This window comes from Neobacillus sp. BF23-41 (assembly GCF_041106275.1).
On record NZ_JBGBPR010000005.1, the window covers coordinates 271,081 to 314,921 of the forward strand.

At 38.6% G+C, this 43,841-nt stretch carries 46 protein-coding genes (1 of these 46 running past the window's edge); 9 read left to right on the forward strand and 37 right to left on the reverse strand.

What is annotated here, in order from left to right; all coding sequences use genetic code 11:
- The 5 genes from AB7942_RS11270 to AB7942_RS11290 all read right to left on the reverse strand — a co-directional run.
- Positions 1 to 311: the start of an amino acid ABC transporter ATP-binding protein gene (locus tag AB7942_RS11270; RefSeq protein ID WP_369446914.1), read on the reverse strand. The gene continues 418 nt to the left of window position 1, outside the view; the window shows 311 of its 729 coding nt (coding positions 1-311); it begins with the start codon at positions 309 to 311; its stop codon lies beyond the left edge, outside the window.
- On the reverse strand, positions 308 to 952 hold the full coding sequence (locus tag AB7942_RS11275) for an amino acid ABC transporter permease (protein WP_088087925.1): 645 nt from the start codon (positions 950 to 952) through the stop codon (positions 308 to 310). Before AB7942_RS11275 ends, AB7942_RS11270 begins: the two co-directional genes overlap by 4 nt.
- 61 nt (positions 953 to 1,013) lie before the next feature.
- On the reverse strand, positions 1,014 to 1,784 hold the full coding sequence (locus AB7942_RS11280) for a transporter substrate-binding domain-containing protein (RefSeq protein ID WP_088087926.1): 771 nt from the start codon (positions 1,782 to 1,784) through the stop codon (positions 1,014 to 1,016).
- 389 nt (positions 1,785 to 2,173) lie between these two features.
- Positions 2,174 to 3,364, reverse strand: a complete 1,191-nt coding sequence (locus AB7942_RS11285; RefSeq protein ID WP_369446915.1) for a MalY/PatB family protein — start codon at positions 3,362 to 3,364, stop codon at positions 2,174 to 2,176.
- A gap of 202 nt (positions 3,365 to 3,566) precedes the next feature.
- A complete protein-coding gene (locus tag AB7942_RS11290) occupies positions 3,567 to 3,878 on the reverse strand; it encodes a MerR family transcriptional regulator (RefSeq protein WP_168244254.1) in 312 nt (103 codons plus the stop codon).
- Between the two features lie 480 nt (positions 3,879 to 4,358).
- Between AB7942_RS11290 and AB7942_RS11295 the strand changes: the two genes are divergently transcribed.
- Both AB7942_RS11295 and AB7942_RS11300 read left to right on the forward strand, forming a co-directional pair.
- A complete protein-coding gene (locus tag AB7942_RS11295) occupies positions 4,359 to 5,333 on the forward strand; it encodes a 2-hydroxyacid dehydrogenase (RefSeq protein ID WP_369446916.1) in 975 nt (324 codons plus the stop codon).
- Positions 5,334 to 5,354: 21 nt separating this feature from the next.
- The gene (locus tag AB7942_RS11300; protein ID WP_369446917.1) at positions 5,355 to 6,032 is read left to right on the forward strand and encodes a YdeI/OmpD-associated family protein; all 678 of its coding nucleotides are present in this window, start codon (positions 5,355 to 5,357) and stop codon (positions 6,030 to 6,032) included.
- An 84-nt stretch (positions 6,033 to 6,116) separates the two neighbouring features.
- Here AB7942_RS11300 and AB7942_RS11305 read toward each other — a convergent pair whose 3' ends face one another.
- The 12 genes from AB7942_RS11305 to AB7942_RS11360 form a co-directional block, all read right to left on the reverse strand.
- Positions 6,117 to 6,791 carry a DUF1028 domain-containing protein gene (locus tag AB7942_RS11305; protein ID WP_369446918.1) on the reverse strand — a complete coding sequence of 225 codons (675 nt, stop codon included), beginning with the start codon at positions 6,789 to 6,791 and terminating at the stop codon, positions 6,117 to 6,119.
- 86 nt (positions 6,792 to 6,877) lie between these two features.
- Positions 6,878 to 7,330: a RidA family protein gene (locus tag AB7942_RS11310; RefSeq protein WP_369446919.1), complete on the reverse strand. Its 453-nt coding sequence runs from the start codon at positions 7,328 to 7,330 to the stop codon at positions 6,878 to 6,880.
- Between the two features lie 125 nt (positions 7,331 to 7,455).
- Positions 7,456 to 8,154, reverse strand: coding sequence for an ABC transporter ATP-binding protein (locus AB7942_RS11315; RefSeq protein WP_369446920.1), 699 nt, complete (start codon positions 8,152 to 8,154; stop codon positions 7,456 to 7,458).
- Entirely contained in the window at positions 8,147 to 8,941 is a 795-nt protein-coding gene (locus AB7942_RS11320; protein ID WP_369446921.1) for an ABC transporter ATP-binding protein, read from the reverse strand. The genes AB7942_RS11315 and AB7942_RS11320 overlap by 8 nt, the downstream gene beginning before the upstream one ends.
- Positions 8,931 to 9,956 (reverse strand): branched-chain amino acid ABC transporter permease, encoded by a 1,026-nt coding sequence (locus tag AB7942_RS11325; RefSeq protein ID WP_369446922.1) that lies wholly within the window; start codon positions 9,954 to 9,956, stop codon positions 8,931 to 8,933. Before AB7942_RS11325 ends, AB7942_RS11320 begins: the two co-directional genes overlap by 11 nt.
- Before the next feature lie 15 nt (positions 9,957 to 9,971).
- On the reverse strand, positions 9,972 to 10,838 hold the full coding sequence (locus tag AB7942_RS11330; protein WP_369446923.1) for a branched-chain amino acid ABC transporter permease: 867 nt from the start codon (positions 10,836 to 10,838) through the stop codon (positions 9,972 to 9,974).
- An 11-nt stretch (positions 10,839 to 10,849) separates the two neighbouring features.
- Positions 10,850 to 12,019 (reverse strand): ABC transporter substrate-binding protein, encoded by a 1,170-nt coding sequence (locus tag AB7942_RS11335; protein ID WP_369446924.1) that lies wholly within the window; start codon positions 12,017 to 12,019, stop codon positions 10,850 to 10,852.
- Positions 12,020 to 12,147: 128 nt separating this feature from the next.
- Entirely contained in the window at positions 12,148 to 12,333 is a 186-nt protein-coding gene (locus AB7942_RS11340) for a 4-hydroxyphenylacetate 3-hydroxylase N-terminal domain-containing protein (protein WP_369446925.1), read from the reverse strand.
- Positions 12,334 to 12,738: 405 nt separating this feature from the next.
- Positions 12,739 to 14,013, reverse strand: a complete 1,275-nt coding sequence (locus tag AB7942_RS11345) for a Zn-dependent hydrolase (RefSeq protein WP_369446926.1) — start codon at positions 14,011 to 14,013, stop codon at positions 12,739 to 12,741.
- 152 nt (positions 14,014 to 14,165) lie between these two features.
- Positions 14,166 to 14,732, reverse strand: coding sequence for an FAD synthetase (locus AB7942_RS11350; RefSeq protein ID WP_369446927.1), 567 nt, complete (start codon positions 14,730 to 14,732; stop codon positions 14,166 to 14,168).
- Positions 14,733 to 14,753: 21 nt separating this feature from the next.
- The gene (locus tag AB7942_RS11355; protein ID WP_369446928.1) at positions 14,754 to 16,217 is read right to left on the reverse strand and encodes a 4-hydroxyphenylacetate 3-hydroxylase family protein; all 1,464 of its coding nucleotides are present in this window, start codon (positions 16,215 to 16,217) and stop codon (positions 14,754 to 14,756) included.
- Positions 16,218 to 16,280: 63 nt separating this feature from the next.
- Positions 16,281 to 16,790 carry a flavin reductase family protein gene (locus tag AB7942_RS11360; RefSeq protein WP_369446929.1) on the reverse strand — a complete coding sequence of 170 codons (510 nt, stop codon included), beginning with the start codon at positions 16,788 to 16,790 and terminating at the stop codon, positions 16,281 to 16,283.
- Between the two features lie 232 nt (positions 16,791 to 17,022).
- Here AB7942_RS11360 and AB7942_RS11365 point away from each other — a divergent pair, with 232 nt between their 5' ends.
- Together AB7942_RS11365 and AB7942_RS11370 are read left to right on the forward strand one after the other, a co-directional pair.
- A complete protein-coding gene (locus tag AB7942_RS11365; protein WP_369446930.1) occupies positions 17,023 to 18,342 on the forward strand; it encodes a helix-turn-helix domain-containing protein in 1,320 nt (439 codons plus the stop codon).
- Positions 18,343 to 18,557: 215 nt separating this feature from the next.
- The gene (locus AB7942_RS11370) at positions 18,558 to 19,694 is read left to right on the forward strand and encodes a CAP domain-containing protein (protein WP_369446931.1); all 1,137 of its coding nucleotides are present in this window, start codon (positions 18,558 to 18,560) and stop codon (positions 19,692 to 19,694) included.
- A gap of 115 nt (positions 19,695 to 19,809) precedes the next feature.
- On the opposite strand, the gene AB7942_RS11375 is transcribed toward AB7942_RS11370, so the two are convergent.
- The 10 genes from AB7942_RS11375 to AB7942_RS11420 all read right to left on the reverse strand — a co-directional run bounded on the left by AB7942_RS11375 (position 19,810) and on the right by AB7942_RS11420 (position 27,764).
- Positions 19,810 to 20,583 carry an NAD-dependent protein deacylase gene (locus AB7942_RS11375; RefSeq protein WP_369446932.1) on the reverse strand — a complete coding sequence of 258 codons (774 nt, stop codon included), beginning with the start codon at positions 20,581 to 20,583 and terminating at the stop codon, positions 19,810 to 19,812.
- A 442-nt stretch (positions 20,584 to 21,025) separates the two neighbouring features.
- On the reverse strand, positions 21,026 to 21,373 hold the full coding sequence (locus tag AB7942_RS11380; protein ID WP_098934162.1) for a 2Fe-2S iron-sulfur cluster-binding protein: 348 nt from the start codon (positions 21,371 to 21,373) through the stop codon (positions 21,026 to 21,028).
- A gap of 185 nt (positions 21,374 to 21,558) precedes the next feature.
- Positions 21,559 to 22,260, reverse strand: coding sequence for a GntR family transcriptional regulator (locus AB7942_RS11385; RefSeq protein ID WP_088087935.1), 702 nt, complete (start codon positions 22,258 to 22,260; stop codon positions 21,559 to 21,561).
- Positions 22,261 to 22,303: 43 nt separating this feature from the next.
- Complete coding sequence (locus AB7942_RS11390) at positions 22,304 to 22,834, reverse strand: chromate transporter (RefSeq protein WP_369446933.1); 531 nt, start codon at positions 22,832 to 22,834, stop codon at positions 22,304 to 22,306.
- Positions 22,831 to 23,505 (reverse strand): chromate transporter, encoded by a 675-nt coding sequence (locus AB7942_RS11395; protein WP_256942397.1) that lies wholly within the window; start codon positions 23,503 to 23,505, stop codon positions 22,831 to 22,833. The genes AB7942_RS11390 and AB7942_RS11395 overlap by 4 nt, the downstream gene beginning before the upstream one ends.
- 39 nt (positions 23,506 to 23,544) lie before the next feature.
- Entirely contained in the window at positions 23,545 to 24,024 is a 480-nt protein-coding gene (locus tag AB7942_RS11400; RefSeq protein WP_098934159.1) for a GlcG/HbpS family heme-binding protein, read from the reverse strand.
- A gap of 29 nt (positions 24,025 to 24,053) precedes the next feature.
- Positions 24,054 to 25,517, reverse strand: a complete 1,464-nt coding sequence (locus AB7942_RS11405; RefSeq protein ID WP_369446934.1) for an aldehyde dehydrogenase family protein — start codon at positions 25,515 to 25,517, stop codon at positions 24,054 to 24,056.
- Between the two features lie 108 nt (positions 25,518 to 25,625).
- Complete coding sequence (locus tag AB7942_RS11410) at positions 25,626 to 26,357, reverse strand: iron-containing redox enzyme family protein (RefSeq protein ID WP_088087939.1); 732 nt, start codon at positions 26,355 to 26,357, stop codon at positions 25,626 to 25,628.
- 241 nt (positions 26,358 to 26,598) lie between these two features.
- Positions 26,599 to 27,369: a creatininase family protein gene (locus AB7942_RS11415; protein WP_335437621.1), complete on the reverse strand. Its 771-nt coding sequence runs from the start codon at positions 27,367 to 27,369 to the stop codon at positions 26,599 to 26,601.
- A gap of 65 nt (positions 27,370 to 27,434) precedes the next feature.
- Entirely contained in the window at positions 27,435 to 27,764 is a 330-nt protein-coding gene (locus AB7942_RS11420) for a 2Fe-2S iron-sulfur cluster-binding protein (RefSeq protein ID WP_369446935.1), read from the reverse strand.
- Between the two features lie 346 nt (positions 27,765 to 28,110).
- Between AB7942_RS11420 and AB7942_RS11425 the strand changes: the two genes are divergently transcribed.
- Positions 28,111 to 28,446 (forward strand): hypothetical protein, encoded by a 336-nt coding sequence (locus tag AB7942_RS11425; RefSeq protein ID WP_088087942.1) that lies wholly within the window; start codon positions 28,111 to 28,113, stop codon positions 28,444 to 28,446.
- A gap of 567 nt (positions 28,447 to 29,013) precedes the next feature.
- The gene (locus tag AB7942_RS11430; RefSeq protein WP_369446936.1) at positions 29,014 to 30,237 is read left to right on the forward strand and encodes a hypothetical protein; all 1,224 of its coding nucleotides are present in this window, start codon (positions 29,014 to 29,016) and stop codon (positions 30,235 to 30,237) included.
- Positions 30,238 to 30,290: 53 nt separating this feature from the next.
- Here AB7942_RS11430 and AB7942_RS11435 read toward each other — a convergent pair whose 3' ends face one another.
- Together AB7942_RS11435 and AB7942_RS11440 are read right to left on the reverse strand one after the other, a co-directional pair.
- A complete protein-coding gene (locus AB7942_RS11435; RefSeq protein WP_369446937.1) occupies positions 30,291 to 30,998 on the reverse strand; it encodes a hypothetical protein in 708 nt (235 codons plus the stop codon).
- Between the two features lie 199 nt (positions 30,999 to 31,197).
- Positions 31,198 to 32,640 (reverse strand): hypothetical protein, encoded by a 1,443-nt coding sequence (locus AB7942_RS11440; protein WP_335712603.1) that lies wholly within the window; start codon positions 32,638 to 32,640, stop codon positions 31,198 to 31,200.
- Between the two features lie 674 nt (positions 32,641 to 33,314).
- Between AB7942_RS11440 and AB7942_RS11445 the strand changes: the two genes are divergently transcribed.
- Positions 33,315 to 34,121: an aspartate dehydrogenase gene (locus AB7942_RS11445; RefSeq protein WP_335439487.1), complete on the forward strand. Its 807-nt coding sequence runs from the start codon at positions 33,315 to 33,317 to the stop codon at positions 34,119 to 34,121.
- 52 nt (positions 34,122 to 34,173) lie between these two features.
- Here AB7942_RS11445 and AB7942_RS11450 read toward each other — a convergent pair whose 3' ends face one another.
- From AB7942_RS11450 to AB7942_RS11475, 6 genes are all read right to left on the reverse strand, one after another.
- Positions 34,174 to 34,851, reverse strand: coding sequence for a GntR family transcriptional regulator (locus tag AB7942_RS11450; RefSeq protein ID WP_369446938.1), 678 nt, complete (start codon positions 34,849 to 34,851; stop codon positions 34,174 to 34,176).
- A 112-nt stretch (positions 34,852 to 34,963) separates the two neighbouring features.
- Positions 34,964 to 35,590 (reverse strand): spore protease YyaC, encoded by a 627-nt coding sequence (gene yyaC, locus AB7942_RS11455; RefSeq protein ID WP_369446939.1) that lies wholly within the window; start codon positions 35,588 to 35,590, stop codon positions 34,964 to 34,966.
- A gap of 183 nt (positions 35,591 to 35,773) precedes the next feature.
- A complete protein-coding gene (locus AB7942_RS11460; protein ID WP_369446940.1) occupies positions 35,774 to 36,691 on the reverse strand; it encodes a ketopantoate reductase family protein in 918 nt (305 codons plus the stop codon).
- Positions 36,692 to 36,874: 183 nt separating this feature from the next.
- On the reverse strand, positions 36,875 to 37,957 hold the full coding sequence (locus tag AB7942_RS11465) for a sulfate permease (protein WP_335439490.1): 1,083 nt from the start codon (positions 37,955 to 37,957) through the stop codon (positions 36,875 to 36,877).
- Between the two features lie 262 nt (positions 37,958 to 38,219).
- Positions 38,220 to 39,863: a flavin-containing monooxygenase gene (locus AB7942_RS11470; protein WP_369446941.1), complete on the reverse strand. Its 1,644-nt coding sequence runs from the start codon at positions 39,861 to 39,863 to the stop codon at positions 38,220 to 38,222.
- Between the two features lie 30 nt (positions 39,864 to 39,893).
- Positions 39,894 to 40,841 (reverse strand): alpha/beta hydrolase, encoded by a 948-nt coding sequence (locus AB7942_RS11475; protein WP_369446942.1) that lies wholly within the window; start codon positions 40,839 to 40,841, stop codon positions 39,894 to 39,896.
- 145 nt (positions 40,842 to 40,986) lie between these two features.
- On the opposite strand from AB7942_RS11475, the gene AB7942_RS11480 reads away from it, so the two are divergent.
- The gene (locus tag AB7942_RS11480; RefSeq protein WP_369446943.1) at positions 40,987 to 41,682 is read left to right on the forward strand and encodes a LuxR C-terminal-related transcriptional regulator; all 696 of its coding nucleotides are present in this window, start codon (positions 40,987 to 40,989) and stop codon (positions 41,680 to 41,682) included.
- An 86-nt stretch (positions 41,683 to 41,768) separates the two neighbouring features.
- Here AB7942_RS11480 and AB7942_RS11485 read toward each other — a convergent pair whose 3' ends face one another.
- The gene (locus AB7942_RS11485; protein ID WP_369446944.1) at positions 41,769 to 42,887 is read right to left on the reverse strand and encodes an NAD(P)/FAD-dependent oxidoreductase; all 1,119 of its coding nucleotides are present in this window, start codon (positions 42,885 to 42,887) and stop codon (positions 41,769 to 41,771) included.
- Between the two features lie 390 nt (positions 42,888 to 43,277).
- Between AB7942_RS11485 and AB7942_RS11490 the strand changes: the two genes are divergently transcribed.
- On the forward strand, positions 43,278 to 43,472 hold the full coding sequence (locus AB7942_RS11490; protein WP_088087953.1) for an alpha/beta-type small acid-soluble spore protein: 195 nt from the start codon (positions 43,278 to 43,280) through the stop codon (positions 43,470 to 43,472).
- A 92-nt stretch (positions 43,473 to 43,564) separates the two neighbouring features.
- Here AB7942_RS11490 and AB7942_RS11495 read toward each other — a convergent pair.
- A partial coding sequence (locus tag AB7942_RS11495; RefSeq protein WP_369446945.1) for a group II intron maturase-specific domain-containing protein occupies positions 43,565 to 43,841 on the reverse strand: 277 nt, incomplete at its 5' end.

A 43,841-nucleotide genomic window follows, 5' to 3' on the forward strand; every position in this document is an offset into this window, starting at 1 on the left:
GGTCCCATGGTGATGTTCTCTAATACACTTTTATGAGGAAACAGATTAAATTGCTGAAACACCATTCCTACTTCTTGTCTTACTTTGTTAATATTAATTTTGGGGTCTGTTATATCCTGTCCGTTAATGACTACCTCTCCACCCGAAATTTCTTCAAGGCGATTTAAGCAGCGGAGGAACGTACTCTTACCTGAGCCTGATGGACCAATAACACAAACTACTTCTTTTTCTTTAACTTCTGCATTGATATCTTTTAATACCTCAACATTACCAAACGATTTTCTTAAGTTTTTAACTGTAATCATGCTCATCTAAGCTGAATCCTCCTTTCAATGAAATTAGCAAGCATGGTTAATAAATAAATAATAATAAAGTAAATGATACCTACAGCCAGCCAAATCTTAAATGCTTCGAAAGTGGCAGAAGCCTGAATTTGTCCTTGCTGTGTTAAATCTGCAATCCCAATTACAGATAAAAGAGACGTATCCTTTAAACTTATAATGGATTGGTTTGTAATCGTAGGAAGCATTCTTCTAAAGGCCTGAGGAAGCACCACATATCGCATGGTTTGTGAGCCTGTAAAACCAATCGATCTTGCTGCTTCTGTTTGTCCTTTATCAATTGATTGAATTCCCGCTCTGATAATCTCAGCAAAATATGCACCCGCATTAATGGCAACAGTGATGATCCCAGCAGTAGTGCTATTTAGGGACACCACTTGTAGAGAATTTACACCAAAATAGATAAAAAATAATTGCACAATAAATGGTGTTCCACGAATGGCATCAACATAAACCTTAGCAATCCAGTTCAAGATCTTGAGCGGTGCTAATCGAAATAACGCTATTACTAAACCTATTAAAAATCCTAGAATAATTGCTATTACAAATATATATAGAGTCACTTGAAGACCTTTTAATAACATTGGCAGTGCTGCAGAAATAATATCCATCCTGTTCATCCCCTTTCAAAAAGAAAGCGCGCATTAAGCGCGCTTAATCATTTCGTATCCTCTATTCACCTAGATACGTTTTAATAATTTTATCATACGTTCCATCTTTCTTTAACTCAGCAAGACCATTGTTAATTTTTTTCAAAAGATCTGCGTTTTGTCCTTTTAGAACAGCAATTCCATATTGATCTCCATTTAAGCGCTCACCGACGATTTTTAATCCAAGGTCTTTTTGAGCAATTGCATAAGAAATTACAGGATAATCTTCAATAAGTGCATCTGCATTTCCGTTAGATACTTCTTGGAACATGGCAGGACTATCATTAAATTGAACAACAGTAATTCCTAATTTCGCAGCATTATCTTGTGCATATTTTGCACCAGTTGTACCTTTTTTAACAGCAACTTTTTTGCCTTTAAGGTTTTCGACTGATTTAATACTTGTGTTATCTTTTTTAACAACGACTGTTAACCCTGCATCAAAATATGGTGTTGAGAAATCTACTACCTTTTTTCTTTCATCCGTAATACTCATTCCGGCAATAGCCACATCTAGCTGATTTGCTTGCATCGCTGGGATGATACCACCGAAATCCATTGGAGAAAGTTCGATTTTAAAGTCTTGGTTTTTCGCAATTGCATTGATTAACTCAATATCAATCCCCTTATAATCGTTACCTTCTTTAAATTCAAACGGCGGGTAAGTTGTATCAACACCAACTTTATATACTTTTCCACCTTTTTCTTTCTCGTCTGCTGTGTCTTTGCTTCCACAAGCAGCGATAAAGATTGAAAGGATTAATAACAAACTTAATAGACCTAACTTTTTCATTTCATTCTCCCCTTAATTTTCAGATTGTTCTCACTTGCTGAATATAGCAAATTTACTTATTTAATATATCACATATAGTAAACAGAAAAAAGGGATTAAACTATATGAATATACAAAAAAATTTAATAATACACAAAATATAATAATATTGATGTTTATGATTTATTGAAGTAATAGAGATTTGGATTAAAAAAATCATTACTATTAATACTTTTATTTTATCCATACTTTAAGAATACATTCATTCATAAAGGAAAAATTTACTTTTCATTTTTTAATCAATTTATATTTCAATATTAAATATCCTATAACTTTTCCTCACTTTTTATCCACAAGACAAAACCACTTGGAATATAGATACCAAGTGGTTTTGGTTATAATTTCACCTATTAATTGACATCCTCGAATTCTCTTGCAATCCTTTCAAATGCTTCCTGGATTAATGGACGAGGGGACGGGATACAAATTCTTTGCCATTGTAACCCTTCTTTACCAAACATCTTCCCATCTTCCAGTAGAACATTTGCTTTATTATAAATCCGATTGTGGACTTCTTCTGGAGTTAGTCCATACTCACTAAAATCCAGCCACATGATATAGGTTCCCTCTGGGATTCTTACTTTAACTTTCGGCATTTTCGCCGCTAAGAATTGGACTGCCCATTCCATTGTCCCATCGATATATTCCTTTAATTGTTCTAACCAATCTTCGCCCTCATTGTATACGGCGATCAGTGCAGAAACGGTAAAAGGTGAGGGTAAATGCATCCCCATAACAGTATTAAAGGTTTTTCTAAGTTCAGGATTTGAGATGATTACATTTGTACAATGAAGCCCAGCAACATTGAATGTTTTATTGATGGCAGTAAAAGTAATAATACGATCACTATGGTCGCTAGCTTTTGCAATCGGAATAAACGTTTGATAACGTCGTACTAAATCTCCATGAATTTCGTCAGCAACGATAAGGACATCATTTTTCGCACAAATATCGGCTAATTTCCTTAGTTCTTCCCGAGTAAACACTCTGCCGGTTGGATTATGGGGGTTACATAGGATGAACATTTTCGTCGTTTCTTCTTTTGCCTTCGCTTCAAAATCCTCGAAATCGATTTGATAATAGCCTTCGCTATTCGCTTTAAGTGCATTATTCCGAACTTTTCGTCCGTTGGCTTCAATAGCCGAAGTAAACGGAGGATAAACCGGCCGTTGGATAATGATGCCATCTCCTGGATTGGATAATGCTTTAACAGCAACATTTAAAGCATGGACGGTTCCTGGACTATAGCTGATTTCTTCCTGCGGAATATCCCAATCATGTCTCTTTTTAAACCAATGCTGGATGGCTTCAAAATACTCTTTTGGAAAAATGGTATATCCGAAAATCCGGTGATCGACCGTCTTATGTAAGGCATCTACTAACGGCTGGGGTACTGGTAAATCCATATCAGCTGTAAACAACGGAATCGTCTCATCGTCATATCGTTCCGTCAGACCAATCTGTTTAATTAAATCCCCGCCATCCCATTTGATTGAATAGGTTCCTCTTCGGTTGACAATTTCATCAAAGTTATATTTCATTTACATCCACCTTTCATTTTTCATTCCTGCGAATGATTCACATGTAAAAATTTATTGATTACTCCAATTATAACGATTAAAAGAAATGATTAAAAACTTGGATATCTAAATTTTTCAAAAATGTCGGCGATGACACTAAAAAAAGAGCAGGCCCAGTATATGAACCTCGCTCTTTAATGCGCGTTAATCTTCCAAAACCTCGTTATTTTATTGGTCCGTTCCGATTAAAATGGGAATTGATTTGACCAATAATCATCTTATGTTTTTCCCGTTTCGCTATATCCCTGCGAATTTCGAGTGTTTGTACCCCTTCTTCTATTTTTTCCGCAATTTCAATCAGTCTTTCAATATCCGCAAATGAATACTTACGGGTCCCATTTGGGGTCCTATCTGGAAAAATTAGCTTCCGCGTTTCATAATAATGAATTTGTCTGCTGGAAAGACCTGTTAATTCTGTCACAATTCCTATGGTGATAACCTTTTGATCACGATAGGATGGATTTTCGTTTCCCAAGATACCACCTCCTATTTTGTTTTAGTTTATTTTAAAAAATGTGAATTTTAAAACAATTACTATGTTATGTATTCTAACATAAGATGTAATACACTGAAACAAAAAATTCCTTTCTTACAAAAATATTCATTTCAAGCTAACGCTACTATTATCTTAAAAAAGATTTAGTCTAAAAATGTAAGCGAATTCAACATTACACTTATTTAACACGGTAAAATCGTATAAATTTAGATTTGATAATTATGAGTAGATTATTAAAGATTTTGTTGAGCGCTTACACAAATAGATTCTTTTTGATATACTACTATAATTTTAATTGATCAAAAAAATTGCTAACTTTCAACTGACTTGTCGTGATTCCCATGGTTTTTTTATTAATTTTCGATTCCAATATTTTCTGAATTGTTGACTCTTTAAAAATTCTATGTCACTTTAAAAATATATTCTTACTTTCAGATACAAAAGGAGAACTCAATAACGATGAAAAGAAAAATACTTGCCTATAATTTTGAATTCTCTGAGACCCTAGATCGTTTAAGAGATAGTTTTGACATTGAAATTTTTGAGGGGATAAATCCCAAAACAGACCCGGCTTTTTTACAGGCTCTTAAGCAAGCAGTGGGTATTGTCGGTCTTGCCCTTCCAGTCGACAAAGAATTACTGGATCATGCCCCATATTTAAAAATTGTTTCTAATAACTCAACTGGATTTAATAACCTTTCCATTGATGAAATGACAAAACACGGTGTTATTGGAACAAATACACCCGGTGTACTTGAAGATACTACCGCTGATGCGATTTTCGGGCTACTTCTTGCGGCGGCTAGACGTATCCCTGAATTGGACCAGTTCGTGAAGGTCGGAAATTGGAAGCAGCATTTAACTAGAAATGAATATGCCATAGATGTTCATCATAAAACCTTAGGAATTATTGGGATGGGAAAAATCGGGGCATTAATTGCGAAGCGCGGGCATTTAGGCTTTGATATGAATATTCTTTACCACAATCGCACGCGCAACCTGGAGGCTGAGGAAAAATATCACGCTGTCTATACAGAGCTTGACCGCTTACTTATGGAAAGTGATTTTGTTTGTTTAATGACACCGCTCACACCTGAAACAGATAATTTAATGGGGGCACGGGAATTTAATTTGATGCAAAAGTCTGCTATTTTCGTGAATGGTTCCCGAGGAAAAACAGTTGATGAAAAGGCACTAATTGAAGCATTAAGAGCGAACGAGATTCACGGAGCGGCATTAGACGTTTTCCAAAGTGAGCCAGTCAAAGCGGACCATCCGCTTCTCAAATTTCCAAATGTGGTGACAACTCCGCATATCGGGTCATCCACTTTCGAAACGGAATTTAAAATGGCCAAGCTTGCGGTCGAGAATTTACTAGCAGGACTAACAGGAAAACGCCCAAGGAACCTGATTAATCCCGAAGTACTGAATTAATATTACGAAGGAGTTAAACACATGAATTCACCGAAAAGTGTTGTTGAAAAACTAAATTTGAATAAATATGCACGGAAGCTTGTTCTGCAGAAACCGGAAGATTTGGATGACTTTAATGAATTAGACTATGACTCATCAATTAATAACGATAAATATGATCTTATATTTATGTTCGTTTTTAGTTTAGAGGAATTTTCGCGGCAACTTCAATCGGTAATTGCAAACCAATTACTCGAGAAAAATGGTTATGTGTACTTTGCTTATCCAAAGAAGAATAATCCAAAATATAAAGAATACATAGAACGCGACAGCTTGTTAAACGTATTTGCTATGGACGATGAGGGATATACGCTTGACAGTTATATAAAGTTTTCTAGAATGGTCAGTCTAAACGATGTTTTTACAGTGGTGGGCTTAAAGTCTGCCCCAAAAAAGACAAAAAAGGCTGACAGCAGTAAATCTAGCCAATGTGTGGATGACTATATTGTTCATGTGGATGATATTAAACAGTACTTAAACAAAAATGAGGATCTATTGGGAGCTTATAATCAATTAACTTTTGGATATCAAAAGGATTGGGCCCGTTATGTCTATAGTGCGAAAAGAAAAGAAACTCAAGAAAAGCGTTTGTTAGAAATGGAGATGGTTCTTGGAGAAGGCTATAAATCAATGGAATTATATCGAAGGAAGCAGAAATAGTCAGAGGGGGCGTACTATAATTTCAAAAACAATAACACATAGGGAACAAGAATAATGTTCCCCATATGTTATTGTTAAATTAAGTTACTCGTCACCTTTTACCCCATAGGATGGAGCCAACTCAGGGACTACGGCTCTTACTTTATAGTCGTTTGCCTGTGGTTCGTATAATTCCCACAGTTTCTTTAAATCTTCCAGCGGATTTTCACTATAATCGATTCGTAAATCTACATAGGCAAACGGTTCATCAGTGAATACCAGAAGTCCAATCGAACGCTCCTGATCAAGCTCTCCACCCATCTGGAAGCCTTTTTCAATCGCCAAAATTAATCTTTCAGCCAAAGGCTGTCCATCCGTGCGTAAAAATTCGCGTCCCATTGCTTCCGGGATTGTGGGATCGCTGAGCAGATTACCGATACTGGCAACATTTTTATCACAAAATTCTCCATGTACACCCAGCGCCCTGCTTCCTGTGAAGGCAGCTGAATTACCTTTCGCATCCACCACTGCTATTTGTCGATACTCTGGATAGGGTGAAGCCTCCTTCATCGACCGTATAGCTGATTGGGCATCAAACCCGTTCTCCAACACAGAAAATCCAATCGTTGCTAATCTAGGATCGGTAACATTTTGTGTTAAAATAGCACCTACTCCCGTCTTTGCCCATGGGCACCTTGCCCCAACCGATGGACTGCTGGACGTAACAATGACTCCGAACGCACCGGTGGATGAACAGCGGCCTGCTACCGAAAATGTCAAAATAATCCCCCCTTGCTGAAATAATTTTCATTCTATTTATTACTATTTTTATTATGAAAATAGTAATAAATCACAATAAAGAAACTTTACTCGCTAATGATGGCCTCAACATCGATCTCCATTAGCATTTCAGGCATTGCAAAGCCGCTGACTAGTAATCCGGTACTGCATGGATAAACATCTTTAAAATGTTTTCCGATGACTGGATACACTTTACTGCGATCTTCACGATTCATTAAATAAACAGTAATTTTACAAATATCTTGAATCGTGCCTCCAGCCTCTTCGATTAGCTGCTTTACACAAGTACATGCCATTTCTGCCTGTGCTTCTACATCACCAATGCCATGAAAATTTCCATCTAAATCAAAGCCTGTTTGCCCTCTTAAAAAAATGCGATTCCCGGCTCTAACAGCCATACTAAATTCGTTAACAATGTGGTGTTCCGGTTTTCCTAAATTTTTTGGATAAAACTGATCTGTTTTAAACTTTCGGAATCTCTGAATCTCTACTTTTTTGGTCTCACCATGGACTGACATATTTAATTTTCCTCCCTAAAGTTAGATTATATTATTTAAGGAATTAATCCTTAATTGTTCCCTAAACCGAATATATAGTTTTTTTGAAAATTGTCAATATTACCAGTAATAGGTATAGGTATTTTTTATCCCAGATATGAACGCTGGACAATTTCGCTTTCCTTTAGATCTTTTTTTGTCCCTTGACCTGCTAAACGCCCCGCCATCAGCACATACCCACGGCTGCAAAAGTCAATGGCCATTTCCGCATTTTGATCAACTAATAAAATAGTCGTACCCTGCCGATGTAATTCAGTAATTTTGTCATATACTTCAAAAACTAGTTTTGGGGACAAACCCATGGATGGCTCATCAAGTAGTAATAGCTTCGGCTTTGTCATCATTGCACGGGCAATCGCCAGCATTTGCTGCTCTCCACCAGAAAGCAACCCTGCTAGTTGATCTCTTCTGTCGCGGAGGATGGGAAACGGCTCTGTAACCTCTTCCGCTCTTTGTTGACGTTCCTTCGCAAGAAGTGTATAACCTCCTAATAGCAAATTGTCCCACACAGAAAGTAAAGGAAATACATGGCGGCCTTCTGGCACAAGTGTCATGCCGCGGTTGACAAGCTTAAACGTTTTTTCTTTAATAATAGATTTACCTGAAAGCTTAATATTGCCGCTTTTCGGACGGAGCTCGCCGATAATTGTTTTCAAGAGAGTGCTTTTTCCTGCACCATTGGCACCGATTACCGAAACGGCTTCCTTTTCTTCTACGATCAAACTCACATTGTCTAAGGCACAAATCTGCCCATAATAGGTACTTACATTTTCAACATTAAGCATTTGCTTCAGCCCTCCCCATATAGGCTTCCAATACTGCTGGATGACTCTGAATCATTTCAGGAGGACCTTCAACCAACTTTTCTCCAAAATTAATCACAGTGATTTGGTTGGACAACGTATTTACGAGATGCATGTCGTGGGCAATAATTAAAATGGTGATGCCCTGATTATTTACCTGGGAAAATAGCTGCATAAGCTCTTTTGTCTCTTTCTGATTCATGCCAGCTGTCGGCTCATCCAGTAATAATAAATCAGGGTTTGTTGCCAAAGCACGAGCAATTTCCACCCGCCTTTGATTTCCATAAGATAACCGGGCTGCATACTCATGGCGCATATCCCACAGTCCAACGAATTTTATAATTTCTTCAATTCGTTGTTTTGCTTCCCGTTCCTTTTTCCTGAAGCTTTTAGTACGGAATACCGCAGGCAGCAGCTTTCCTCCTGTCAGAATATAGGTACCGATTAATACGGTTTCAAACACAGTCATATCCGGAAATAGTCTAATATTTTGGAAGGTTCGTGATACCCCACGCTCCGCAATTTTATCAGGTCTCAACGAAGTAATATCTTGATTAAATAACTGAATCTTCCCTTCATCAGGGGTAATTACACCCGTAATCAAGTTGAAAAGTGTACTCTTCCCAGCTCCATTGGGACCAATGATCGCATGGATGTTATTTTCTTTCACAGAAAATGATAGATTGTTGACCGCCTTAACGCCTCCAAAAGATTTTGAGAGATGCTTGACTGTTAAAATGGCTGAATCATCAACAAGATTACTGCTCATAACTCAACCCCTCTTTCTCGATAACGGTTTTTTCAACTTGAATACCTCTCTTTAAAAGACGTTGCTTGGAAATTTGGAACAAACCCATGATTCCCTTTGGAAAAAACATGATCATAATGACGATCAAGAAGCCATAAATTAACATTCTCAGTTCTGGTGTTTCCCTTAATGCCTCGGAGGAAACTGTGAGTATCGCCGCTCCAATAATCGCTCCTGCAATCGATCCTTGTCCTCCGATCATGACCATCGTTAAAATAGTTACAGACATGCCAAAAGCAAAAGTTTCCGGACTGACGACATGAAGGAAATGGGCATATAAAGCACCCGCAGCACCACAGAACGCCGCCGAAATAGTAAACATAGTTACTTTTGTTTTAAATACCGGGATTCCCATCGCTTGGGCGGCCAGTTCATCATCACGGATTGCCGTACAGGCACGGCCAAATCCGGACTTGATTATTAATCTAGTAATTAAGATGCCTAGATATACGAAGATTAATAATAATGGGTAATAGTCATGGTATTGTATAAACGGAAATTCCAAGGTTCCCAATTTAATAGTTGGAGGAGCTGATATTCCTGCAATCCCCATTGGGCCTCCCGTTAAATCGGTCCAATTTAGAAAAACTAGCCAGATAATGGTTCCAAACGCGAGGGTGGCCATTACAAGGTATTCTTCGATTAATTTCAAACCAATAAATCCAATGATAAACCCGATAATCGCAGTAATGATAATCGAGAATGGCAGTGTTAACCATAATGAGAAACCTAAGTTTTTAGCCAGGATCGCAGCTACATAGGCACCTATTCCAAAGAATGCCCCATGGCCAACAGAAACCTGGCCCGTATAACCAACAATGAGATCAAGACCTAAAGCTAGAATGGCATAAATTAAGATCAGATTAATAATATACATAAAGTACGGATTTACGATTCCAAACGGAAGGAGAAATAATGCAATCCCTCCAAATAGAAGCATGATTTTTCGGAAAGCCGGCTTTTTGATCAGTTCCATTTCCTCTCCCCCCCTTTATACTTTTTGTTGGACAATTTTTCCGAATATTCCTTGAGGACGAACTAATAAAATAAATAACAAGATCACCATTGCGACCGCATCACGATAACCAGAGGAGATAAATCCGGCAGCAAAGCTTTCAATGACGCCAAGTAATAACCCCGCAATCATAGCTCCAGGAATATTACCCATTCCGCCCATAACGGAAGCTGTAAATCCTTTTAATCCTGCAAATACCCCCATGGTTGGAAAGACTAAGAATACGGGTCCCACTAAAATACCAGCGAGTGCGCCAACTGCAGACCCAATTGCAAACGTGATTGAAATGATCTTATTGGCATTAATCCCCATTAACTGCGTTGCTTTTATATTCTGGGAGGCTGCTTGAACCGCTTTACCCATAAGTGTTCGATTAATAAATAACTCCAAAACGATCATGACAAGAATGGTCAGGATAATGATAAATATATAATGCTGATTAATCAGCATATCTCCCACCGCTATATTTTTGGATAGAAATGGAGAGGTTAGACGCTCTGGTGTTGCCCCCCAAATATATTGAGCTAAATTTTGCAGAACAATCGATATCCCTATTGCTGCTATCAGCAGATTTAATTTGGGCGCATTTCTCATCCTCATATAAACCATTTTTTCCATTAAATAACCGAGTAACGCTCCTGCACACACCCCGCCAAGATATGCCAGCCAGATTGGTGTATCTAATAAAAGTAGATAAAGGGACACGAATGCCCCTCCCATATAAACCTCGCCATGTGCAAAGTTAATAAAGCGTAATACATTCCACACCATGGTGTAACCGATGGCCATTAATGCATAAATACTTCCGAGGACAATTCCATTTATGAGTTGATCAATAAACACTAGTAATCACCCTATTCCGATTCTTTGATAACCTTGAAGTTGCCTTTTTGCACTTGCATAATCATTGGGGTATTGGAACGGTCACCGTTTTCATCGAACTTTATCGGCCCTGTTATGCCTTGATGTTCAATATTTGCTAGTGCGTCACGGGACTTATCAGCGTCGCCATCGCCTTCGGTTAATGCTTTTGCAAGCGCCATGGCCGCATCATAAGCAATCGCCGTATTCGCTTGAGCAGGTGTATTATTTTCCTCGGCTAATTTTTTAAACTCTTTCATTTCTTCAGTTTCAGCATTTAAATCAATCATCGAAGAAAAAATATGATTCTCAACCGCATCGCCACCTAAAGTGATGAGTTGCTTAGAATACATGGAATCATCTGGTGAGAAGAATTGAATGTTTAATCCTGCCTGCTTTGCTTGTTGCTCAATTAAGGCAACTTCATTGTAAAGACCAACAACCATTACTGCATCTGCATTTAATGTTTTAATCTTTGATAATTGTGATGAGAAGTTTTTATCACCTGGGTTATATTTTTCAGCAGCGATAAATTCTACGCCTTGTTCTTTCGTAGACGCTTTGGCTGCATCATACATGGTGATTCCGTAATCCGTATTTTCATAGAGTGCTGCGATTTTCTTTACCTTTTTCTCTTCCGCCATATATTTCATAACTGCCGGAACGTAGACGGAACCTGTTAAGATTACGCGGAACAGGTATTTGTTGCCCGTTTTTGAAAGGTCTGGGCTAGCCCCCATGTTTAAATGAAGGACTTTTGCAGGTCCTGAAACATCCTGAGCAGCCAATGTCGGAGATGAATTATATCCTCCAATAATCGCCTTAACTCCATCATTCATAATCATTTTATTTACGACGGCAACGGCTTCAGACGGAGTCGCTTTATCGTCACCGACGATCAACTTAAGCTTCTTTCCATTGATTCCGCCATCACTATTAATCTTTTTAAACGCAAGTTCCACACCATTTTTCATATCCTGTCCATACTGGGCATTATCACCTGTCATTGGTGCTTGTAATCCTACCTTGATCGTGTCTCCGCTCTTGGAAGAAGAATTACTATTTCCCGATGAAGAATTCGTTGCCGAACACCCTACCAACAATACGGCTAGCACCAAAAACATAAACATTTTTTTGGCAATTAAGCTTTTAGAGAATACCAACTTCATTCCTCCTCTTTCTTCTTGCGTTTTCTAAATTTTATAAACACAAAACTCCTATTTATTAAATTAGATATTAATAGAAGATTTAGTTTTAGAAATCAGCTCTGCGTAACATTCTAAGGGTGTAATTAAAGGCAGAATAACGATGAAGTGTGTAACGGATATAGGCTGCAGATTCTAAGGAGCGGTGGGAAAAGGACATTTTCCCACGGAATTAAGACGTTATCAAAAATAAGTTTGGTATCAGTTTCTTCGAATTTCGTGGCGATTGGATAATCTTGAGGATTTCGACCTTTCCCAGGGAAGTCCGGCAAATTTGCTTTATTCCCGGTTCCCCCATATTATTAATGCCACACGTTTTCCTCCCTCCAATATTTATTGACTATCATTCTTATTTCTATTTACGGATTTTTTCTTTAATTATTCTTTAATTAAAAATAACAAATTCATAGTGTTAATGTCAATTTAATTTTCTAAAAATTCTAACTTTTATAACTTTTAATTTTTTACATACTATAACATATTTTGTTCTAAAGCTTGTACTACCAAATCACCCAAAAATAGACCTTAATAGATAATAATTAGTTTACGTTTTAGTAGTATAATAATGTCCTGCTAATCTATTTTCCATGACAAAAAATAGGCTGTCTCGTTTATTAACAACAGCCTTAATTGTTTTTTACTAAAAAGAATGCAATGTAAACTACTTCATTCACAACTCATTTCGTCCTATTAATAGGCAGACTATACTCTGTTCTATAAAGAGTACGATCTAAATTAATAATTCCCTGCAAAATTAAATTACCCGCTATTTCAATATCCTCGGGCAAGCTATACTCCTCAGGGCAATGACTTTTCCCTTCTATGCTTTTGACAAATACCATGGCCGACTTGGTGACACTTGCCATATGGGCTGCATCGTGAACAGCCATACTTGGAAGTATCAAACAAGGTTCATTCATTTCCCTAGCTGTCTCGACAAGGCTACTCACTATATCCTGATCTAAGACCACTGGTTTTTGATCAAGAAACACTTCCTGTTGTATTTCCACTTCTCTTCTTGCGGCAATTTCCTGCAAAACCTCTTGGATCGCCTCTACCGCTCGTTGAATCGTCACCGACTTTTCGGCTCTAACCTCTAAGATGAAATCAACCTGACCTGGAATAATATTGGCTGCATTCGGACTAACCGTTAACTTTCCGACAGTACCAACAACATCCCCCTGACCTTGACAATATCTCTCCACAGCAAGAATCATTTCGGAGGAAGCCGTAAGTGCATCTTTTCGTTGTTCCATCATCGTTGTACCCGAGTGGTTAGACTGTCCTATCACTTTAACAGTACTGCGGAATGTCCCGACAACACTGTTAATCACCGCCATAGGAATATTAGCACTTTCTAACCGCTGTCCCTGCTCAATATGGAGTTCAATAAAAGCCTTTTTATTACTGTGCATATCCATCATCAAGGCAAATTTGTCGAGTCCGCCGTTAACCTTCTTCAATTCATCGCTAAGGCGTGCTCCTTTTGAATCACATGCGTCCTGTAGCATTTCCGCCGTTATTCGGCCAACAAACGACCTGCTACCGAATGTAGATAAATTAAAATCATTGGATTCCTCAGCTGTGAAGGAGACAATTTCGATATCATGATCAAGGCGAATATTTAATTCTATTAATCTTTTCACAATTTCTTTAGCCATTAACACACCTAACGGCCCATCATATTTACCACCATTAGGAACAGAATCCAAATGAGAGCCTATGACGATACTACCGGGGTTTTTCCCCGTTCCTTTATATTTACCCCAAATATTCGCAGCTCCATCAATGGTCACTTCTAATCCCAATTCCTTTATTTCTTCAATAAATAATTGACGAACCTCATGATCAGCTGGAGAAAAACTAGGCCTGGTTACACCCCCCTGTTCATTTTTCCCATACGCCGCATATTTCTCAATATCCATCAGTAATCGGTCTAGATTTATCCTCAAAACTGTACCTCGCTTTCCTATCCTGCCAATTTCGATTTCAGCATTTGACGCAAAAATAAATTGAAGCAACAATATGGAATAAATCCAGCATTGCTGCTCCAGGTATTATTAATTATCGTCTTATCGATCAAGCTACTAACCCATTTATTCTATTAAACCGCATAGTTTTTTTCTGCTAAAAAGGAAATATATCGGATATCTCCAAGTAATTTTTTTGCTAAAGAATAGTTTCCTTGCTGTAAAAGGAGGCGAATCCTTGTAGAAGAGATTAATTCACCGTCTTCACATTGAAGCGGTTTTAAAACCCCGACATTGAAATTGGTCCGTAGATCCTCGATGGTTCCCTTCCGATCTTTACCAAATTGGAAGTTTGGACCTTCCCAAATTTCAAGAGGTCTAATCATCATCACCTCATCTATAAATGAAGCGACGCTTTGTTTTGTATACGCCTCATTAAATTGACCAACAATGACATGGTCAGCACCTAACATGTTAAGCCTGCTTAGCTTTTCATCCAGCGAAGTTATCATTTGGCATTTTTTAAAGAAAACCTTCGGAGGCGGGTCAAAGGTATAGACGACAAAAGGGACACCACGCACCTGCGCACGTTCTTTTGTTTTTAAAAGTAAGGCCTGATGACCTCGATGAACACCATCAAGGGCCCCGATTGTTAGTACGGATTCAGGGAGCTTTAATGTACCAGATGTATGAACTTTCAATGACCAAACTCCTTTCTTACATTAGTTACTAGAAACAGGCGCAGTTAGATTCAGCCCTGCTGCCTTTCGGACTAACTCACGCTGCGGCTCCATATTAAAGTTATTAAACACGGCCATCTGTTGAGCAAATGGCGGACTTTGCGCAAATAATTCAAACGTGGTTCTGTGTCCAGCATAAGAGGAATTTAACAAATCCCTTGCAAAATAAAGTAATCTTCCTCGATCTTCAGGCGTCCACTCGCCAACGGAATAATATTGATCAAAATATTGCTTGATTTCTGGATCTGCCATCGTGGCAGAATCTGGAGTTACCGCTAATTGACCGCCAACGAGCTCTCTCGTTAAATGGGCCATAGCCGGGAAATTGGCTAATGCAAAGACACGACCTGTATACAAAAGCGATGGATTCGGCATCATTAACCCGCCGGGACTTCTTTTCGCATCCGCTACGGCAGCAGTTAAATGGGCATTGATTCCTTCGCGATAATTGATAAGTTCAGAGATTTTTTCTTTGACAGCTTGGAGATGGGTTAAACCAGTCTGTTCAACATTCAGTAGCGCTGCACCAATTAAATAATCAGCTCTGCGTAACATTCTAAGGGTGTAATTAAAGGCAGAATAACGATGAAGTGTGGAACGGATATAGGCGGCTGATTCTAAGGAGCGGTGAAATAGGACATTTTCCCACGGAATTAAGACGTTATCAAAAATAAGTAAGGTATCAATTTCCTCGAATTTCGTGGCGATAGGATAATCTTGAGGATTTCGATCCGTACCTAAGGATGTACGGCAAATATGCTTTAATCCTGGAGCACCCATATCGCAAATGAATCCACAAGCGAAAGGTGCCATTTTTTCGGATCCGGCATTCCAATCTAGGATTGTTGGTTTTACAAATGCTTGGTGCGCATAAGCAGCGGCTGTCTCAAACTTGGCCCCTTTTACCATGATTCCCTGGTCATTCTCCTCGACCACGTGAAGCAAGGTTCCGCCATCTTTTCCGCTGAACAATCTGCTTCGATCACCTTTTGGATCCGTGTTTGCCGAAACATGGAACAAGTCTTCTCGTGCGACTCGGTCAATATGGTACCTAATATTTTTTGCATAAGTCGGATCGATTTCATTTAATTTATCTTGAGCGTCATAAAGGGACCACATTTCACCGATCGTTTCATCGCCGACGCGATAAACAACCCCGCCAAGATCATCAAGAACGGTTTCAACATGTTTGCGAATCGCAGTCAAATCATCTTTTGTTTCAGGCATTTTATACGCCCGTGAAACAACTTCGCCGTCTGGCAGTCTGGTTGTTAATGTATCAGCAAACTTCGCTTCATGTGCCATATCATACATCCTGGCTTTTACATCCACAATGGGTTTAAAGGACGGGTGCTCGGCCACATTTCTAACCTTTTCCCCATCAATATAAACCTCGCGTCCATCATTCAGTGATTCCTGATATTGTTTACCTGTCATTAATGCCATTTTACAACCTCCTATTAATTTGATTATTCGCACAATTCTATTTAACACTTTAATTGAAGATAGTTAAGCTTCCTCAAATTTGCCAAATTTCCCGCGATAGTAAACTAAAGGATCTCCATCAGCTGCATTGGCCTTCTGGACCTCGCCCAAAAAGACGGAATGCGTGCCCCCTGTTACTTCTTCGACAACCCGGCATTCGAGCGTAGCAAGTGTTTGACCTAAAACAGGATTGCCTAACTCTCCATATGAAAAGTCAACGCCATCAAATTTATCCGTATTTGCTCTGGCAAATCTTAATGCTAATTCTTTTTGAGTTTCATTGACTATGTTTACCGTGAAGGATTCTGCAGCCGATATGGCATGACAAGTCCCCGTGCTTTTATTGACGCAAACTAGCAGCATGGGCGGATCGACTGAAACGGAACAAACGGCACTTGCAGTGATCCCAAAATCGACTCCATTATTACTGACGGTGATGATCGATACACCGCTGGCAAAATGACCTATAACCTGTTTAAATTGTTGTTGATCAACCAACGAGACTAAATCTTGGTACTCCTTCGATTTATTCATAACTAACACTCCTAATCATTTAATTTACGGAATTATTCTTAATGTATTCCTTAAATAAAACTATACAGTTGAAAAATACTGATGTCAACAGAATTTTCTAAAAATTCACTATAATTAACTTAAAAATGTTAGTATAAAAATATGAAATATTTCAACTAGAGAAAATTAATGACAAAAGGATTTCCATTATTGTTATAATTAAATAACATAATCTTTTTGGGAGGGAAGTTTTTTGAAACCAAGAGCCGGAATCATTGGACCAAATGACTCTGTCCATCTTATTTCTGAAATAGCAACTGAATATAGTGACCGGCTGCAATCAGTACCATTTATCTACCAGAACCCTGAAGAAGCCACTAGCATCGTGCAAAAAAATCAACATGCAGTTGACCTTTGGATTTTAGCCGGACCTGCCCTTTTTAACCCATTTCAAAAGAGCGATGTCAAACAGCCATTTTTTTTACTTCAATTAGATGGTGCCAGCTTGACCAAAACCTTAGTTGACATCATTTACAATGATAAAAGAAGTTTAGAACGGATTAGCATTGACACGCTGACTGAACGAGATGTTTATGAAACATACCGCGACCTCAGCATACCAAGCAACCAGGTTTATGTTCATGAGTATACAAATGAGACCCCTCTTGATAATCTTCTAGCATTTCATCAAAAACATATTCAAGATGGGAAGGTAGATATTTGTATAACAAGCCTTCGTTCCATTTATGATCAGCTTTGTTTACATAACATAACAGCCTATTGGGTTTCGCCAACAAGAAGCAACATACGCGAAACCTTGTCGACAGCCCTCCAGCAATGGGAAACGATGCATTTTAAACATTCACAAATTGCTGCCATACTCGTGAAAGTTCAAGGGATGGAGAAAAAGGAAGATCATAATATGGTGTCATACGATCTTCATCGATTAAATTTAGAGATCCAGTCAGCTATATTAAACTTTGCAGAGTCGATATCTGGTTCCTTTGTTACGATAGGAACAGGAATATTTGTTATTTTTTCGACAAGGGGTTCGTTGGAAGAAACAGAGAATTCCATTGCCTCTCTTTTGGAAAAATTATCTTTACTTGCCGATTTACCATCCAATATTGGAATTGGTTACGGAGATACTGCATTGACGGCAGAAGAAAATGCTCGGCTTGCATTAAACCATGCCCAAAATTATGATTCTTTTTGCGCTTTCTTGGTGGATAATAATGGAACGATTGAAGGTCCATTAAAAGAGCAAGAGGCAATCTCCTATCAATACCGAACAGAAAATAAGGAAATAAGTGAAAAGCTTAAAAATAGCGGCATAACCATTACTACCTTTAATAAAATTTTATCCGTTCAAAAAAGAATGGGAAATGGATCAATTACTGCAACCCATATAGCAGAATGGCTGAAAATGACACCAAGAAATGCTCGGCGAATTCTAACAGGTTTAGTGGAAGAAGGAATAGCTGAAATTATTGGTGATGAGGCACCTTCCTCCAAGGGACGGCCGCGGAAAATATATCGAGTTAGCGATACTTCTGAAATGATTAATAGGTAGGCTTGACCAAGCATGAGACTTTTACCCTTATACAATTACCAATATTCGAAAAGTTAAAGGCACTATCCAATTTGAGATAGTGCCTTTATGACCTTTAGAGTACTGATTTTAGAATTTGCATTACAGCCATACCGTTCCCTTTATTCCCCCCAAGCATATTACTTATACATTTAATCTAGATTGGGTACAATTCTAATAGAAATGGAGGAAATATCATGGTTCGTTTACTTGCGATTATCTCATTTATACTTTTATTTTATTTTTCATTGCCAGTTATTGATAAACAGATGGGGAAAAACGATATAGAAAAAAAGATTGATTCTGTTCAATCTGAAATGCATATAAAAGATAGCTCAGCAGTATTAGAAACACTTAATAGTTTTTATGAAAAGGTTCAACAATTAGTTGGGCAGCTTGGCTTTCAGGGGGGTGAACTTCCACTCACTAAACAACAGCCGCAACCACAAAAAGAAAAAGTAGAATTAAATATCCCTACTAACCAAGTATTTTCAGTTAATAATATAGAACTTGGTAATCTAAAAGAAGATATTGATCATAATTTAGGCAAGGCAAATCGGTCATCACTTAATGAATATGGGACGAATTGGTACGCCTATCACGAAAATTACCATGATTTTTTTATGGTTATGTATGATGAAAACAACAAAGCAGCAGGATTATACACGAACCAAGATTTAATTGCATCCACTAAAGGAATCCAACTCGGAAGTTCCAAGATAGATGTTCGCGCAAAACTAGGTGAACCGATCACCAATATCCAAAAAGGATTGACAGTTTATCAATTACAGGAAAATAGTGACTATGATGTGTTCTTGCTTGAGGGAACTTACGTAACTATCTTTTATGATAAACATGAAAATAATACGGTAACAGCGATACAATTAATCAGTAAAGACTTTGAGCAGAAGAAAACAGGCTTTTACACCAAAGCCAATTCAGCGTTAAAAGAAGGCTTTGAATATCAATTATTCGATTTGACCAATGCAGCACGAGTCAATCATCAGCTTACAGTTCTAACATGGGATGAGCATGTTAGAGGAACAGCCCGTAAACATAGCACCGATATGGCGGTCCATCAGTATTTTGATCACACCAATCTGAAAGGACAATCACCGTTCGACCGGATGAAAGAGGATGATATCAGTTTTCATATGGCTGGAGAAAACCTTGCCTATGGACAATTTAGCAGCATCTTCGCCCATGAAGGTTTAATGAACTCCCTCGGACATCGTGAAAATATTTTGCGGAAGGGTTACGAGTTTTTAGGAGTAGGCGTAGCTTTTAATGACGAATCGCAGCCCTACTATACAGAAAACTTTTTTGCGAAGTAGTACGGCCAAGGGGTTATTATTCAGAACACTAAAAAATCCACAAAACCCCATGTTTTGTGGATTTTACTTTTACGATGGAAAAATGAGGAACATCTTGTAAAGTTTTTGTACGGTTTCAGTTTCCTAGTTTTTGATCCAATAAGGACAAGGTTTTCCCGATAGACTCTTGAATAACATATGTATTACTGTCAGTATCATAAGGAGTTTCTCCTATATTAATAATAATTAGTGGAACGCCTTGCCTTCTGTATTGGGGGAAAGTGGAGAATGGCATTACTTTTAGACTCGTCCCTAATACCAACACACAATCCGCAACATCTATCATATGTAAGATCGCATCAAATCCCTCTACAGTAAACCACTTGCCTGTATCACCAAACAAAACGACATCCGGTTTTATAAAACGTTCGCTTTTATCGCTGATATCACAATGGTCACAGATATAGAATTCATCGATGGTATCGAGACGATTTTCCATCTCTCCTGTCGAATAGCTTTTACCGCAATGCAAGCAAGTTGCTGTTTTTATGGTTCCATGGAATTCTATGACATTCTTATTGCCCGCTTTTTGATGAAGTCCATCAATATTTTGGGTAATGATATGAGAAACCTTCCCATCTTTTTCCCACTTCGCCAAAATCTTGTGCCCTACATTCGGAACAGCATCCGGATGGTAAAGATTTTCGAATGCAAATTGATAAAACTCCCTTGGACTTCGATAAAAATAATCCAAGGAAAGGATATATTCCGGTGCAAGTTGATAAACCCCAGACCTTGAACGAAAATCTTTTATGCCAGATTCTGTACTAATCCCCGCTCCAGTTAGCACAACGATGTTTTTTGCATTTTTAATGTGGCTTGTACAGGTTTCAATCAGTTTGTTTTCCATCGATTCCTTCTCCTTTAAATACGCTGTTAGGGCAACAATAATAATACTTAGTTTATAGGAAAAAACAATTCCTAGTCACATGTCAAGTATAGTATTTACAAATCAGGATTTATTTCATAAAAAAACTGCCCCCAAGTTAAACTAATGGGACAGCCTTTATAAATGGTGCCTGTCCCTCACTACTTTACAACTTAAAGTACTCGAGGTAGGCCATAATAGATGTTATGCAAATGCACGTAATTTTTTATTTTTTTTCAATTGCAAAGGTTTATGAGTGTAATAGATTTTTGCTAGTGCATGATTATCACAAAGTGAACATTTAATTTGATAAGAAGCTTTGCTAATATGGGGAGTTTCTAAGAAGGTTAATATTTCTTTCATATGTTTATCACAGGCCCACATGATCTCACCCCGAATTCATATATTTCTTTAACTAAGCTTACTAAATGGTAGAGACTTCTTTCTGGAGTTTATCAGGCTTTCTTTTCTTCACGACTTCTGTAAATGCATCTTCCCAAGAAATCGAAATATCTCCATTTGTCACAAATGTTTGACACCCGAGGCGATATCCTTCTTTTAACCACTCTTCACCTAATTTTCTTCTTTCTTGCACCTTGACTTTATCTAGGAATTCAGCGCCTTCTTCAGCCTTAAAAACGCAGCTGCCGCAAATTCCCCCGCCACATCGGTTTGGGAGTTCTCCATCGTAACGAAGGGACATCCTCAAGATATTCGAATCCTCTGGTACCTCTAATTGTTTATTGCTGTTAATGAAATTTATTTTTGGCATGCCTCGTATCCTCCCTTAAATTCATCTTCTTGGTATACAATATACCATAATTATAATTTTCAGACAATACCAATATTTTAATTTTTTTTATTTTAAAAAAAAGATAAATATAAGACCACATCGTGAAGTCGGTGTGGTCATTAACATAGATGATAGCTCGCTACGAGATCTTTCATTGGTATTTTTCAAGTCGACACCAATTTTTCTTTTTTATACAGCTTTTCTTTAATATTTTCAATATAAGTGATATACGCCTTTTTCGAGTTTTCAATATGAATTCTCATTAAATACTCTGCCATTTCCGCTTCTTTATCGCGCAAGGCTTTCATGATATCAATATGTTCCCTTAAGGATTCTTTTCTTCTGCCTGGTGTCTCATATCCCATATTTGCAGCCATATGTATATAGTCAATCAGACCAGAGAGAATCTCAAACAATTTGGGGCTTTTCGATGCCTTATTAATCAGACGATTCATTTGTATATGTTCAAGATTAAAGTTTTCTTCGGCTTGATCTCTTAACAACATCAGTTCTTCGATCTTTTGATCCAATTCTAGTTGCGTTTCTCTATCCATCCGCCCCGCAGCTAATTTAACGGCCAAAACTTCTAAAGAGGCAAGAATTGTAAATACTTCGATGACTTCACTCTCGGAAATATTGGAGACGACGACACCTTTTCGGGGAACCGTTTTTACAAAGCCTTGGGATTCCAATCGGAACAAAGCCTCACGAATCGGTGTCCGGCTGATGCCTAATTTCCCGGCAAGTTCTCTTTCAATTAAACGATCGCCCGCTTTTAATTCGCCCTCCAGAATCATTTCCTTTAAATAAATATATGCATGTTCCCGAATCGATAAAAGATTGTTTTCCTCCCATCTTACGTCCATAAATTCCACCCGCTTATTTTTTATTATTTTCTAACATTCATTTTTACGAAAGAAATACTCCACCATAGATCAAGCAGCAAACAATTAGCAGGGATGGATGCATTTTTACTTTAATCAATGCAAAATAACTAACCACAGCCAAAAAGACTAAATGAAAAATACCACTATTCTCATAGGCTGTTAAAAAGAATTGATAGGCCATCACAGCAAGTAAAATTGCAATAATTGGCTGTACTGACTTTGTCATAAGTGCTACTTTTGGAGAACCTTTAAATAGATTTACAAACTTAAAAAGTAAAATAACGGCGAGAGCAGAAGGAAGGATCGTTGCGATTAGAGCAATTACTGCACCAAGAATCCCCCCCACTTCATAACCAATATAACCGCCCATTTTGGTGGCAATTGGTCCTGGCAAGGCATTCCCAATCGCCAATACATCCCCAAACTCGGATAAACTCATCCAATGGTAATTGTTGACCACTTCATTTTGTATTAACGGAATGGTTGCAGGACCGCCGCCGTATCCCAATAAATTAGCAATAAAAAACGCCCAAAAGATATGCAAATAGATCATGAACTTTTTTCCTTTCTCTGAAGAAGCACCTCAGCGGAAGCTTTTGCCGCTTTTTCTTTTCGATCCGCAATGATATAGGCAGTGATGAGAAATACCGCAATCAAGATGCCGGGATGCCAGTCAAGAAACTGGACAAATATTAAAGAAACGACCGATAGTGAGAGCATAATCGGAAAACCTAAGCCTTTACGTCCATTTTGGAAAAAACGATAAGCCATCTCCAAGAGCATAAATCCGATCACAGGCGTAACCCCTTGAACCATCCCACTAACAATTGATGATTCTTTAAACCTATAAAGCACACCCAATAAGGCGATCATGGCAATAATTGATGGTAAAATGTGAGTAAGAATAGCCACGGTCGCACCTAAATACCCCTTCACTTTATAACCGATGTACGCCGCCATTTTGGTGGCAATCGGCCCTGGCAAAGTATTGGCTAATGCCAGGATTTCGACAAATTCTTGCTCGTTCATCCATTTGTATTTTTTAACAGCTTCAAATTCAATCAGCGGTATCGTCGAGGGACCGCCCCCATAACCGGTCACACCGGTGCGGGCAAATCCAATAGCTAACTCAACATATGCTTTCAGTTGACTCTCCCCCTTTTTATACCAATATAACATTCTGTCGCATATTTTAATAGAACCGAAGATTAAGATAGACCCCATTCTGCTAAAACAAATGCTTCGAATGAGGTCCTGTTATTATTATTTTTTTATATCGGCTTCGGTGATTACTTCATGTCCGGCACTTTCTATAAAGCTTTGCAATGCTTTCAAGGCTGCTGTTCCCACGGCCGTGTCTTGCTCGCCGTTTCCACCACTTACACCAATTCCACCTACGACTTCACCATTGACAACAATCGGGAATCCACCAACAAAAATGGCGAATTTCCCTGGAAGCATCTGTTGGATTCCAAAGGCTTCATTTCCAGGAAGTGCAGGTCCATTCGGCTCTTTGTTAAATAAATGGGTAGAACGTTTATGGCCAGCAGCCGTATACGCTTTAGCAATCGAGATTTCAGGTCCCGTGATCCGCGCTCCATTCATACGTTCAAGCGCAAGCAGGTTGCCGCCATCATCGACAATAGCGATGGTTTCTAGAACATTGATCTCTTCTGATTTTTTCTTAGCTGCCTCAATCATTATCTTTGCTTCTTCTAGTTCTAATTTCAAAACAGATTTCATGGATGTTCTCCTTTACTTAATGTATTATTTTAATAGCCCATATAGACAGTTTTTAATTGCGTAAAGAACTCTAAGCCCACTCTTCCGGATTCACGGAATGTAGAAGTACTTGATTTTTTCAGGCCTCCAAATGGTGCATTCATTAAGTTCCCTGTCGTTGTGCGGTTAACCTTGACTGTTCCTGCTTGGATATCCTTTGTAAATTGGTTGGCGATTTTGAGATTATTGGTAACAATCGAAGCGGATAACCCATACTCGACGTCATTCGCAACGGCGATGGCTTCTTCATATGTATCTACTTCAATCACAGCCACAACCGGTCCAAAGATTTCTTCATTCGCAATCCGCGAATTAGCATTTACATTGGTAAAAATAGCTGGCTGGACATAGTATCCCTTTTCAAATTCTCCAGTCACTATTGGCTCACCGCCATATACTAATTCAGCACCATCTTCTTTTCCGTATTGGATATACTTTAAAACATTCTTCAATTGTTTTTCGTTGGCAAGCGGACCAATTTTCACGCCTGCTTCAAAACCATTACCTATTTTTAGTGCCCTGGTTTTTTCAACAAGTTTCTGAACAAATTCTTCTTTTACGTTTTTCAAGACGATGACACGGCTTGTTCCTGTACAAGCTTGCCCTGTTAACGAAAAGCCCCCGTTGACGGTCAAAGTGGCGGCTAGATTAAGATCAGCATCATCCATAACAATTAACGGATTCTTCCCGCCAAGTTCCATTTGCGTCCGGGTTGTAAAGCCTGCCTTTTTATGAATGTCTTCCCCAGCTGCGGTTGAACCTGTGAAAGTGACAGCCCTAACAGCAGGATGGGTTACCAGCAAGTCACCGACGTCTGAAGCTTTTCCCGTAACAAAGTTAATCACGCCTTTAGGAATTCCTGCTTTTTCTAATGCTTCGACCAGGCGGAAAGCAATCAGTGGAGTATCTGAGGAAGGTTTAAACACAACCGTATTCCCCGTGATTAAAGCGGGAGCGATTTTTCTGGCAGGAATAGAAAGTGGAAAGTTCCAAGGAGTTATGACACTCACCACTCCAAGCGGTTCTCTTTCCGTTGAAACTTTCATATTTGCATCATCATTTGGAAAGGTTTCCCCAGTAAAACTTTGTCCTTCTACTGCATAATAACGGAGCGTTTGAGCTGAACGTATGACTTCATTCTTGGCATCATCAACATGCTTTCCTTCTTCTCTTGTTAATTCTTCTGCCAAAGAATCTGCATTTTGTTCTAGGATACTCGCTGCTTGATTTAAGATAGCCGCACGCTTGGATGGAGCTGTTTGGGACCAGCTAGGAAAAGCATTCTTAGCCGCTTCAATCGCAATTTTAACATCCTGTTCGTTTGAAGCCTGGAATTCCCCAACAAGATCTTCAGTATTTGCAGGGTTCACACTAAAAAATGTTTTCCGGCTAACCGATTCCTGCCATTCTCCATTTATATAGTTATTGAATGTCTCTACTTTTGTAGTTATCACAACTATCACCTTTTTTCATTTATTTGTTTCCATGGTTTTATAAAAAAATGGCCGTCACTTAAACCTTTAAATTACAAGATTAATAGGACGGCCGGTAAAGTTTTCTTATTACTTTGTTTCTACTAGTGCTCCTAAATCCTGCTCACAATACTCTCTCCATAACCCATCCATGTACATACGGCGCATTTTTGCACCTGTACGAACCACTTCTAAGCAGCGTTGCTGTAACTCAGGAGTATCGGCGTGGTCAAGAACAATTTTATAACCGCGCTCACCATGGATTTCATCAGATACGATGTGTAAATCAAAAAATTCAATTTCTTCATCTGTAAACCCATATTGTTCACGTAATGCAGGTGTTTGCTTACGGTAAATATCTGGTACTTGTGATTCCAAGCCTACAACGAGAGCTGCTGTTGCTACGACGAAATTCTCGCGTGCTGCAACTGCGAAACACCAGCTTTGAAGCCCTAAAGTGGTTGGAGCCATATTGTTTGGATCGATAATTCTTTCTGCAGTCGTACCACAGGCTTCCGCAAAACGAATCAATAAATCAGTGTGACGGTCAGCTGCAATTTCTTCTTCATACATGTTCTGTAAAGTGAAATCTTTTGCAGCGGCAAATTTTGGATCTGACGGCGTATTGTGATAAATATAGGCTAAGTAGTCTGCGAATGGTCCTACATAATGGTAGTGATTTTCAGCCCATCTAGAAAAGTGCTTTCTTCCAAGTTTGCCCTCAGCCCAAGCTACTGTAAATGGAGCCTTCTGGCTATGGTTACCTTTAATTGCTTCTTCTAATTGTTTGCGAAATTCATCTTTAGATAATAATTCTGTCAACTGAAACTCCTCCTCTAAATTATGTAGGTACCCAAGTTTAACTTGGCATTTGATATTTTGTATACCAAATTAGATTAAAAATAAAAAGATTGTGGATTAATTCCTCTTCCAGCACTCTTTAATTCGGTGAAAATATCACTTTGGTATACCTTACGTTTATACTACCAATATATTGTTTATTTGTAAATATAATTTTTAGAATTTTTTAAAGATTGATACTCTTTTTTCTCTACTACTAAAATTATTGATGGACGTCCACTTTCAGTTCTAATAATTTATAGAGTTCTTTTGAAAGATTCTCTATGGATTCCTCTACGATCTGCTGACCGATTTCCCAGCTTGCTTTTGTGGCATCCCCAATACAGCCGTTTTTCGTCATTTCTTCATAATAATAAAATCCTTGAATCGCTTTTCCAGGTCGAAGTTGCTTCCATCTTCCCTCTTCTTGGATATCACCTTTTTCTAGGTTTTCGGGACGGACTAGCTCAGGAGCCAAATAAAGTGCTTCAGAAACTTCTCGTTCACAGCTATGACCAAATAATTGTGATGTTACATTTTCCTTAATCGCCTTTTTAGCAGATGCAGTCGTCTTAGCATAGTAAATTTCAACATCCAGTTCTTTGGTTAACATCATAGAAGCAACGTTTAAGGTTGATTGGTTACCGCCGTGAGAATTTAAAAACAAAAACCTTTTAATGCCGTGATGCTTCAATGATGAGATAACATCCTTTAAAACAGCAATTAATGTGGTGGGCTGCAAGGAGATGGTTCCCGGAAAATTTAAATGGTGTTGGGAAACACCCATATTAATGGTTGGTGTGACCAATGCAAAAGGAAACATTCGTTGGCCTAACTTCTTGGCCATCTTTTCAGCTAAGACAGCATCGCAACTTTCTACCATATGGGGACCATGTTGTTCGTGAGCACCAATTGGAATGATCGCAAATTCAACAGTCTTAAGCGATTCTTCTACTTCTTTCCATGTCATGCTGGTTAAATCATAACAATCCATTTTAACTCACCTACTTAAGTTGGTTGTATTTTGTATACCATAAAAAAATATAAATAAATTCCCTATCAAGATTGGATAGCAGATTGTTTCTTCGGGGCTTGGATCGAGATATTTTCCTGTGTAATTTCAATATCTTCTTTAATGGTTAATTGACATGTTAAGCGATAGCCCTCATTGACCTTATCTCCAAGCATTTTTTCTTCTTTCCAATTCGGTGGAGATAATGACTCAGCTCCGTTTACGACGATACAAGTGCATTTTGTACATCGCCCCATTCCGCAGCCATACTTTAATTTTGGTAATTGACGGGTCCCTGCTAATACTACTAAATTGGCATTGTCTTTCACTTCTTGTTCAATTGTTGTTCCATCAACATGAATGATCACTTTTGGCATATTGTTACCCCTTTCTGTTTATTCCAAAAATTTTTGATACTCTTCTGAAGTATACAATCTTTTTGTTAGATAAGCAAACTAGAATTTTTAATTGGAACGAATTTTTTTCATGTAAATCAGTTAGTCTATCAACAACTTAGATAATTATTTAAATATTTAGAATATAACCTTGAACATTTTAACATCCTGATATAAAATACACATAAGGAGTTTGGTATACAATATCCCTTGGAGGTGAGAAAAGAAAAAAATTAACGTAGGAAGTTACTATACTTAGAGGAACAGAGATTAAATACTTATCCGACTTGAAATTAAAGGGTATTAAAAACTCAAAGGAGTGTTCTACATGGGGAAATATATTGTCTTAACTAATAAAGATACCTTCCAAACAATTCTCGAAAACGATGGGTTAAAACCGATTGAAACCTACCATTTCTATTTCTTTGACAATTTAAAAGCGAAATATACGATTGCTGAAGTCCTTGATGAAACGATTAAAATTCGATTATTTGAAAATTTTGAAGGAAAAGAATATGTTAATCAGATAGCTGTAAAGTTTTTTGAAAAGTTTGATACCATTGAAGCTGCTCGCGAGGAATTAAATGAGATTGTCAAGGCGTCCGGGAACAGCGTGGATTCTGTCAACTCCAAACTGGTAAAATCAGCTGAGGTAGCCGTTTAGAAAATTTATTGTACAAAAAAAATAGCTTTTCTATATATAATTTCCGGAGAGGTAGCTTTGCTCTCCGTTTTTTTGTCTTGATATTGTTTTTAAAGTACAAAAAACCGCCGGCTTTTAAGCGGCGGTTGAATAAGTAACTTTAGAACTTAAGAGTTTTTCTTAGTGAAGCTAGTTTTTTCTCAGCTTTTTCTGCAGCCCTTTTGGATCTAAATAGAAAGTTAAACATTTAAAAGCCCCCTATTAATTGAGTTATTTGATAATGTAATTGTATAATGGAATTAACAATAAAACAAGAATTTTGTATACCAAATACCATATTTATTCATAATTAATGGCAAATTCGTGACAAAATTAGCCTAAATAATAATATATGGTATACAATTCATTAAAGATTGGGTGGTTGATATGCTGAGGTATATGTTTTTTATCGTAATTTTATTGTATCTATTTTCTGTGTTATTGCCTGTGCTAAATCTGGGTGTACTAATCTCCTGTCTATGTCTTGCGATTGTGCTAATTACCTTATTTCAAGCCAAGCGATTTGTTCAAGTTTTAGGAGGTACATTTTTGCTGCTTGGAGTGGTCTTATTATGGACAAGCGGGGCTTCCTGGCATCAATATATTCTTTCTTTCGGCCCTATGCTGGACTTGCTTACCATGTTTACACTGATTCCGATTTTAGGGATACCGATAAAACTAGGCGGTTATAGCGGGGGCATACAAAATATTATTCAAAAAAGAGTAAAAACCTCTGGTCAATTGTACATGATTACGTCTGGCATATCTTATTTTTTTAGTATTTTTATGAATCTGGCCACATTACCAATGACATACTACTCGATTAGGCCTGCATTAGATGTCATTCCCGTTGAGAATAAGGAACGGTTCATGAGCCGAGCGATTACGCGCGGGTTTGCCATGCCTTTAATATGGGCACCTGTTACACCAATTGTCGGGATAGTTATCACAATGACAGGAGTTAGCTGGGTCTCGATACTCCCGTATGTCATTCCCTTAAGCATCGTAGGTATGGGGGTGGATTGGTATATCGGCTCACGTAAGGCAAATTTCATGATCCAAAACAAAAAGGACCTATCCGTCCACGAAACCGCTGCTACGGTCGAACCAACAGGTCAGATGAATCGTTCGGGTAGAGTCTTTCAAATTCTCTTGGCAATCATCATTTTTAACGTGGTCATTTCTGTACTAGAATCAAAGTTTCCTTATCCGTTTTTAATTTTAGTATCCTTACTTGTCATTCCATTTTCGTTTACCTGGTCCTTCCTCTTAAAACAGAGTAAAGAGTTCGGAGCCCAGTTGGTCCAGCATTTTCAATCCTTCTCTGTAAGTATGAAGGATCAATTCTTCATATATTTATCAGCAGGTTTTTTTATCTCAACCATTAATGTTTCCCATAATAATGTATTGCTAGATGCATGGGTAAATAAATTTATTAATTTTTCAGGTGTGGAAATCTTTTTGATATTACTGCCTTTAATCCCGCTAGCTTTTGCTTTTCTAGGGCTGCATCCCGCAGTTTCATTAGCTCTAATGACAGAAGGCTTGAATCCAGAGGTGATTGGGATTTCACCACATATTCTGACTGTGGCGATGTTAGCAGGAGCTGTATCAGCGTTTCTAGTGGGTCCATATAATGCCACATTGGGACTTATGTCAAACATCGTCAAGGAAAGCTCCTATAAAGTATCGAACTGGAATCTTTCCTTCGCAAGTATTTATATCGGATTTGTCATGTTGTATCTATTTATTTTACAAGTGTTTTTTGCCTAACACAGCCGCTCATCACTAAAGGTGTCAATCATTTGATTGACACCTTTAGCAATTTAATGGCTTGTAGGACCATCACTAGATTTCTCTGCTTTAATTTCTTTGACTATTTCCTTAGCAAAGTGCCCAAGACTCCCCTCATTATAGGAACGTATCACTTCGGGTGCCAGCGATGTTAGCGCTCTTTTAAGGTATTCTGGAGATAATCCTCTGTCCGCAAATTCAGTCTCGATATTGATTGCCGTTTTTAAGGCAAAATACGTGGCTAATTTATTTACCTCTGTTAAACAACTTTCACGATCAATTTTTACCCTTCCAATCTCCTCAAAAAGCTCTTTAATCTTTGGGGGTAATACGGATTCAGTAATAAATAAACCATTTGCGTGTTCCAATAAATCTCTAGAATGACCCATATACTTCATGCCATGAACCTCTAAGCTTGGAAACTTGGTCATTAGCTCATTGGTAGCAAAGTTCGTTGCCATATTAATGATAGATGGTGTATGCTGAGCATTGCTCTGGAGCTTTAAGCTTGAGATAAACGGAATAATCTCCGTAGCAGGAAGTGCGAGAACTAAGATATCTACATTACCTATTTCACTTTCTGTTAAGTGATAGCCATTTTGAAATAGGTGGAGATAATTTCTGGCTTTTGTTTCAACTGGGTGGTAAACACCTATTGGGATTGACTTTTTATCCCAATGAGTCATCAAAGCAGTTCCTAATTTTCCTATCCCTACTAAACCAATCCTTGGTTGTTTCATCCTTTATCCCTCTTTTCGTTTCATCCTATGTTTATTGTCTTTTCAAGATAACAAATATTTTCTTGTTTAAACTACAAATAATAAGGCTACCCCAAAAATCAGTTCGCTGCTGACTTTTGGAATAGCCTCTTTATTTATTAGCGACCCCTAATCTCTGTATCTAGTCTAATGTAAAGTTATAGTTGATTAAACTGTTACTTTACCAAATGAAAACTGCCAGTATTGTAGCAATGGTAAGTCCGGTTATAACTGGGAAGAAATTCTTTCTGGCCAGTTCTAACGGTGATACTTGTAGGAACCCGGCAACTGCAACAAGAGATGACCATGCAATCAGCGTACCTCCGCCGCTCCAAACCGCTCCCATCTGCCCTATAGCTGCCAGAACGGAAGGATCGATATTACTTCCAGGTCCAATCGCTCCAGACAAAGCACCTGTTAACGGTAGCCCTGCAAACCCAGAACCATCTAACCCTGTAATGATTCCAACGATTAAGATACTAAATGCTGCTATAACTGGGCTATGTGGAATATAATTTTGACCTGCTTGGATCAAATCAAATAGAAAGCCTGGTTTGGCTGCATCTTCACTTAAGGAAAGGATTGACGCTGAAAAGTCTCCGCTTCCCATAAAGAAGTAGCCTGCAATCGGAATAACGGGTGCCATCGCCCTAAATGCGAACACAAAACCTTCGGTAATATGTTCACTAATTTTATCGAGTGCATGAATTCGGTTAAAAGCAATCGTCGCCAACACTAAGAGAATGGTTGCCACTCCTCCAATAAAAGCTGCGCCGTCGCCTCCCTCAAATCCAGCTCCACCGCCAATTTTTGTCTGGAACATAAAAATCATAACAGCAAGCATTGCTAAAGGCACAATAATCGCAAAGATTTTTCCCCATTTTTCTTTTACTTTAATAACTTCAGCAGTTTCTTCTACTGTAGCAGCAAGTTCTTCGGTAACTTGGAAGAATGCCTTCTCCTCTTTATTAATCTCATTAACAGATCTTTTTGTAATCGCTTTTCGATGTGTGGCATACACAATCGCTAGAGAAGTTATTCCAGTAATGAGAGAAAGAATGAAGGCCTTATCTGATACTAAGGATTTATCAATTCCTGCGGCTTTCGCACTAAGCATTGGGGCTACTTGCATAATATAGTCTGATGAAAGTGCCATACCTTGTCCTGCAATAACAATAACCATTGCTGAAGTCATGACTGGCAATCCTGCACTTACTGCTGCAGGCACTAACAAAGCACAAATTAACGGAACAGCTGGGGTTGGCCAGAAAAAGAGTGAAATCACAAACGTAGTGACCATTAACACTAAATAAGAAACGTGTCCGTTTACCATTATTTTTTTGATCGGCACGACCATCCTTTTATCTGACCCTAGATCCTTCAAGGAATTAAGAAGACCGATCATGATGGAAATGATTAGGAAAATACTAAATAGTTCCTTTGCGGCAACTAGGTTTGCATTAAAGACGGCTTGAAAACCGCCGATCACGCTCCCTTTATACACGGCTGCTACTAAAAAGGTTCCAACTATAAGAGGTAAGACAACACCTTTTCTAAAAAGCATGATAATAATAACGGCTACAGTGACTACTAGATAAACCCAATGAGCTGCTGTTAATTCCATATTTCCCCTCCGTTGTTTTAAAAAATTTTTAAAACGATTGATGCGAAAGATTTCTTTAATTATTGGAAAAGACCGTAGGTGAAGGAATACCAGTTATAAATGGCTCGTTACCATGGTGTATATCCTCTACTTCTGAATTTCTTTTCTTATTCCCTATAAAGATTACAATTGCTATTTTCAATAAAAGAATAAATTCAAGAGATTGCCTTGCATATTGTAGATTGTATACCATGATAACAAAAAAATATTTTCGTAATTTCTGATTACAACTAAATACTGAATTAAAATCAACTTCAATAACACCATTTTTCGACTTCCTAAAGCAATCAATCTACCTAAAAATAAATTTGAACATGAATGCGCTTACACATTTTTTTACTGGTTTTTAAGTAGTTTGATTATGAAGGAATAATCCAGATCATCCCCCTCTTTTTCACTATGTACACCTTGTTTTCTTAAGGTTGAAAATAATATACCATTATTCTCTAATCTTTGCAAATAATTTAGAAAATTTAGAAGTTTATATAAATTCATATGATTACTATTGCTTTTGTGGATCGAATCGGCTAAAATGTATAAAATCGATGGTATATGGTATACAAATCACTTTAAATACATAGATTGGTAACTTTATAGTTCATTGCTATAAAAATTTTAATCCGAGGAGAATGAAAATGCTTAGAGCTGGTATCATTGGATATGGAACGCTTGGAAGGAGTATTAGCGAGTTAATTGAGTCAGGACATGCTGGTGATGTCGCCCTTCAAGCCCTTTTGGTTAGAACCCCACTTGGTCCTTTAGGCAACCCACCTAGTCAATGTAAAGTAACTACTAATGAAGATGTTTTTTTTAACCAAGATTTAGATATCATTATTGAAGCAGCCGGTCATCATGCCCTCCAACTATATGGTGAAAAAGCCCTTTCCTCAGGAAGTAATTTAGTCATCCTTTCTGTCGGTGCTTTAGCAAATATAGACTTTTATGAGTCCTTACAGGCGGCCGCAACTAAATACAATAAACAAATGATAATACCCTCTGCAGCAATCGCTGGATTGGACCGAATCGCTGCTGGTGTATTGGGAGAAATTGATGAAATCACCCTTATAACAAGGAAGCCAACAAAAAGTTGGTATGGGACGATTGCGGAGGAGAAAGTAGATTTAGAAACAATTAAAGATCCTTTTTGTATTTTTAATGGCAATGCCAGAAACGCTGCAAAATTATTCCCTGAAAACGTGAATGTATCCGCGGCACTAAGTCTTGCCGGGATTGGATTCGAAGAAACGAAGGTTCAAGTTTATGTGGACCCAACGATTCAAATGAATACCCACACAATCACTGCGAAGGGCTTTTTTGGTCAAATGGAAATAACGATTCAAAACAAGCCTTTTAAGCAAAATCCTAAATCTAGTCCTATAGTGGCGATGAGTGTCGCAAAAGTATTACAGAATCTAACCACCTCAGTCGTAATCGGACTTTAATAACTTGCAGACAGAATTAGAAAAACTCCACCAGTGGATGGAGTTTTTTTATTTATTTACTCTTTTTTACTTGATTAACAGCCTCAATATACGCTTTTCGAGAATTTTCAATATGAATCTTCGTCAAATACTCAGCCATTTCTATTTCCTGATTGATAATGGCTTCCATAATTCGTAAATGTTCTTCCATCGACTGCACCGGCCGGCCTGGATTTTTATAACCTGTCTTGGCAAATGCCCGAATATAATCTGACAACCCACTTAGTATTTCATATAATTTTGAATTTTTTGCTGAACTGTATAATAAATGATTCAATTCACCATGTAAATTAGAGAAATCATTATCATTCTTTTCCTTTAAGCAGACTTCTACTTTTTTACAGTACTCGACAAACTTACTTTTGGTTTCATCGTCTAATTTTTGAGCAGCTAATTTTGCTGCCAAAACCTCAAGTGAGGAAAGAATCGTAAATACTTCAATAATTTCCTTATCTGAAATATCTGCAACTATAACACCTTTTCTTGGAACGGTTTTTACAAACCCCTGCGATTCTAATCTAAACAACGCTTCACGGATAGGTGTTCGGCTGATATTCAACCGCTCTGCCAGTTCCCGTTCCACCAAACGGTCGCCCGTTTTAAATTCACCTTCTAAAATGAGATCTTTAATGTGAATAAAGACCCTTTCGCGTAAAGACAATAGATCTTCCTCTGCCCAATTATTCCCCACGGTTTCTCCCTCTTTCTAGGTATACATTGTACCAATTATAACTTACTCTAATTGTAAACATCAAATACTATGGTTGAATTTACCAAGGGAGTGGGAATTAATTTTAAATTTTTCATCTTTGGATAGTTTCAATAGGTCTTTTGCGAGTTGAGAGTTCCCCTAAGACTGCTTGCGTAATAATCTTTGCCATAACTTCGGCCAACTTCACGACAGTGAATAATCTCGTATTATTTAAGGATTGCGCAGGTGCTAATGAATCCAGGTAATTAACCACAGCTTTCATATGGTATTCACCTACACTAGGTAAAGATTTATTAACCGCCATGCCTGGTACTAAAGAACCTTTTTTTAAAAAAATAAACCCAATTTGTCGTTCATCCCCCAAACAAGCATCAATACCCAAGATAAATGGTTGATTATGTTTTTGATAAATGTCGTTGAGAATTTTCTTTATATTTAAGGCATGAACTGGTTTTTCTAAGGTTCCATAAACCGGAAAAGGAATGTCTGCTTCTGTTAACATCGTCCCGACAATCGGGCCAAGTGAGTCTCCTGTGGAACGGTCTGAACCCACACACAAAATTATGACTTCCCTCGAGGTACTACTAAGGACTTCTTTGAGTTTATTGACAATATCAATTAGCTCGGTTCCCTCTGTAGTCTCTTTAACGGAAACATAGCATGACCTTTCTGCCTTCTCAGTCGTCTTTTTCTTGCCGTCAAAAGGCCACATAAACATCAACCCTCTTCTCAAGTTGTAGTTTATACACGTTTGCTTTTATTTTATGATACCTAACGTAAAACCTGCCATAATCCTGCAAATAAAAATCTCATAAAAGAACTCCAGAGTTCACAATTTTGTAACAAAACAGTACCTGACCCCCGCTATTGTACAACTTTAAAGCAGTGGGAGTCAGGCACTTTATATACTTTCAATTAAGTTAATTCGATGATAAAGTTCTTTATTTATTGGAGTTGAGATCCCATATTTATCTGCCAATTTTAGGACAGCTCCGGAGAACAGCTCCACCTCACTTGGACGTCTGGCTTCGACATCTTGAGCCATGGATGGTTTTCCGTCTGGACTTAAGGTTGCTAATACACGTAACCAATAGTCTAAATCTGCTTCGGTTAAGTGGATGCCTGCTCTTTCAGATAGCGTGATTACCTCTCTCATCGCAGCAATCATCATCTCTCTTGCTTCTCCTTCTCGTTGAATCTCACCATAGTTGCTCTGAAAGACAGCTACGGTTTGATTGACACCGACATTTAACATAAACTTTCCCCATTGTCTCTTAACCATATTGGTATCGACCTCATAGGGAACTGACATTTTTTCAAAAAAAGCCGCCACACTGTTAACATTTTCGGAAATTAAACCAGGTTCTTGTTCACCAAAGCAAAGCATTCCCATATGGTCGTATCTGAGTTGATTCCCGACCTTAACGGCATCCATTCCTTGGGCCACACAATATAAAATTTTCTCGTGCCCAAATGCCTGTCCAATGACAGCCTCACTGGAAATCCCATTTAAAGCCGATAAAATAATCGTCTGGTCACCAATATGATTCTTTACCGCTTGGATCGCATCCTTTAAACCACTATATTTCACCGTGAAAATGAGTAAATCAGCTGGCACACATTTTTCATCAGGTGTCAGATAAGTGAAATCGCAGCTTTCTCCGTTACAATAGACGTGTTCATTATTATATTTGGTTATTCGGTCCCGGTCGGCAATAATTCGTAAATCTGCTTTTGGCATTTTCTTTGATAAATGATGTCCAAAAAGTATTCCTAATGCACCTAAACCAATGATCGATACCTTTTTTATCTCTATCACACATTTCATTCCTTCCATATTGAAAAAGTGCTTTTTGCGTATTTTGTATTTTGATTTTGCAACTAAATAGTATGTAAATAGGCTTTCACAAATCTATTTTACTACTTGTATTTTATTAATGAAATATAAAAACTCTGTTGAAATAGAATCCCAACAGAGTTTTTAACCAGCAAAATCTATTACTTATATTCCGCCCCCATCATCATGGATGGTACTGTTTTCCTTGCGAATAGTCGCTGAAAGGCTGATCACACCCACAGTTGCGATCAATGTACTTACAATGATAATAATATTATAAATATTAATCTTAACTAAGAGATTAATCAGGATATAAGAAATAACAAGCGAAGCTAAAGGTGAGATTAGCCAGACTTTTAGAATTCTTTGAATGACTGATTTTTGCCAAATACCAAACCCCTTTTGTGAGGCACCCACACCTAATATTCCACAGGTGGTTACTTGGGTGAGAGGAATTGGCAAACCAAACAGTGATGCGACAATAACGAGGGTTCCTCCTGTAAAGGAAACCGCACTCCCTTCTAGCAAGGAAAGTCTGGTGATTTTCTTCCCATTCGTTTCAAGCACCTTGCTCCCAAGTAAAATCGCTCCGATTGAAACGAATAAACCACCGATCAAGATTCCTTTACTCGTGGAAATCATCCCAGCCCCTACCAGCGGACCAACGGCATTTGCTACATTATTCATCCCAGCTGAAAAGGCCTCTAAACAGCCCCCTATGACAAGTAATACCGCCAGCCATTTTTTCCATTTTCCATTCTTAGTTAAACCGACCCAACGCTTTTCAGCAGCGGATATCAACTTTCCAAGTCCAAAGGTAATGAGAAATGAGACGATTGGAACTAACACCCAGAAGAAAACAATCACCAAAAGATTATTTATGTATAAACTTTTAAAAGCGATCCCAGCACCTACAATCGATCCAACGGTAACCTCACTTGTCGATAAAGGGATTCCTAACATATTTGCAATAAACAATGTCAACGTAGCTCCCGCAAGGATAAGGACGACTAATTTAATCGTAAGGAGATTGGAAGGAATAATTCCCTCGCCAATCGTTTTCACAACCTCTCCACCACCAAGTACAGCACCTAGAAAAGCTGCTAATGCAACCAAAATCATGGCCAAGCGCTTACTCTTTATGGCATCCGCACCATAGGCCGATCCCATCGATGCTGCCGTCCCACTTGCTCCAATATTCATCGCAAAGAAAAAAGCAATAATAAAAGCAATAGACGTCCAAACCATTTATAATCTCTCCTTATGTACCCAATCTATTAAACTGGTAAACACGCAACCAATTTTATACTCCCAATTCATACTATTCAGGTAGGAATAATTTAGTATTTTGTTTATTATACATTCCCAAACCACATTAATCAATCAATAATTTCAGATGTCTTCAAATTTTCAAAAAATAACTTTTTACTATTTTTAAAACCCATTTTTTGAAAATAAAAAAAGAGTCCGAAGACTCTTTTTTTTGTAGTAATTTGGATTCATACATCCACTAATGTAATGCTGTCTTAGTTGAACTCTTTAATGAAAATCCCTCGTACCCTTTAGCAGTGATTTCGGTACACTTTTGGCGATAGGCGCCGACTCCGCCTACATAAATCAGGAAGCCACGCGGCTTGTTTGGGATATTCGCCCCTGTGTACCATGAGTCAGTTTTAGTATAAAGCGTGGATTCGGCTACTTCTCTGCAATGCGTACTCCAAGCTTCTTCCGCCTCAACAGTCGCCTCAATCGTTTCCACTCCATTCTTATTCATATACTCAATACAATCCGCAATCCATTCCACATGCTGTTCAATGGAGACAGGCATATTACTCAGCACAGAAGGACTTTCAGGACCAGTAATCATAAACATGTTCGGAAAACCAACGTTTGCAATACCTAGGTAGGTCCTCGTCTGTGCTCCCCCAGCCCATTTCTCTTTCAGTGACACCCCGTTTTTACCCCGAATATCTATCTTCAATAAAGGCCCAGTCATTCCGTCGTATCCTGTGGCAAAAATAAGCGCGTCCAGTTCATATTCCGCTTCCGTGGTCCGGATCCCTTTTAGAGTAATCTCCTCAATCGGTGCTTTCTTCACGTCTACCAAGGTGACGTTTTCACGGTTATACGTTTCGTAATAATTCGTGTCAATGATTGGCCGTTTGGTACCATAAAAATAATTTGGTAAAAGCTTTTCGACCACCTCAGGGTCACCTACAATCTTACGGATCTTGGAGCGGATAAATTCGGCAGCCGTTTCGTTGGCTGCATCATTAATAAGCAGGTCATAATAGGCAGTAAAAATGCCTAATCCACCCTTCTCCCATGCCTCCTCGTATACACGCTCTCGCTCTTCAGGTGTAACCTCCAGCGCTGACTTAGTAGGTGGTACCACTGGCTGGCCTCCTTGGGATTCACGCATTTGTCGTTTTATCTCGCTGAAATTTTCTTTAGCCTGCCGGATATACTCCGGGTCGTACGGATGATTTCTCGCTGGGGCACAATACTGTGGAGTTCGTTGGAAAACGGTAAGGTGTTCAGCCTCTTGAGCGATGACTGGGATGGCTTGGACGCCAGTTGAACCAGTGCCAATAATGCCGACTCGCTTACCCTTGAAATCTACCTTTTCGTGCGGCCAATGTCCAGTGTGATACCACTCACCCTTGAAATTATGGATCCCGTTAAAGTTTGGTACATTGGCAGCAGAAAGGCAGCCAACTCCTGTGATGAAGAATTTCGCTGATACACTAGTTCCATCGTTCAAATGGATCATCCATCTATTATTCTCTTCGTTATAATGGGCAGCCAAAATACGAGTCTGAAACTGGATGTCACGACGGAGATTAAACTTGGTTGCAACAAAATTTAGGTAACTTAGTATTTCCGGCTGCTCAGGATATCGAGAGGTCCAGGTCCATTCCTTATAGAGTTCTTCTGAAAAAGTGTAGTTATAATAGATGCTTTCCGAGTCACAGCGTGCTCCGGGATACCGGTTCCAATACCATGTACCGCCAACACCATCACCCGCCTCGAAAACACGGGTAGAGAAACCAGCTTCACGTAAGCGATGAAGCGTATACAATCCCGAAAACCCTGCCCCAATAACAACAGCGTCGTAGTTGGCAACTTGATTTGACTGTTTAGTAGATTTCAATATTCCTACCTCCCGCATCTAATATTATCGTTAAACCCTGCCGACTTTTTGGTCAATTTCACTTAAAAACTTGGCAAATCTAGAAATTGATCCTATAATTCGCTCTGGAAATACCGCCATATTGGTAAAATAACCATGTACTAAACCTGATTCAATAATCGTTTCAACCTTGACCCCTGCTTCTTTTAAACGCTCAGCATAGGCTAAACCTTCATCTCTTAGGACATCATTTTCTGCGGTAATAACGTAAGCTGGTGGGAGATTGCTTAAATCCTCTGCCAATAATGGAGCAATATATTTATTTTTTGTATCCTCATCATTGTTAATATAATAATTTCCAAACCAAATCATTAAGTCTCTATCAAGACCAAATCCAGTTTGGAACTCTTGATATGACTTGGTGTCGTACCCGAGGGCCGTTACAGGATAAATAAGAACCTGGGCAGCGATGTCTGGACCATTTTGTTCTTTGGCGATTAACGATACGACGGCTGAAAGATTTCCACCTGCACTGTCACCGCCAACAACTAAATTGGAAGCGTTTCCATTTATTGCCACAGCATTTTCACTAACCCATTTTAATGCCACATAGGAATCCTCTACAGGGATTGGAAACTTATATTCAGGTGCAAGCCTATAATCGACAGAAACGACTACTCTGCCAGTTCGATTAGCAATCATTCGGCAACTTGGGTCTGCTGTCTCAAGATCTCCAATGACCCAGCCACCGCCATGGTAATAGACAAATAGAGGAAATGGTCCTTGACCTTCCGGTGTATAAATTCTCACCTTAATCTCGGCATCATCGGCGACAGGAATCATTCTGTCCTCTATCTTCGCAAGCTGGGCCAGCTCTACCTCTACGGGAGGGGCTAATGCAAACATTTCTCTTACTGTCTGTGCATCTAATGACTGGATTAATGGCATCTGGCTGAACATTTCTAAATAAGCTTTTGCTTGCGGGTCTAAATTGGCCAAAAAACATCTTCCTTTCCTAATTGGGAATTTTTCAACTTTTAAAGAAAAGATTTTCCTAAAAGTGTATCTTAAGGATATAATTTTTTGTATAATTTGAATATTCCCAATTTTAGACGTGCAATATCCCTATAAAGGAGATGATAATATGACATCTCAGTATACCTTACAGCATCGAATTCACGATTTAGAGGAAGCCACCTGCCATGAAGAAAGATTATATAAAATTCTCGAAGTATACATGGACCTTTATCCTGTCATGAATGCCTATTTATTTAGATTTTCTCCGTTAGGTTTCCTTGGTGAAGGAATCATCTTATTAACATCTGATGGTATGGTACATATTGGGGATATTCGTGACGATATTCGTTCCCTGCCGATCATTTACTCAAGCATAAATGACAAGAAAGCAAAGTATTGTTCAGGTATTGAGTATCTAAAGCAAACAAGTAGTAAATACATAACTTCTTCGAGTGTAAATTCGATCGTTGTTGTACCTATATGTTTCAGGTCTGTCATTATTGGATATATTTGCACAACGGAGTTCGCGAAAGAATCTGTGATAGATGATAAACTTCTTTCTTTATTAACCCTTTATGGCAAAGAAGTTGGAAAGTTTCTAGAAAAATTCGATAGTGTGGAAGACCCGCAAGTATTAAGTAAGCGGGAACTAGAAGTTATGAGGAGAATTGCCTGGGGAGAAAGCACAAAGGAAATGGCCGATTCGATGGAAATCAGCGAATTAACGGTAAAACAATATGTGAAAACGGCAATTAAAAAGCTTGGCGTTCAGAATCGTTCCCATGCGATTGGAGAGCTTTTCCGGAGAGGAATACTTTCGTAGTTTTTTGAAAGCGCTTTATTTCCCAAAGTAACTTACCTTAGATTAGATAAATTGGAGTATCAGCACCCAAGTGGGTGCTCTTTTTATTACACATCAAGTGCCAGGGCTATTTCATAGCAACTCAGGTCAATCTCAGTTTGTTTTCCTAAAACAAGTTTTGCTAGTTCCACGCCGAGATACGGTCCACTCGTTAATCCTGAAGCTCCTAATCCATTGGCTAAATAGATTCCTTCATAATCAGGTAAAGCCCCAATCACAGGCAAAAAGCCAGGGGTGAACGGCCGAAAACCGACTCTTGTTTCAAGATACGTACCGGCAGCTAATCCAGGTGCTACTTCTAGGGCTTTGCTTAATATTTCATGGATTCCTCCTGCCGTTATACGATTGTCAAATCCAGCATCATTTTCATGAGTCGAGCCGACGACGACTTGGCCATTTTCAAAGGTAAGAATGTAATGGTTTTGGGGTGGAATAACAACCGGCCATTGGCTCGTATCTGTTTCAGGCAACTCAAGGTGGATGATTTGTGCCTTTTGTGGTTTGACTAAAAAATGAACTCCTAATGGCTGTAAAAGCTCTTTAGACCATGCACCTGCCGTAACAATGACCTGATCCGCTAAAAATGTTGAATCATCAAGTATAATGCCAACCACTTTGTTTCTCTGCATTGCTAGGGAGGCATTCCCGTTACGGAAAGTAACACCATGCTTGATCGAGGCACGGATTAATGACTCACGTAATGCTCTTCCATTTACCCGTGCTCCTCCACTAACATGAACAGACCCATACTCCTCAGATAACGGCGGGAAAAGCCGCTTTGTTTCAGCAGGTGAAAGAATGGTTATCTCCCCAATTTCGGGTGCATCGTCCCTTCGTTTCAGTGCTCGCTCAGCCATTTGTTCGAGTTTACTCATTTCTGTATGAAGACTAATTGCCCCTACCCGTTGATAGCCCGTTTCTTTCTCGCCATCTGCTTCCAATTGAGCAATTAATTCTGGATAGTAACGAGCTCCTCCTTTTGCTAACTGATACCATGCTTTGTTTCGCCGCTGCGAAAGCCAAGGACAAACAATCCCCGCTGCGGCATCAGTGGCCTGCCCGTGATCCATACGATCCACTAATGTCACCTCTGCCCCTAATTGTGCAAGGTGATACGCTGTTGACGCCCCGAGAATTCCTGCTCCAATAACCACAATCTTTTGCATATTACACCTTTTCCGCACTTTTTAAAAAAAGGACTTAATGATTTCTTGTTCATTCATACATTCTGTACAAATGTATTCAATTTCTAGAGCATCTTCGCGTACCATGTGCTCTGTTTCTTTACCGCACTTTTCACAATAAAGATTTTTGGGGAATTCTATCATATCCTACATCACTCGCTTTATTAAATAATGTTTACAACCATAAGTGTAATGTTCCCCATGATAGCGTATTTTAGCAAAAGGCAGAAGAATTTACCACTGATGGCATTAATAAATTTTAGCTTTCATTATTCAAAAGGACCAACTTATAATGAAATGGAACAAAATCGGTTAAATTAAATACGAGCAATTTTTCATTGCTCAAAAAAACTTCGTCGGGAGTGATGTATCATGGCTAGAAACAAACTATTGGTTCCTGGAGCAGACAATGCTTTAGATCAAATGAAAGAAGAAATTGCCAACGAGTTTGGAGTTCAACTTGGTGCTGATACGACCGCACGAGCAAATGGTTCAGTCGGAGGCGAAATGACGAAACGTCTTGTCGCTTATGCTGAACAAACCCTTCAAAATCATCAAAATCAATAACAGATGATTTCCAATCGAGTAGGAGGGGGTGATTAACCCCCGACCTCTCACACCACCGTACGTACCGTTCGGTATACGGCGGTTCGAAAGTTCTATGAAATTATTTGAATTAATTGTTTTAGGCCTTGTTCTAACCAATAATTCTTATTCATGGCGAAATCAAGAGCAGGACTTTTGGAATTTCTCCAATATCCCTTTCGGGAATTGGCACATTTCCAAGCAGAGTTTGAATTAACTCCAAGTTTCTTTAGGTTTCGATATTTAGTTTTCGTTTTCTTCCATTCTTTCCACCGACAGGCTCTTAATCTTCTTCTAACATGAGCATCTATTTTTAACGAATACTTCTTAATGTCAGCGATTTTGAAGTAG

Bases quoted from the DNA above. Each gene is read 5' to 3' on its own strand.
- AB7942_RS11485 (WP_369446944.1), bottom strand. From the start codon at position 42,887: ATGCAAAAGATTGTGGTTATTGGAGCAGGAATTCTCGGGGCGTCAACA.
- AB7942_RS11465 (WP_335439490.1), bottom strand. From the start codon at position 37,957: ATGGTTTGGACGTCTATTGCTTTTATTATTGCTTTTTTCTTTGCGATG.
- AB7942_RS11415 (WP_335437621.1), bottom strand. From the start codon at position 27,369: ATGGATTGTTATGATTTAACCAGCATGACATGGAAAGAAGTAGAAGAA.
- AB7942_RS11490 (WP_088087953.1), top strand. From the start codon at position 43,278: ATGGCTAGAAACAAACTATTGGTTCCTGGAGCAGACAATGCTTTAGAT.
- AB7942_RS11320 (WP_369446921.1), bottom strand. From the start codon at position 8,941: ATGAGCAGTAATCTTGTTGATGATTCAGCCATTTTAACAGTCAAGCAT.
- AB7942_RS11425 (WP_088087942.1), top strand. From the start codon at position 28,111: ATGGGGAAATATATTGTCTTAACTAATAAAGATACCTTCCAAACAATT.
- AB7942_RS11355 (WP_369446928.1), bottom strand. From the start codon at position 16,217: ATGGCATTAATGACAGGTAAACAATATCAGGAATCACTGAATGATGGA.
- AB7942_RS11315 (WP_369446920.1), bottom strand. From the start codon at position 8,154: ATGCTTAATGTTGAAAATGTAAGTACCTATTATGGGCAGATTTGTGCC.
- AB7942_RS11440 (WP_335712603.1), bottom strand. From the start codon at position 32,640: ATGGAATTAACAGCAGCTCATTGGGTTTATCTAGTAGTCACTGTAGCC.
- AB7942_RS11370 (WP_369446931.1), top strand. From the start codon at position 18,558: ATGGTTCGTTTACTTGCGATTATCTCATTTATACTTTTATTTTATTTT.
- AB7942_RS11420 (WP_369446935.1), bottom strand. From the start codon at position 27,764: ATGCCAAAAGTGATCATTCATGTTGATGGAACAACAATTGAACAAGAA.
- AB7942_RS11385 (WP_088087935.1), bottom strand. From the start codon at position 22,260: ATGGACGTAAGATGGGAGGAAAACAATCTTTTATCGATTCGGGAACAT.
- AB7942_RS11435 (WP_369446937.1), bottom strand. From the start codon at position 30,998: ATGAAACAACCAAGGATTGGTTTAGTAGGGATAGGAAAATTAGGAACT.
- AB7942_RS11275 (WP_088087925.1), bottom strand. From the start codon at position 952: ATGGATATTATTTCTGCAGCACTGCCAATGTTATTAAAAGGTCTTCAA.
- AB7942_RS11325 (WP_369446922.1), bottom strand. From the start codon at position 9,956: ATGGAACTGATCAAAAAGCCGGCTTTCCGAAAAATCATGCTTCTATTT.
- AB7942_RS11300 (WP_369446917.1), top strand. From the start codon at position 5,355: ATGAATTCACCGAAAAGTGTTGTTGAAAAACTAAATTTGAATAAATAT.
- AB7942_RS11395 (WP_256942397.1), bottom strand. From the start codon at position 23,505: ATGGGGTCTATCTTAATCTTCGGTTCTATTAAAATATGCGACAGAATG.
- AB7942_RS11295 (WP_369446916.1), top strand. From the start codon at position 4,359: ATGAAAAGAAAAATACTTGCCTATAATTTTGAATTCTCTGAGACCCTA.
- AB7942_RS11380 (WP_098934162.1), bottom strand. From the start codon at position 21,373: ATGCCAAAAATAAATTTCATTAACAGCAATAAACAATTAGAGGTACCA.
- AB7942_RS11445 (WP_335439487.1), top strand. From the start codon at position 33,315: ATGCTTAGAGCTGGTATCATTGGATATGGAACGCTTGGAAGGAGTATT.
- AB7942_RS11360 (WP_369446929.1), bottom strand. From the start codon at position 16,790: ATGAATAAATCGAAGGAGTACCAAGATTTAGTCTCGTTGGTTGATCAA.
- AB7942_RS11400 (WP_098934159.1), bottom strand. From the start codon at position 24,024: ATGAAATCTGTTTTGAAATTAGAACTAGAAGAAGCAAAGATAATGATT.
- AB7942_RS11390 (WP_369446933.1), bottom strand. From the start codon at position 22,834: ATGATCTATTTGCATATCTTTTGGGCGTTTTTTATTGCTAATTTATTG.
- AB7942_RS11480 (WP_369446943.1), top strand. From the start codon at position 40,987: ATGACATCTCAGTATACCTTACAGCATCGAATTCACGATTTAGAGGAA.
- AB7942_RS11375 (WP_369446932.1), bottom strand. From the start codon at position 20,583: ATGGAAAACAAACTGATTGAAACCTGTACAAGCCACATTAAAAATGCA.
- yyaC (WP_369446939.1), bottom strand. From the start codon at position 35,590: ATGTTTATGTGGCCTTTTGACGGCAAGAAAAAGACGACTGAGAAGGCA.
- AB7942_RS11310 (WP_369446919.1), bottom strand. From the start codon at position 7,330: ATGTCAGTCCATGGTGAGACCAAAAAAGTAGAGATTCAGAGATTCCGA.
- AB7942_RS11280 (WP_088087926.1), bottom strand. From the start codon at position 1,784: ATGAAAAAGTTAGGTCTATTAAGTTTGTTATTAATCCTTTCAATCTTT.
- AB7942_RS11285 (WP_369446915.1), bottom strand. From the start codon at position 3,364: ATGAAATATAACTTTGATGAAATTGTCAACCGAAGAGGAACCTATTCA.